This is a genomic window from Pseudooceanicola nanhaiensis (assembly GCF_020171315.1).
GTDB lineage: Bacteria > Pseudomonadota > Alphaproteobacteria > Rhodobacterales > Rhodobacteraceae > Pseudooceanicola > Pseudooceanicola nanhaiensis_A.
In genome coordinates this window covers 1-55,918 of the sequence record NZ_JAIUZP010000012.1, presented here as the reverse complement: position 1 = coordinate 55,918, position 55,918 = coordinate 1, and the positions used below count along the sequence as shown (strand labels likewise).

Annotated in this window: 52 protein-coding genes (1 of these 52 cut by a window edge); 19 read left to right on the top strand and 33 right to left on the bottom strand. The window is 66.6% G+C overall.

Annotated elements, in window-relative coordinates; genetic code table 11:
• On the top strand, positions 1-168 hold the end of the coding sequence (locus tag LCM32_RS18520; protein WP_224822579.1) for a MacB family efflux pump subunit. The gene continues 1,779 nt to the left of window position 1, outside the view; the window shows 168 of its 1,947 coding nt (coding positions 1,780-1,947); the start codon falls outside the window, past its left edge; its stop codon occupies positions 166-168.
• Positions 169-369: 201 nt separating this feature from the next.
• Here LCM32_RS18520 and pcaF read toward each other — a convergent pair whose 3' ends face one another.
• The 3 genes from pcaF to LCM32_RS18505 are packed head-to-tail and all read right to left on the bottom strand — an operon-like array spanning position 370 to position 2,963.
• Entirely contained in the window at positions 370-1,569 is a 1,200-nt protein-coding gene (gene pcaF, locus LCM32_RS18515; protein ID WP_224822578.1) for a 3-oxoadipyl-CoA thiolase, read from the bottom strand.
• Between the two features lie 12 nt (positions 1,570-1,581).
• The gene (locus LCM32_RS18510; protein ID WP_224822663.1) at positions 1,582-2,256 is read right to left on the bottom strand and encodes a 3-oxoacid CoA-transferase subunit B; all 675 of its coding nucleotides are present in this window, start codon (positions 2,254-2,256) and stop codon (positions 1,582-1,584) included.
• Complete coding sequence (locus tag LCM32_RS18505) at positions 2,256-2,963, bottom strand: 3-oxoacid CoA-transferase subunit A (protein ID WP_224822577.1); 708 nt, start codon at positions 2,961-2,963, stop codon at positions 2,256-2,258. The genes LCM32_RS18510 and LCM32_RS18505 overlap by 1 nt, the downstream gene beginning before the upstream one ends.
• Positions 2,964-3,093: 130 nt before the next feature.
• Between LCM32_RS18505 and LCM32_RS18500 the strand changes: the two genes are divergently transcribed.
• A complete protein-coding gene (locus LCM32_RS18500) occupies positions 3,094-3,855 on the top strand; it encodes an IclR family transcriptional regulator (protein ID WP_224822576.1) in 762 nt (253 codons plus the stop codon).
• A 147-nt stretch (positions 3,856-4,002) separates the two neighbouring features.
• Positions 4,003-4,767: an enoyl-ACP reductase FabI gene (gene fabI / locus LCM32_RS18495; RefSeq protein WP_224822575.1), complete on the top strand. Its 765-nt coding sequence runs from the start codon at positions 4,003-4,005 to the stop codon at positions 4,765-4,767.
• A gap of 70 nt (positions 4,768-4,837) precedes the next feature.
• Here fabI and LCM32_RS18490 read toward each other — a convergent pair whose 3' ends face one another.
• Complete coding sequence (locus LCM32_RS18490; RefSeq protein WP_224822574.1) at positions 4,838-5,557, bottom strand: TetR/AcrR family transcriptional regulator; 720 nt, start codon at positions 5,555-5,557, stop codon at positions 4,838-4,840.
• A gap of 200 nt (positions 5,558-5,757) precedes the next feature.
• Between LCM32_RS18490 and LCM32_RS18485 the strand changes: the two genes are divergently transcribed.
• Both LCM32_RS18485 and LCM32_RS18480 read left to right on the top strand, forming a co-directional pair.
• Positions 5,758-7,053: an aspartate aminotransferase family protein gene (locus LCM32_RS18485; RefSeq protein ID WP_224822573.1), complete on the top strand. Its 1,296-nt coding sequence runs from the start codon at positions 5,758-5,760 to the stop codon at positions 7,051-7,053.
• Position 7,054: 1 nt separating this feature from the next.
• Positions 7,055-8,101: a phosphotriesterase gene (locus LCM32_RS18480; protein ID WP_224822572.1), complete on the top strand. Its 1,047-nt coding sequence runs from the start codon at positions 7,055-7,057 to the stop codon at positions 8,099-8,101.
• A 92-nt stretch (positions 8,102-8,193) separates the two neighbouring features.
• On the opposite strand, the gene LCM32_RS18475 is transcribed toward LCM32_RS18480, so the two are convergent.
• The 6 genes from LCM32_RS18475 to LCM32_RS18450 all read right to left on the bottom strand — a co-directional run bounded on the left by LCM32_RS18475 (position 8,194) and on the right by LCM32_RS18450 (position 15,316).
• Entirely contained in the window at positions 8,194-9,498 is a 1,305-nt protein-coding gene (locus tag LCM32_RS18475) for an MFS transporter (RefSeq protein ID WP_224822571.1), read from the bottom strand.
• Positions 9,499-9,726: 228 nt separating this feature from the next.
• The gene (locus tag LCM32_RS18470) at positions 9,727-11,388 is read right to left on the bottom strand and encodes an amidohydrolase (RefSeq protein ID WP_224822570.1); all 1,662 of its coding nucleotides are present in this window, start codon (positions 11,386-11,388) and stop codon (positions 9,727-9,729) included.
• A gap of 78 nt (positions 11,389-11,466) precedes the next feature.
• A complete protein-coding gene (locus LCM32_RS18465) occupies positions 11,467-12,495 on the bottom strand; it encodes an extracellular solute-binding protein (protein WP_224822569.1) in 1,029 nt (342 codons plus the stop codon).
• Between the two features lie 32 nt (positions 12,496-12,527).
• The gene (locus tag LCM32_RS18460) at positions 12,528-13,328 is read right to left on the bottom strand and encodes an ABC transporter permease (protein ID WP_224822568.1); all 801 of its coding nucleotides are present in this window, start codon (positions 13,326-13,328) and stop codon (positions 12,528-12,530) included.
• The gene (locus LCM32_RS18455; RefSeq protein WP_224822567.1) at positions 13,321-14,235 is read right to left on the bottom strand and encodes an ABC transporter permease; all 915 of its coding nucleotides are present in this window, start codon (positions 14,233-14,235) and stop codon (positions 13,321-13,323) included. The genes LCM32_RS18460 and LCM32_RS18455 overlap by 8 nt, the downstream gene beginning before the upstream one ends.
• A gap of 4 nt (positions 14,236-14,239) precedes the next feature.
• On the bottom strand, positions 14,240-15,316 hold the full coding sequence (locus LCM32_RS18450) for an ABC transporter ATP-binding protein (RefSeq protein ID WP_224822566.1): 1,077 nt from the start codon (positions 15,314-15,316) through the stop codon (positions 14,240-14,242).
• 437 nt (positions 15,317-15,753) lie between these two features.
• Between LCM32_RS18450 and LCM32_RS18445 the strand changes: the two genes are divergently transcribed.
• Positions 15,754-17,169 (top strand): amidase, encoded by a 1,416-nt coding sequence (locus tag LCM32_RS18445; RefSeq protein WP_224822565.1) that lies wholly within the window; start codon positions 15,754-15,756, stop codon positions 17,167-17,169.
• 24 nt (positions 17,170-17,193) lie between these two features.
• On the opposite strand, the gene LCM32_RS18440 is transcribed toward LCM32_RS18445, so the two are convergent.
• On the bottom strand, positions 17,194-18,096 hold the full coding sequence (locus tag LCM32_RS18440; protein ID WP_224822564.1) for a cation diffusion facilitator family transporter: 903 nt from the start codon (positions 18,094-18,096) through the stop codon (positions 17,194-17,196).
• Between the two features lie 320 nt (positions 18,097-18,416).
• Here LCM32_RS18440 and LCM32_RS18435 point away from each other — a divergent pair, with 320 nt between their 5' ends.
• The 3 genes from LCM32_RS18435 (at position 18,417) to rimO (ending at position 21,837) form a co-directional block, all read left to right on the top strand.
• The gene (locus tag LCM32_RS18435) at positions 18,417-19,229 is read left to right on the top strand and encodes a metallophosphoesterase (RefSeq protein ID WP_224822563.1); all 813 of its coding nucleotides are present in this window, start codon (positions 18,417-18,419) and stop codon (positions 19,227-19,229) included.
• A gap of 288 nt (positions 19,230-19,517) precedes the next feature.
• Positions 19,518-20,120, top strand: coding sequence for a GcrA family cell cycle regulator (locus LCM32_RS18430; RefSeq protein ID WP_224822562.1), 603 nt, complete (start codon positions 19,518-19,520; stop codon positions 20,118-20,120).
• A 331-nt stretch (positions 20,121-20,451) separates the two neighbouring features.
• Positions 20,452-21,837, top strand: coding sequence for a 30S ribosomal protein S12 methylthiotransferase RimO (rimO, locus tag LCM32_RS18425; RefSeq protein ID WP_224822561.1), 1,386 nt, complete (start codon positions 20,452-20,454; stop codon positions 21,835-21,837).
• Positions 21,838-22,080: 243 nt separating this feature from the next.
• Here the strand turns inward: rimO and LCM32_RS18420 are convergent, their stop codons facing one another.
• The 3 genes from LCM32_RS18420 to LCM32_RS18410 all read right to left on the bottom strand — a co-directional run bounded on the left by LCM32_RS18420 (position 22,081) and on the right by LCM32_RS18410 (position 23,464).
• Positions 22,081-22,332 carry a DUF6455 family protein gene (locus LCM32_RS18420; protein ID WP_224822560.1) on the bottom strand — a complete coding sequence of 84 codons (252 nt, stop codon included), beginning with the start codon at positions 22,330-22,332 and terminating at the stop codon, positions 22,081-22,083.
• The gene (locus LCM32_RS18415; RefSeq protein ID WP_224822559.1) at positions 22,326-22,619 is read right to left on the bottom strand and encodes a DUF6455 family protein; all 294 of its coding nucleotides are present in this window, start codon (positions 22,617-22,619) and stop codon (positions 22,326-22,328) included. The genes LCM32_RS18420 and LCM32_RS18415 overlap by 7 nt, the downstream gene beginning before the upstream one ends.
• A gap of 119 nt (positions 22,620-22,738) precedes the next feature.
• A complete protein-coding gene (locus LCM32_RS18410; RefSeq protein ID WP_224822558.1) occupies positions 22,739-23,464 on the bottom strand; it encodes a M48 family metalloprotease in 726 nt (241 codons plus the stop codon).
• Positions 23,465-23,970: 506 nt separating this feature from the next.
• Between LCM32_RS18410 and LCM32_RS18405 the strand changes: the two genes are divergently transcribed.
• Complete coding sequence (locus tag LCM32_RS18405; RefSeq protein WP_224822557.1) at positions 23,971-25,092, top strand: 5-methyltetrahydropteroyltriglutamate--homocysteine S-methyltransferase; 1,122 nt, start codon at positions 23,971-23,973, stop codon at positions 25,090-25,092.
• A 61-nt stretch (positions 25,093-25,153) separates the two neighbouring features.
• On the opposite strand, the gene LCM32_RS18400 is transcribed toward LCM32_RS18405, so the two are convergent.
• Together LCM32_RS18400 and LCM32_RS18395 are read right to left on the bottom strand one after the other, a co-directional pair.
• On the bottom strand, positions 25,154-25,471 hold the full coding sequence (locus tag LCM32_RS18400) for a DMT family transporter (protein WP_224822556.1): 318 nt from the start codon (positions 25,469-25,471) through the stop codon (positions 25,154-25,156).
• A gap of 119 nt (positions 25,472-25,590) precedes the next feature.
• Positions 25,591-26,085, bottom strand: a complete 495-nt coding sequence (locus tag LCM32_RS18395; protein WP_224822555.1) for an Lrp/AsnC family transcriptional regulator — start codon at positions 26,083-26,085, stop codon at positions 25,591-25,593.
• A gap of 125 nt (positions 26,086-26,210) precedes the next feature.
• Between LCM32_RS18395 and LCM32_RS18390 the strand changes: the two genes are divergently transcribed.
• The gene (locus tag LCM32_RS18390; protein ID WP_224822554.1) at positions 26,211-27,143 is read left to right on the top strand and encodes a DMT family transporter; all 933 of its coding nucleotides are present in this window, start codon (positions 26,211-26,213) and stop codon (positions 27,141-27,143) included.
• A 55-nt stretch (positions 27,144-27,198) separates the two neighbouring features.
• Here LCM32_RS18390 and LCM32_RS18385 read toward each other — a convergent pair whose 3' ends face one another.
• From LCM32_RS18385 to LCM32_RS18350, 8 genes are all read right to left on the bottom strand, one after another.
• Positions 27,199-28,704 carry an aldehyde dehydrogenase family protein gene (locus LCM32_RS18385; protein WP_224822553.1) on the bottom strand — a complete coding sequence of 502 codons (1,506 nt, stop codon included), beginning with the start codon at positions 28,702-28,704 and terminating at the stop codon, positions 27,199-27,201.
• Positions 28,705-28,815: 111 nt separating this feature from the next.
• The gene (locus tag LCM32_RS18380; protein ID WP_222491770.1) at positions 28,816-29,160 is read right to left on the bottom strand and encodes a cupin domain-containing protein; all 345 of its coding nucleotides are present in this window, start codon (positions 29,158-29,160) and stop codon (positions 28,816-28,818) included.
• A 4-nt stretch (positions 29,161-29,164) separates the two neighbouring features.
• Positions 29,165-29,524: a cupin domain-containing protein gene (locus LCM32_RS18375; protein WP_224822552.1), complete on the bottom strand. Its 360-nt coding sequence runs from the start codon at positions 29,522-29,524 to the stop codon at positions 29,165-29,167.
• Complete coding sequence (locus tag LCM32_RS18370) at positions 29,521-30,807, bottom strand: nucleotide disphospho-sugar-binding domain-containing protein (RefSeq protein WP_224822551.1); 1,287 nt, start codon at positions 30,805-30,807, stop codon at positions 29,521-29,523. Before LCM32_RS18370 ends, LCM32_RS18375 begins: the two co-directional genes overlap by 4 nt.
• 72 nt (positions 30,808-30,879) lie before the next feature.
• Positions 30,880-31,935, bottom strand: coding sequence for an ABC transporter ATP-binding protein (locus LCM32_RS18365; protein WP_224822550.1), 1,056 nt, complete (start codon positions 31,933-31,935; stop codon positions 30,880-30,882).
• Positions 31,932-32,723, bottom strand: a complete 792-nt coding sequence (locus tag LCM32_RS18360) for an ABC transporter permease (RefSeq protein ID WP_224822549.1) — start codon at positions 32,721-32,723, stop codon at positions 31,932-31,934. Before LCM32_RS18360 ends, LCM32_RS18365 begins: the two co-directional genes overlap by 4 nt.
• Entirely contained in the window at positions 32,716-33,570 is an 855-nt protein-coding gene (locus LCM32_RS18355) for an ABC transporter permease (protein WP_412070697.1), read from the bottom strand. The genes LCM32_RS18360 and LCM32_RS18355 overlap by 8 nt, the downstream gene beginning before the upstream one ends.
• A gap of 132 nt (positions 33,571-33,702) precedes the next feature.
• Positions 33,703-34,758 carry a spermidine/putrescine ABC transporter substrate-binding protein gene (locus tag LCM32_RS18350; RefSeq protein WP_224822547.1) on the bottom strand — a complete coding sequence of 352 codons (1,056 nt, stop codon included), beginning with the start codon at positions 34,756-34,758 and terminating at the stop codon, positions 33,703-33,705.
• 181 nt (positions 34,759-34,939) lie between these two features.
• Between LCM32_RS18350 and LCM32_RS18345 the strand changes: the two genes are divergently transcribed.
• A complete protein-coding gene (locus LCM32_RS18345) occupies positions 34,940-35,869 on the top strand; it encodes a GntR family transcriptional regulator (protein ID WP_224822546.1) in 930 nt (309 codons plus the stop codon).
• Positions 35,866-37,170: a nucleotide disphospho-sugar-binding domain-containing protein gene (locus LCM32_RS18340; RefSeq protein ID WP_224822545.1), complete on the top strand. Its 1,305-nt coding sequence runs from the start codon at positions 35,866-35,868 to the stop codon at positions 37,168-37,170. Before LCM32_RS18345 ends, LCM32_RS18340 begins: the two co-directional genes overlap by 4 nt.
• 57 nt (positions 37,171-37,227) lie before the next feature.
• Here LCM32_RS18340 and LCM32_RS18335 read toward each other — a convergent pair whose 3' ends face one another.
• Positions 37,228-39,546: a Tex family protein gene (locus tag LCM32_RS18335; RefSeq protein ID WP_224822544.1), complete on the bottom strand. Its 2,319-nt coding sequence runs from the start codon at positions 39,544-39,546 to the stop codon at positions 37,228-37,230.
• A gap of 272 nt (positions 39,547-39,818) precedes the next feature.
• Between LCM32_RS18335 and LCM32_RS18330 the strand changes: the two genes are divergently transcribed.
• Entirely contained in the window at positions 39,819-41,336 is a 1,518-nt protein-coding gene (locus tag LCM32_RS18330) for an acetyl-CoA hydrolase/transferase family protein (protein WP_224822543.1), read from the top strand.
• Positions 41,337-41,421: 85 nt separating this feature from the next.
• Here LCM32_RS18330 and LCM32_RS18325 read toward each other — a convergent pair whose 3' ends face one another.
• The 3 genes from LCM32_RS18325 to LCM32_RS18315 all read right to left on the bottom strand — a co-directional run bounded on the left by LCM32_RS18325 (position 41,422) and on the right by LCM32_RS18315 (position 43,722).
• Complete coding sequence (locus tag LCM32_RS18325) at positions 41,422-42,399, bottom strand: glutathione S-transferase family protein (protein WP_224822542.1); 978 nt, start codon at positions 42,397-42,399, stop codon at positions 41,422-41,424.
• A 1-nt stretch (position 42,400) separates the two neighbouring features.
• Complete coding sequence (locus LCM32_RS18320) at positions 42,401-43,225, bottom strand: VOC family protein (RefSeq protein ID WP_224822541.1); 825 nt, start codon at positions 43,223-43,225, stop codon at positions 42,401-42,403.
• Between the two features lie 89 nt (positions 43,226-43,314).
• Complete coding sequence (locus LCM32_RS18315) at positions 43,315-43,722, bottom strand: DoxX family protein (protein ID WP_224822540.1); 408 nt, start codon at positions 43,720-43,722, stop codon at positions 43,315-43,317.
• A gap of 181 nt (positions 43,723-43,903) precedes the next feature.
• Between LCM32_RS18315 and LCM32_RS18310 the strand changes: the two genes are divergently transcribed.
• The 3 genes from LCM32_RS18310 to LCM32_RS18300 all read left to right on the top strand — a co-directional run bounded on the left by LCM32_RS18310 (position 43,904) and on the right by LCM32_RS18300 (position 48,096).
• Complete coding sequence (locus LCM32_RS18310) at positions 43,904-44,803, top strand: LysR family transcriptional regulator (RefSeq protein ID WP_224822539.1); 900 nt, start codon at positions 43,904-43,906, stop codon at positions 44,801-44,803.
• Positions 44,804-44,935: 132 nt separating this feature from the next.
• Positions 44,936-45,520, top strand: a complete 585-nt coding sequence (locus LCM32_RS18305; RefSeq protein ID WP_224822538.1) for a hypothetical protein — start codon at positions 44,936-44,938, stop codon at positions 45,518-45,520.
• Positions 45,517-48,096: an HWE histidine kinase domain-containing protein gene (locus tag LCM32_RS18300; RefSeq protein WP_224822537.1), complete on the top strand. Its 2,580-nt coding sequence runs from the start codon at positions 45,517-45,519 to the stop codon at positions 48,094-48,096. The genes LCM32_RS18305 and LCM32_RS18300 overlap by 4 nt, the downstream gene beginning before the upstream one ends.
• 108 nt (positions 48,097-48,204) lie before the next feature.
• Here the strand turns inward: LCM32_RS18300 and LCM32_RS18295 are convergent, their stop codons facing one another.
• The 4 genes from LCM32_RS18295 to LCM32_RS18280 form a co-directional block, all read right to left on the bottom strand.
• On the bottom strand, positions 48,205-49,185 hold the full coding sequence (locus LCM32_RS18295; protein ID WP_224822536.1) for a formylglycine-generating enzyme family protein: 981 nt from the start codon (positions 49,183-49,185) through the stop codon (positions 48,205-48,207).
• Positions 49,175-50,128, bottom strand: coding sequence for a LysR family transcriptional regulator (locus tag LCM32_RS18290; protein ID WP_224822535.1), 954 nt, complete (start codon positions 50,126-50,128; stop codon positions 49,175-49,177). The genes LCM32_RS18295 and LCM32_RS18290 overlap by 11 nt, the downstream gene beginning before the upstream one ends.
• A gap of 85 nt (positions 50,129-50,213) precedes the next feature.
• Entirely contained in the window at positions 50,214-51,647 is a 1,434-nt protein-coding gene (locus tag LCM32_RS18285) for a sulfatase-like hydrolase/transferase (protein WP_224822534.1), read from the bottom strand.
• A gap of 694 nt (positions 51,648-52,341) precedes the next feature.
• Positions 52,342-52,884, bottom strand: coding sequence for a hypothetical protein (locus LCM32_RS18280; RefSeq protein WP_224822533.1), 543 nt, complete (start codon positions 52,882-52,884; stop codon positions 52,342-52,344).
• A 490-nt stretch (positions 52,885-53,374) separates the two neighbouring features.
• Between LCM32_RS18280 and LCM32_RS18275 the strand changes: the two genes are divergently transcribed.
• Entirely contained in the window at positions 53,375-54,499 is a 1,125-nt protein-coding gene (locus LCM32_RS18275) for a GSCFA domain-containing protein (protein ID WP_224822532.1), read from the top strand.
• Between the two features lies 1 nt (position 54,500).
• A complete protein-coding gene (locus LCM32_RS18270) occupies positions 54,501-55,241 on the top strand; it encodes a hypothetical protein (protein WP_224822531.1) in 741 nt (246 codons plus the stop codon).
• 218 nt (positions 55,242-55,459) lie between these two features.
• Here LCM32_RS18270 and LCM32_RS18265 read toward each other — a convergent pair.
• On the bottom strand, positions 55,460-55,918 hold a 459-nt coding region (locus LCM32_RS18265), incomplete at its 5' end, for an integrase core domain-containing protein (protein WP_224822530.1).

Below are 55,918 nucleotides of genomic sequence, written 5' to 3'. Positions count from 1 at the left end.
GGCGGCGCGCTGGTGACCGAGCTCAACGCCGATCTGCGGCTCAGCTTCTCGCTGGTGGCGATGCTGGCGGCCTTCCTCTCCTCGACGCTGATCGGGGTGACCTTCGGCTTCCTGCCCGCCCGCTCGGCCGCGCAGCTCGACCCGGTGGAGGCGCTGAGCCGCGAGTGAGGCGCCCGCCGTTTCCTGCGCAGAAAACGGTCCGGCACCTGCGCATGTTCCGGTCAGGGACGCGGGCCGCCCGCCCGGGGCGCGGAAAATTATTCGAAGAATTTTCCCAAGATTTTTCGCAAAATCGAGGTTGCCCGACGGAGAGGGAAACGCAAATGGCCCCGGTTTCCCGGGGCCTTTTCCCTGTCCGTGAGGCGTGCCTCAGACGGCTTCCAGCGCGATGGCGATGCCTTGGCCCACGCCGATGCACATGCAGGCCAGCGCCCGCTTGCCGCCGTTCAGCTTCATCTCGAGCGCGGCGGTGCCGGTGATCCGGGCGCCCGACATGCCGAGCGGGTGGCCCAGCGCGATGGCGCCGCCGTTGGGGTTCACCCGGGCGTCATCGTCGGCCACGCCGAGGTCGCGCAGCGTGGCGAGCCCTTGGGAGGCGAAGGCCTCGTTCAGCTCGATCACGTCGAAGTCGTCGATCTTGAGGCCGAGGCGGGCCATCAGCTTCTTGGACGCGGGCGCGGGGCCGAAGCCCATGATCCGCGGCGCGACACCGGCGGTGGCCCCGCCGAGGACGCGGGCGATCGGGGTCAGCCCGTGGGTCTTGATCGCGGCTTCCGAGGCGAGGATCAGCGCGGCCGCGCCGTCGTTCACGCCCGAGGCGTTGCCCGCCGTGACCGACCCGCCTTCGCGGAAGGGCGTCGGCAGGGCGGCCAGTTTCTCCAGCGTGGTTTCGCGCGGATGCTCGTCCGTGGTGAAGACGATCGGGTCCTTGCGGCGCTGCGGGATGGTCACCGGGGTGATCTCCTTGGCCAGACGGCCCGAGGCGATGGCCGCGGCGGCCTTCTGCTGCGAGCGCAGGGCGAAGGCGTCCTGGTCTTCACGCGAGATGTTGAAGTCCTCGGCCACGTTCTCGCCCGTCTCGGGCATCGAATCCACGCCGTATTGCTTCTTCATCAGCGGGTTGACGAAGCGCCAGCCGATCGTGGTGTCGAAGACCTCGTTCGAGCGGCTGAAGGCGGTGGTGGCCTTGGGCATCACGAAGGGCGCGCGGGTCATGCTTTCGACACCGCCGGCCACGATCAGCTCGGCCTCGCCGGCCTTGATCGCGCGGGCGCCGGTGATGATCGCATCCATGCCGGAGCCGCAGAGCCGGTTGATCGTGCCGCCCGGCACGCTGTCGGGCAGGCCCGCCAGCAGCGAGGACATGCGCGCCACGTTGCGGTTGTCTTCACCAGCCTGGTTGGCGCAGCCGAAGAGCACCTCATCGACAGCGGTCCAGTCGAAGTCATGGGCCGCCATCAGGGCCTTGAGCGGGATCGCGCCAAGGTCATCGGCCCGCACCGGGGCCAGCGTGCCGCCGAAGCGGCCGATGGGGGTGCGGGTATAGGCGCAAATGTAAACGTCGGTCATCTTTCCTCCTCCTCAGAGTTCCGGCACGACGAGGTCGCCGACCTCGCCCTGGGTCTTCAGCGCGGCCCCGGTCACGGCCTGCAGCTCGTCGAAGCTGATCTGCGGCAGCTTCTCGCGCAGGACGAAATGGCCGTCCTCGATGTCGACCACGGCGAGCGAGGTGTAGACCCGGGTCACGCATTGCACGCCGGTCAGCGGGAAGGTGCAGGTCTCGACCAGCTTGGGGTCGCCGTTCTTGGTGACGTGATCGGTGATCACCGCCACGCGCTTGGCCCCGTGCACGAGGTCCATGGCCCCACCCACGGCGGGCACGCCCTTGTTGCCCACGCGCCAGTTGGCGAGGTCACCGGTCTGGGCCACCTGCAGCGCGCCGAGGATCGCCACGTCGAGGTGGCCACCGCGCACCATCGAGAAGCTGTCGGCGTGGTGGAAGAAGGCAGCACCCGGCTTCAGCGTCACGGCCTTCTTGCCGGCGTTGATCAGGTCCCAGTCCTCTTCGCCCGGTTTCGGCGCGGGGCCGAAGCCCAGCACACCGTTCTCGGAGTGGAACACCGGCTCGCGGCCCTCGACGGTGAATTGCGCCACCTTCTCCGGGAAGCCGATGCCAAGGTTCACATAGGCGCCGTCCTCGATGTCCTGCGCGGCACGCCAGGCGATCTGGTCGTTGGAAAGTTTGATATCGTCCATCATGCGTAGGTCGCTCCCGAACGGATCAGCAGCTCTTCCTGCTGCGGGTTCGGCACTTCGACGACGCGGTTGACGAAGATGCCGGGGGTGATCACCTGCTCGGCGTCGATCCCGCCGACCGGCACGATCTTGGACACCTGCGCGATGGTGGTGGTGGCCGCCATGCACATGATCGGGTTGAAGTTCCGCGCGGCCAGCCGATAGGTCAGGTTGCCCATGGCATCGCCCAGCTCGGCCTTGACCAGCGCGTAGTCGGCCTTGAGCCAGCGTTCCTGCACATAGGGCCGCCCGTCGAACTCATGGACAGGTTTGCCCTCGGCCAGTTCGGTCCCGTAGGAGGTCGGCGTGTAGAAGGCCGGGATCCCTGCGCCCGCGGCGCGGATACGCTCGGCCAGCGTGCCCTGCGGCACCAGTTCCAGCTCGATCTCGCCGGCGAGGTAGCGCTCGGTGAAGGCGCGCGGGTCCGACGACTTGGGGAAGGAGCAGATCATCTTCCGGACCATGCCGGCGTCGATCATCGCGGCGATCCCGATCCGGCCGGTGCCAGCGTTGTTGTTGATCACGGTCAGGTCCTTGGGACCGGCGTCGATCAGGGCGTGGATCAGCTCTACCGGCGCGCCGGAGCCGCCGAAGCCGCCGATCATGACCGTGGCGCCGTCGGGGATATCCGCGACGGTCTCCGCCAGGGTGGCGAGTGTCTTGTCCATGGCATTCTCCTCTGTCGCGGCCGCCCGGAAGGCCGCCGCAGCGGCATGTTGCTAGCCCCGTAACAGCCGTATGACCATCGCCCCCGTGCGCATATTGACATTTGTTCATACTGCGGCTTCGTTTGTGCGCATGGTGAACAAGTCGACCGATTTCATCGCCTCGCTGGCGAAAGGACTGCAGGTGATCGAGTGTTTCAGCGCCGATCACCCCCGGCTGTCTATCTCTGAGGCGGCCGAGTCGACGGGGCTCGACCGGGCCACGGCGCGGCGCTGCCTGCTGACGCTGCACCGGCTGGGCTATGCGGATTACGACGGCAAGTTCTTCCAGCTGACGCCCCGGGTGATGCGGCTGGGGATGGGGGCGCTGGCGGCCCTGCCCCTGCCCCATATCGTGCAGCCGTGGCTGGACCAGCTTTCGGACCAGATCGGGCAGTCGACCTCGGTCTCGATCCTCGACGAGACGGAGATCGTCTACCTCGCCCGTGCGGCGCAGCGCCGGGTGATGTCGATCGGCCTGATGCCCGGCTCGCGCCTGCCCGCCCATTGCACCTCGATGGGGCGCATCTTGTTGGCCGCCCTGCCCGAGGAGGAGGCCCGCGCAGTGATCGAACGCTCTGACCTCAGCCCGCGCACACCGCGCTCGCTCAGCGACCCGGAGGAGATCATGGCCCGATTGGCGCAGGTCCGCGCCGATGGCTATGCCGTCATCGACCAGGAGATCGAGCTGGGCCTGCGCTCTCTCGCGATCCCGCTCTACAACAGCGCGGGCCGCGTGGTGGCGGCGCTGAACACCGGCTTCGCGGCGACGCAGGACGGGCCGGAGACGGTGGTGGCAGAGTTCCTGCCGCCGCTGCTGAAGGTGCAATCGGGCCTGCGACGCATTCTGCCCTGACCTGCCGCAGGCGGCGGCAGGACGCCCCGGAAATCGGCAGCCACGCGCCGCGGCGCCGGCTTACGCCGCGTTGCGGCATTTTTCGTTACGCGTTTGCCACCGCGACGCGCGACACAGGACCTGTCTTTATCCAGTCCGGAGGTCCCCATGTTCTCTCTCGAAGGCCGCAAGGCGCTCATCGTCGGTATCGCGAACGACCAGTCCGTGGCCTGGGGCTGCGCCAAGGCGTTGAAGGAGGCCGGGGCCGAACTGGCCGTGACCTATCTCAACGCCAAGGCCGAACCCCATGTGCGCCCGCTGGCCGAGGCCCTTGGCGCCAAGGTCTTCGCCCCGCTCGACGTGACCGAAGAGGCGCAGATCGACGCGCTCTTCGACACGCTGACCGAGGAGTGGGGGCAGCTCGACATCCTGCTGCACTCCATCGCCTTCTGCCCCAAGGACGACCTGCATGGCCGCGTCACGGATTGTTCGCGCGGCGGGTTCCAGATGGCGATGGACATCTCCGTCGGCTCCTTCCTCCACCTCGTGCGCAAGTCAGAGCCGCTGATGACCTCCGGCGGCAGCTGCATGACGGTCAGCTACTACGGCGCCGAGAAGGTGGTGGAGAACTACAACGTCATGGGCCCGGTGAAGGCCGCGCTGGAATCCGTCACCAAGTACATGGCCGCCGAACTGGGTGAAAAAGGCATCCGGGTGAACGCCCTCTCCCCCGGGCCGCTTAAGACCCGCGCCGCCAGCGGCATCGGCCATTTCGATGACCTGCTGGCGAAGAACGCCGAGAAGGTGCCGATGCACCACCTCGCCACGCTGGAGGACGTGGGGGCCTATGCGGCCTTCCTGGCCTCCGACGGCGCGAAGACGATCACCGGCGACGTGCATTACATCGACGGCGGCTATCATATCGTTGGCTAACGTCGCGCGGCCCTGCCCCCGGATCGTTGCCCGGTAGCGGGGCGGGCCGCGTCCCGTGCGGCTGACCGCCTCAGACGGTCAACGCGCGGATGCCTGCGATCATCACCTCGGTGAAGGTGTCGAAGCTGTCATCCATCGGGCGTGTCGCGCCATTTTCCCACCGCAGGATGAAACTGCGGTTTTCCATGCGCGACCGCATCGCGTGGAGATGCGGATGACGCTCGGCATCGATCCCGCCGATCACTTCCTTCATCCGCCCGTCCCAGCCGTCGTCGGAACTGGAGGGCACGAGCGCGAATTCCTGCGAGACGAAGCCGACCATGCCGCCGATGACGCTGTTGTAGGCCTGCACCATCTTGTGGTCAGGCACGCCGGCCTCCTGCAGGCGGGTCAGCAGCGCCTCGATCATGTCGAGATTGCCCGAGACGTTGGAAATCAGCTGGCCGCCGATCAGCGGGGCCACGTTGGGATGGCGCGTGATGGCCGCCCGGAAGCGGTGCATGTAATCGCGCAGCCATTCCTCCCAGTGGGTGGCCGTCGCCGGAACGACACCCGCAAGCACCTCTGCCACCACTGCGCGCACAAGGTCGTGCCGCTTGGGATAATGCCAGTAGAGCGCCATGGGCGTTACGCCCAGACCCTTGGCCAGATGGCGCATCGAGAATGCCTCCAGCCCGTCGCTGTCAATCACCTCGATGGCTTTCGCCAGCACCTTCTCCGGTGACAGTTCTGCCCGTCCCGCGCGTTTGCGCCCCCCGGCCGTCGCGGCGTCTTCAACGCCAGTACCCATACCATCCGCCATGGAGCTCCCCCTTCATGGTCGCAATCGTCCCCGGCTTTGCACGTTATGGTCGCACCTGACGCGAGTCCAGCGCGACGTGGCGCTCTATGGCGTCGGAGAGACTTGCAGGAATGCTATACGCCGTATAACGATGAGGAAGTGCGCCCGTCACAGCCGAAGGTTCAACGATCCATGTGTGAGACCCCCGCATGACGCCCTCCCTGCCCAACAGCGCCCTTGGTCGCGCCTTCGCTCTGGCTGAGGGCCGCTACGAGGACAACCACCCGACCAGCCGCGCCCGTCTGGAGCAGGCCCGCGCGGTGATGCCCGGGGGCAATACGCGGTCCTCGCTCTGGTCCGGGCCCTTCCCGCTCTGCATCGCTTCCGGCACCGGCTGCCGCCTGACCGACGTGGATGGCCACAGCTTCGTCGATTTCCTTGGCGAGTTCACCGCGGGCATCTTCGGCCATTCCTCGCCCCTGCTGGCGCAGGCCGTGGCCGAGGCCCATGCCAAGGGCATCAACCTCTCCTCTCATACCGAGGCCGAGATCGGGCTGGCGGAACGCCTGGTGGCACGCTTCCCCTCGATGGACCTCTTGCGGTTCTGCAACTCGGGGACCGAGGCCAACCTGATGGCCGTGGCCCTTGCCAAGGCCGTCACGGGCCGGGGGCGTATCGTGGTCTTCGACGGCGGCTACCACGGCGGGCTGATGAGCTTTGGCGGCGGCGGATCGCCGGTCAACGCCCCGCACGACTGGCTGGTGCTGCCCTACAACGACGTCTCCGCGCTGGAGGCGGCCTTTGCTGCGCACACGGACATCGCCGCGCTGGTGGTGGAGCCGATGCTGGGCGCGGGCGGCTGCGCCCCGGGCACGCCTGCGTTCCTCGCGGCCGCGCGGCGCCTGACGGCCGAGGCCGGCGCCGTGCTGATCTTCGACGAGGTGCAGACAGCACGGATGGCCCGTGGCGGGATGCAGGACCGGCTGGGGATCACGCCGGACCTGACGGTCATCGGCAAGTTCTTCGGCGGCGGGCTGGCCTTCGGGGCCTTTGGCGGGCGGCGCGAGTTGATGGCCCGGTTCGATCCCGCCACGCCCGGCGCCCTGCCCCACGCAGGCACGTTCAACAACAACACGCTGACCATGTCGGCAGGGATCGCCGCCTGCGACCACCTGCTGACGGCTGAGGCGCTGGAGGCACTCTTTGACCGCGGCGAGGCCTTCCGCACCGCCCTGACGGAGCTGTTCACGCGCCATGCGGCGCCGTATCGTGTCTCGGGCCTCGGGTCGATCATGAACATCCACGGCGTCTCTGCCCAGCCGGAGCGGGCCGAGCTGCTGCGCCGCCTGCTCCAGTTCGAGATGCTGGAGGCAGGCTACTACTTCGCCGCACGCGGGCTCATTGCGCTGTCGCTGCCATTGGGTCAGGAAGAGACGCAGGGATTTCTTGCGGCGGCGGAGGCCTTCCTGCTGCGCCACCGCGACATGCTGACCGAGGAGGCCTGAGATGGCGCTGACCCGTTCCGACCTGACCGGCAAGGTCCAGACCGTCACCGGGCTGATCGACCCGGCGGACCTCGGTCAGGTGCTGATGCACGAACATCTCTTCATCGACCTGACGCCGCCGCATCTGGCGCAGGAGGACATGCGGCACGAGCCGCTCGACATGTGCAACTGCTTCCGGGCGCGCTACGGGCAGGAGTTCTTCTCGGACGAGTTCCGGATCGAGAGCGAGGACATCGTCGTCACCGAACTGGCGGAGATGAAGAAGGCAGGCGGGCGCACCGTGGTGGACCTGACCGTGGGCGGCCTCGGCCCCCGGCCAGCCATGCTGCGCTCTGTGTCGGAGCGCACGGGGCTGCCGATCATCATGGGCTCGGGCCACTACGTGAACGCCTATCAGGACGCGGCCAATGCCGAGCGTTCGGCCGAAAGCTTCGCCGAGGAGATCAGCGGGCAGATCCTCGACAGCGCATGGGGCGACAGCGCCCGGGCGGGCATCATCGGCGAGATCGGCTGCCAGACCCCCTGGACCGATCAGGAGAAGCGGGTGATGGAGGGCGCGCTTGCGGCGCAGGCGGCCACCGGGGCCGCGCTCAACGTCCACCCGGGGCGGATGAAGGACCAGCCGCAGGAGGTGGCCGCCTTCTGCGCCGCCCGGGGCGCGCCGATGGACCGCGTGATCCTCAGCCATATCGACCGGACGATCTTTGATGAAGACACGCTCTTCCGCCTCGCCGATACAGGCGTGGTGATCGAATACGATCTCTTCGGCTGGGAGACGACCTACTACTGGCCCAACCCGGACATCGACCTGCCCAACGACGGCGTGCGTCTGCAATGGCTGCGCAAGCTGATCGCGCGCGGGCACCTCGACCAGATCCTGATCAGCCACGACATCTGCACCAAGGGGCGGCTGGAGCGGTTCGGCGGGCATGGCTTCCAGCATATCTTTGCCAACGTCCTGCCGCTGATGCGGCGGCGCGGTTTCACCGAGGCGGAGATCACCCGGATCATGGTGGAAACGCCGCGCAGGCTGCTGACCTTCGTCTGACGCCCGGGCGCGTCGGAAGACGCGAGACCGCAACGCAAAAGGCCGCCCCGAAGGGCGGCCTTTCTCATTGTCTCGACCCTATCAGGCCCGGATCACACCTTGCCCTTCGCCGAGGCGAAGATGCAGAGCAGCGTGATCAGCGCGGCGGCCAGCAGGTAGTAGCCGACATAGGCCATGCCGTAGTGCGACTGAAGGTAGGTCGCGATGTAGGGCGCCAGCGAGGCCCCGAAGATCCCCGCGAAGTTGAAGGTGATCGACGAGCCGGTGTAGCGCACATGGGTCGGGAAGGGCGCGGCAAGCGCGGTCCCGATCAGGCCGTAGGTCAGCCCCATGAGCAGCATCGCCAGCGTCACGAAGGCAAAGATGCGGCCTTCGTTGTCGGTCATCAGCACCGGCACGAGGAAGGAGAAGAGCGCGATCAGGATCGTGGTCACGGTCAGCACCTGACGACGGCCGAAGCGATCTGCCAGCTTGCCCGCCACCGGGATGAAGAGACCGAAGACGATCGCCCCCCAGAGCTGGATTTCCAGCGCGTCGAGGAAGGGAATGCCCACGACCTTGACGTTGTAGGACAGCAGGTAGGCGGTGCCGATGTAGAACAGCACGAAGGTCGCCAGCGCCACGAAGGTCCCCAGCACGAGGCTGAGCTTGTGGTTCTTGAAGACCTCGACCACGGGCACGGAGACCCGCTCTTCCTTCTCGATGGCCTTCTGGAAATCCGGCGTTTCGGTGATCGACAGACGCACCCACATACCGACCACGATCAGCACGATCGAGGACAGGAAGGGCACGCGCCAGCCCCAGGACAGCAGGTCTTCCTGCGGCATGAAGTGCAGCAGGATCCAGAACATGCCGGAGGACAGGAAGAGGCCCACGGGCGCGCCAAGCTGCGGGAACATCCCGTACCAGCTGCGCTTGCCCTCGGGGGCGTTTTCGGTCGCCATCAGCACGGCACCGCCCCACTCCCCGCCGAGGCCGAAGCCCTGGCCGAAGCGGCAGAGCGCCAGCAGCAGCGGCGCGACAACGCCAATGGTTTCGTAGGTCGGCAGCAAGCCGATCACCACGGTCGAGATGCCCATCGTCAGCAGGGCCGCGACCAGCGTGGCCTTGCGGCCGATCCGGTCGCCGTAGTGGCCAAAGACGATCGCGCCGAAGGGACGGGCGAAGAAGGCGATGGAGAAGGTCGCGAAGGAGGCCAGAAGCGCGGTCATCGGGTCGCTGTTGGGGAAGAACAGCGACGGGAAGACCAGCACGGCGGCGGTCGCGTAAACGTAGAAGTCGAAGAATTCGATGGTGGTGCCGATGAGGCTGGCCAGCAGGACGCGGGCCGGGGAGTTGGACGGCGTCGCGGTCCTTGCCGCACCAGCGGGCACCTCGAGGGTGGTACCGTTGGGCATGGGAGGGATTCCAGTTTCGTTAAAGTCGTATCCGTTGCGGAAACACGGCTCGTTAACGCAACGTTGGATCGCCTGTAACCCGTATAGCGCAGGAAAATTGCTTTCGCATAACGGGGTTGCACCAAACGCCGCACCCGGACGGCCCTGTCCGGGCAGTTCAGGCGCGCAATGAGAAAGAGGCAGCCCGGGTGGACTGCCTCTCTCAAGACCCGACGCAGACCCGGGAGGTCATGCCTCCCAGGTGATCGTTCCGCCGCAGATCGTCATGTCGGCGCTGACCTTGGGCAGGTCCTCCGGATCGACGGCCTCGATATCCTGCGAGAGCATCACCACGTCGGCCAGCATCCCGGGCTTGAGCTGCCCCAGCCGGTCCTCCTGGAACCCGACCCAGGCGTTGTCGGCGGTGTAGCTCTTCAGCGTGTCGAAGAGCGACTGGCGCTGGTCCTTCCACGGCGCGGGCAGTGCCTGCGGCGCGACGGCGGCCTTGATCGTGCGCATCACGTCCACCGGGATCACCGGCCAGTCGGTCGAGAAGCAGACCCGCGCGCCGGTCTCGCGGATGTCCTGCCATGCGAAGGCCAGCGGGATCTGGTCTGCGTGCAGGCGCGCATCCAGCCCGTGGGGCGGGAAGTAGCCCCCGCGCGGCGCATGGCCGGGCTGGATCGAGGCCACGACGCCCAGCTCCGCAAAGCGCGGCAGATCATCGGGATGCAGCGTCTCGATATGCTCGATCCGGTGGCGGCTGTCGCGCACCCCGTTGGCCACCTGCGCGGCCTCGTAGGCATCGAGGGTCTGGCGCACGGCCCGGTCGCCGATGGCATGGACCGCGATCTGGAAGCCCGCGGCATCGGCCCGGGCAATCGCCGCGTTGAAGTGGTCGGTCTCGAAGATCGCGTCGCCGATGCTCTCGCTGTTCGGGTAGGGCCGCAGCATCAGCGCGGTGCCGCTCTCCACCACGCCGTCCATGAAGAACTTCACCCGGTTGCACCAGACACGGTCGCCGGTGAAGCGGCGACGCATTTCCTCGGCCTCCTCGAACCGGTCGAGGGGATCGAAATTCTTGTAGTGGAACGGGATCTCGGTCCGGCACAGCAGCCGCCCGTCAGCGTCGAGATCCTGCAGCAGCTCGGCGGTGTAGAAATTGCCGTCCATGTTGTGCAACCCGGTGATCCCCTGACGGGCACAGTGTTTCAGCCCCCGTGCCAGCACGTCGCGATCCATCGCGCGTTCTGCCGGGCCCGCGTCCACCGGGTCCGCGCCGGTCACCATGCCCATCAGCTCCCGCCCGCCATAGCGGGTGCAGCTCAGCACCGGACCGAAGGCCCCGGATTCGCGCAACTCACCAGCGGCAAGACCGTCCGCGCCCATGACGATCTCCGATCCCTTCTCGACCTCGCCGCCCTGCAGGACGCCGCCCATTTCCAGCGCCTTCGTATTGGCCCACATGGTGTGATGATCCGGGGCGAAGATGGCGAAGGGCCGGTCGGGCAGCACCCGGTCGAGATCGTGGCGCGTGGTCTGATGCCCCGCGCCGAAGATCGCGTAGTCGGCCATGATGGCAAAGACGACCTCGCCCGCCGGGCAGGTTTCGGCATAGGCGCGGACCTTCGCGGTCACCGCATCGAAGCCGGTCACGCCGAAGAGGTCGAGGTAGTCGAGTTCGGCCGAGCCGCCGAAGAGGTGGACGTGGCTGTCGATGAACCCGGGCATGACCGTCGCCTGCCCGGCATCGACGACGCGGGTGCCGCGCCCGGCCAGCATGCGGATCGCTTCGGTGGTGCCGACGGCCATGATGCGGCCATCCGCGATGGCGATGGCCTCGGCCATGGGGCGCGCCGGATCGAAGGTCATGAGGCGGCCATTGGCGATGATCAGGTCGGGGGTCTGCATGGGGCGCTCCGTCAACGTATGGGGCAAACGAGAAGGGGCGCAGGACCGTGGCCCTGCGCCCCTCAAGACATCAGAAGATCACTTCTGCAGTTCGGTCCAGATGGCAGTGTAGATTTTCTGCACCTCGGGCGGGCAGACGATCGACACGACACCGGCGGCCTTCAGCTCGTCCGGCACCACCACTTCGGGCGCCGTGGACATCACCTCGTCCATGAACGCCTCGGACCCGGAGATGCCGTTGGCATAGCGGGCGAAGTTCGACAGCATGGCCGCGTTCTCGGGGTCCATGATGAAGTTCAGGAAGAGCTTGGCGTTGTCCACGTTCTGCGCGTCGGCGAGGATCGCGGCGTTGTCCATCCAGATCGGGTAGCCGGTCTGGGGATAGCCGAAGGCGATGTCCTCGTTCTGGAGCCGCGCCCGCAGCGACGCACCGTTCCAGTTCACGCCCGCGGCGAGGTCGCCCTTGGCGTATTTCTCGATGTTGCCGTAATCCATGGAGAGCCAGGATTTCTTGGCCTCGACGAGGGTGTCGCGCACCTTCATCAGCACTTCTTTGTCACCGGTGCACTGCTCCCCGCCGACGGCGAAGATCGCAAGGCGCATCACGTCCATCATCTCGGGGACGACGTTGATCTTGCCCTTCAGCTCTTCCGGCGGGTTCAGGATCAGGTCGGCGGTGTTGATGTCGCCGCCGTAGACGGCGGTGTTCACGGTGATGCCGACGGTGCCCCACTGCCACGGAACGGTGTACTTGCGGCCCGGATCGAAGGGCACGTCGACCCACTGCGGGTCCATGTTCTTGAAGTTCTCCATCTCGCTCGGCATGGATTCCATCAGCAGACCTTCCTCAATGAAGATCGGCACATAGGTCCCCGAGGGCACGACGATGTCGAAGCCGTGGCCACCGGCCTTGATCTTTGCCAGCGCGGTGTCGTTGCTGTCGTAGTCGGTGATGGTGACCTTGACGTCGAATTCCTTCTCGAACTTCTCGATCATCTCGGGGCTGGTGTAATTGCCCCAGTTGTAGATGTTCAGCACCCCTTCGGCATGGGCCGGAACGGTCAGGCCGATGGCGGCGGCAGTGGACAGAAGCAGCGTCCGTTTCATGTGGTTACTCCCAGTTGGATGGTTGGACCGGATCATTTTCGCGTCCGGCTGAGGAAGAAGAAGGCCACCACCAGAATGATGGAGGCGGCAAGCAACGCGGTGGAAATCGCGTTGACCTCGGGCGTGATGTTCCGCCGCAGCTGGCCCAGCATGTAGGTCGGCAGGGTGTCCTGCCCGGCGGATTTCACGAATTCGGTGATCACCACGTCATCAAGAGAGATGACGAAGGCCAGCATGGCACCGGCGAGGATGCCCGGGAAGAGCTGCGGCAGGGTGATGCGGCGGAAGGTCTGCCACGGCGTCGCGTAGAGATCCGAGGCCGCCTGTTCCAGCGTCAGGTCCATGCCCTGCAACCGGGCCCGGATCGGCATGTAGGCGAAGGGAATGCAGAAGGCGGCATGGGCGAGGATCAGGTACCACAGCCCGGTGTAGCCGGTCTGGACCTTGATCATGGCAAAGAAGATCAGCAGCGAAACGGCGGTCACGATCTCGGGCACCATGAGGGGCTGGTTGATCATGGCAAAGACCGCCCCCTGCCCGCGCCAAGGCTTGACCCGCGTGGTGGCCAGCGCCGCCAGCACCGCCGCCGTGGTCGCCAGCGCCGAGGCCGCCGAGGCGATGACGACCGAGCGGATGGTGGCGGCCTGCACGGCCTCGTTCTCCCACGCGCTTGCGTACCAGCGCAGCGAGAAGCCCTCCCACAGCGCGATGGAGGAGCCGGCGTTGAAGGAATAGACCACCAGCAGGATGATCGGCAGGTAGAGCAGCACGAAGCAGAGGATCGCGAGGGGCGTGAACCCGGTCTGCTTGCGGATATCGAAGGGTTTAGCCATGGCTCTTCTCCCCCTCCTGACCGGCGGCGCGCACGTAGAAGAGCAGCGCCACCATCACGATCGCCAGCAGCGTCAGCGACAGCGCGGCCCCCAGCGGCCAGTTGCGGCCCTGCCCGAACTGCAGCTCGATCAGGTTGCCCAGCATCAGGTTCTTGCCGCCGCCCAGAACGCGGGGCGTCACGTAGGCGCCGAGGCAGGGCACGAAGACGAGGATCGAGCCCGCGATGACGCCCGGCTTCACCAGAGGGAAGATCACCTTGGTGAGGACCTTCCACCGGGTCGCGTAGAGGTCATAGCCCGCCTCGACCAGCGAGAAGTCGAACCGCTCCATCGAGGCGTAGATCGGCAGGACCATCAGCGGCAGGTAGACATAGACCATCCCCAGCATGATCGAGAACTCGGTAAAGAGCATCTGGATCGGCGCGTCGATGATCCCCAGCCACAGCAGCAGCGTGTTCACCGTGCCCTCGGCCCGGATCAGCTCCATGATCGCGAAGGTGCGGATCAGCAGGTTGGTCCAGAACGGGATCATGATCAGCAGCATCCAGGCATCCCGGCTGCGCTTGGGCCGCGTCGCGATGAAATAGGCGGTGGGGAAACCGAAGACGAAGGCGGCCACCGTGGTCATCAGCGACAGCTTGAGCGAGCGCCAGAAGATCGACAGGTGCGCATCGGCAAAGGTCAGTTCCTCGGTGAAGAAGTCCCGCTCCATCACCACGGAGAACCACGCATTCCACGAGAATTCGGGCTTCACCCCGCCGTAGTCGCCCGGCGTGAGGAAGGAATAGACCACGACGATCAGCAGCGGGCCTGCGGCAGCGAAGATCAGGATCAGCAGCGCCGGGCTGAGCAGAAGCCAGCGGTTGCGGCGTTCCGTGGCGGTGCGGGCGGCGGACAGGTCGCTCATGGCCTCAGTCCTTCAGCAGCTGGCCGACGCCGGGGGCAAGGTGGATGCCCACCCGGTCGCCCTGCGTGAAGGCATGGGCCATGTCCGGCGTGTTCTGCTGGCGCAGGGTGAAGGCCGCGCCATCGGACAGCGTGACGTGATAATGGGTATCGGTGCCGAAGTAGACCACCTGCGACAGCAGCCCCTCCATCACCCCCTGCCCCACCGGGACGAGGCGCGCATGTTCCGGCCGGGTGGCCAGCGTGGCCGCCCCCATGCCGGTGCCCGCCTCGGCCGCGCCGCGCGCCGTCGTCTCGGCCCCGCCGGCAAGGCGCACGCGGGCGGCGTCGCCGGTGATCTCCAGCACCTCGACATCGAGGAAGTTCGTATCCCCGATGAAATCCGCCACGAAACGCTCGGCCGGCTGGTCGTAGATGTCGCGCGCGCCGCCGATCTGCCGGATCTTGCCCGCGTTCATCACGGCGATCCGGTCGGACATGGTCAGCGCCTCTTCCTGATCGTGGGTGACGAAGACGAAGGTGATCCCGGTTTCGGTCTGCAGGCGCTTCAGCTCCAGCTGCATGTCCTTGCGCAGCTTGAAGTCGAGCGCCGAGAGCGGCTCGTCCAGCAGCAGCACCTGAGGTCGCGGGGCCAGCGCCCGGGCCAGCGCCACCCGCTGCTGCTGCCCGCCCGAGATCTGGCCGGTCTGGCGGTCCGCCATGGGCGTCATCCGCACCAGTTCCAGCATCTCCTCGACGGTGGCCTTCACCTCGCGCTTGGGCTTGCCCAGCATCTCGAGGCCGAAGGCGATGTTCTGGGCGACGGTCATATGCGGGAAGAGCGCGTAGTTCTGGAACACCGTGTTCACCGGGCGCTTGTAGGGCGGGCTTTGCAGGATGTCCTTGCCGCCCAGCCGGATCGACCCGCTGGAGGGATCGACGAAGCCCGCGATGGTGCGCAGAAGCGTGGTCTTACCGCAGCCCGAGGGCCCCAGCAGGGTAAAGAACTCGTTATCCTTGATCGTGACCGACACGTCGTCGAGGGCACGGAAGGCGCTTTTGCCTTCACCGTATATCTTGGTGACGTTTTCGATCGCGATCATCGGCACGTGTCCTTTCCGGTCTTTGCTCGGGTCCCAGCCATGGTCCCTGCGGCGGGTCCGCCGCCGCGCGTGACAGGCGCGCGGCACGTCCCCGCGCATCCCGTCCACAGGCCCGCAGGGGGCCCACCACTGCGCACATTGCGGCAAACTCCCGGGCGAAAATCAACGATTAACAAACCCTTGACAGCGGACCGGAGGTAGTTTGCCTACAAATGATCGAGCCTCTTCAGGGCCTGAGCGTGCGAACGTGGGTCGTGACGCTGCGACGCAGGCCAAAAAGCAGCGCCCAAAAACCGGGCATCCTCCACGACCGGCGGCCCGCTCGTGCCGCCGCGTCGCGACTTTACACCATATGGGGGAATTGCCCTGTTCGCGGGCTGCGTCATAGCTTGCCCCTGCGTGCGGGGCCGCCTGCCCCCGGATCAAGGAGAGCCCCCATGACGACCGACCTCTGGAAATGGACCGCCGCCGACCTCGCGGCCGGGATCGCCGCTGGCCGCATCACCAGCGTCGAGGCGACGGAAAGCGCGCTGGCCCGCATGGCACAGGTGAACCCGGCGCTGAATGCCGTGGTCGACCCGCTGGAGGAGCAGGCCATGGAGGCCGCCCGCGCCGCCGATGCCACCCTGCGCACCTCGGGCCCCAGCGGCCCGCTGCACGGGGTGCCGGTCACGGTGAAGATCAACGTCGATTACGGCGGGCGGGCCACCACCAACGGCGTCGTGGCACAGAAGGACAATATCGCGGCCTCCGACGGGTCGGTCGTGCAGAACATGAAGGCCGCGGGCGCGGTGATCCTCGGGCGGACCAACACGCCCTGCTATTCCATGCGCGCCTTCACCAACAACGACCTGCACGGCGCGACCTACAACCCGCATGACAAGACGCTGACGCCCGGCGGCTCCTCGGGCGGGGCGGGCTCGGCCACAGCGGCGGGGATCGGCGCCATCGGCCATGGCAACGACATCGGTGGCTCGGTCCGCTACCCGGCCTTTGCCTGCGGCATCTACGGCCTGCGCCCGACCTCGGGCCTGCTGGCCGCCACCTCTCCCAGCGTGCCGCACCGGATGATCGTCTCGCAGATGGCCTCGGTGCAGGGGCCGCTGGCGCGCTCGATCGAGGATATCCGCCTCGGCGCGCTTGCGCTCTCGGGTCATGATCCGCGCGACATCTGGCAGGTGCCCGCAGGCGACATCTTCGGCCCGCTGGGCCATGCGCCCTGCAAGGTCGCCATGCTGGCCGAAACCGACGAGGCCCCGGTCGACCCGGAAGTCAGCGCCGCGATCCGTCAGGCGGGCGCGATCCTCGCCGATGCGGGCTACACCGTGGAGGAAGTCACGCCGCCCTCCTTTGCCGAGCTGATGGACTACTGGCGGCTGATCCTCGGCAACGAGATGCGCGCGGGCCTTCAGGGTCTGATGATGGACAACGGCGACTGGAAGATGAAGAAATCCATCGACCTGCTGCTCGAAGGGGTGCCCGAACTCGACAGCCGCGACGCCTTCCTCAAGGCGCTGACCAAGCGCTCTGCCCTGCTGGTGGAATGGCAGATGTTCTTCCAGAAATTCCCGCTGGTGCTGACGGCGACCACATGGGCGAAACCGATGATCGACGATTACGACGTCTCAGACGACGCGGATGCCGCGTGGTTCTATGGCATCTGTGCGCCGCTCTCGGGCACGCCGATCATCGGGCTGCCCGGGCTCTCCGTGCCGGTCGGCTCGGCGCCGGGCAAGCCGATGGGGGTGCAGCTGCTCTGCGACCGGTTCCAGGACAAGCGCCTGCTGGAGGCCGGTGCCGTGCTGGAACGCGCCATCGGGGCCATCGACCCGATCGACCCGATCGGGTTCTGAGCCCTCAAGGCTGGTCCTGCCGGATCACTTCGGCAGGATCACCTGCTCCTGCGGGTTGTCGTGCTTGGACTTGTGGTCCGGCTCGACATGGATCGTGACCTTGGTGTCGCCGATCTGGCGCTCCAGTTCGCGTTCGATCCGGTCGCAGATCTCATGCGCCTTGAAGACCGACATGGTGCCCGGCACGACGAGGTGGAAGTCGATGAAGGTCACCGGCCCGGCGTGCCGCGTGCGCAGGTCGTGGGCCTCCATCGCGCCGTTCGATTCCGCCGCGATGATGTCGCGTAGCTTGGACAGCATCTCCTCCGGCACGGCCTCGTCCATCAGGCCGCTGAGGCTTTCCTGGATCACCTTGGCGCCGGACCACAGGATGTTCAGCGCCACGAGGATCGCCATGATCGGGTCGAGCATCCAGATCCCCGTCGACACCGCCAGCAGCAGGCCGATGGCCACGCCGAAGGAGGTCACCACGTCGGTCATCAGGTGCTTGCCGTCCGCCACCAGCGCCGGGCTCTTCTGGCGACGGCCCCGGGTGATCAGCATCCAGGCCCAGAAGCCATTCACCGCCGTGGCGAGGAGGTTGATCGCGAGGCCACCAAAGGGCGTGTCCAGCACGCGCGGCGCCTGGATGCCATGCCAGGCCTCGCGCAGGATCAGAAGCGCGGCGATCACGATCATCACCCCCTCGAAGACGGCGGCAAAGAACTCTGCCTTGTGGTGGCCGTAGGGGTGGTTGTCGTCTGCCGGACGCGCGGCGACGCGGATCGCCACCAGCGCGGCAATCGCGGTCGCGACGTTGACCGTACTCTCCAGTGCATCGGAGAGCAGCGCGACGGAGCCGGTCATCCAGTAGGCGAGCGACTTCAGAAGAAGCACGGCCACCCCGACCACCAGCGAGCCGATGGCAAGTTTCATCGTGTTGGTCATGGGACGGTCCTTTGCGCTTGGGCGGGCAACATACTCCCGATCTCGGATCTCGCAACCCCTTGTTTTCTTTAATAAGAATGACTTGCAAAGGCAGCTGCCTCCGCTCGCTAACCCGCTCTTCGGAAACGGAATTTGCCGCAGCGCGGCGCGACCCGGCCACCACGCCGGCCCGGCCCCGGGGGCTTCGGGCGGCGCTGCCCGGGGTGCGCACCCGCGACTCACCCGCGGGCCCTTGACCTTCCCGCCGCCGGGGCGATCCTGAGGCAGAGCGATGCCCGGATGGCCCGCGCAGCCGCTGCGCGCACTTCAAGGACGATCAGATGACGCGTTTCCTGCATATCACCGACCTGCATGTCACCGCCCCCGAAACCGCCGGAGCGGGCGGCGAGGACGCTGCCAGCCGCACGCTCCGCAAACTCGTCGAGGTCGCCAACCGGCTGACCCCCGCCCCCGACCTGATCGTCGCCTCGGGCGACCTGACCAACACCGGGGACGAGGCAAGCTATCGCCACGTGCAGCGCATCCTCGAAGGCCTCGACGTGCCGGTGGTGATGACGCTGGGCAACCATGACCGGCGGGAGGGGTTTCATGCCGTCTTCGAAGGCTATGGCGGGGCGCCGGACGGGCCCGTGGATCATGAAGCCGTCCATGCCGGGCTGCACGTCATCGCGCTGGACACCTCGATCCCCGGCAAGATCGGCGGCGGGCTGGACGAGGCACAGTTCGCCTTCCTCGCCCGGGCGCTCGACCGGCACGGCGACCTGCCCAAGGTCCTTGTCCTGCACCATCCGCCCAAGACGGTGCGCGGCGGCGGCCTGCCCTGGGCCACGCTGAGCGAGGCCGACAGCGACCGCCTGCAGGCGATGATCGCGGGCCGGACGATCCTCTGCATCCTGTCGGGGCACGTCCATTACAACCGCATGAGCCTCTGGCACGGGGTGCCCGTGGTGGTGACCAACGGCCAGCAGTCGACGGTGGACCTGACGCGGACCGATGCGCTGTCGCTGGTGGAGGGCACCGGCTTTGCCATTTGCGATCTTCAGGAAGGCGGGCTGCAGGTGACCTTCGTGCCGCTCGACGAGCCCCGGCCGATCAAGGAAATCCCGATGGAGCGGTTGCGGGCTTTTTGCTGAGGCGCGGCCAGCCTGTCCGTCGATAGGCCGCGCCAGACATGACAGGGGGCCACCCGCGCGGCTGGAGCCGCGGTGGCACCGCTGCGCCTGCCCTGCGTCTGCCCTGCGTCTGCCCAATCCCGGTCGCCGCGGGCCGGGCCGCTGCCCGCTGCGCAGGGGATCGGAAAGGGTAAGAGGGATTGATTCTGCCCACCACCTTGCGACCCCCGCGGCGCAACGCTAGTATAGGTGCCTGATCGGAACCGGGCGGGCCTCATGGCGCCGCCCTTTCACGCTGGGGAAAGCACCATGTCCTGGACGGATGAACGCGTCGAACTGCTCAAGAAGATGTGGAGCGAAGGACAATCTGCCAGCCAGATCGCCAAGGAACTGGGTGGCGTGACGCGCAATGCCGTGATCGGCAAGGTCCATCGGCTGGGCCTGTCGAACCGCGCGGGCGGCACCACGCCCCCGGCCGCAGCCGCCGCACCGGCAGCCAAGCCGGCGCCCGAAGCCAAGGCCAAGCCCACCGCACCCAAGCGGGAGCCCCGCCCTGCGACCGCGGCCCCTGCGCCCAAACCGGAAGAGCCCGAAGCCCCCAAGGCCGAGGAACCCGCCGCCGTGCCCGCGCGCAAGCAGATCATCCCCGCCGGCCAGCCCCTGCCGCCGCAGCCCTCCGCGAACGAGATCAGCCCCGAGGCGCTCGCCAAGGTCAGCGAAGTGGAGAAGAAGGCCCGCAAGCTGGACCTGATGGACTTGACCGAGCGGACCTGCAAATGGCCCGTGGGCGACCCGGCGACCGAGAACTTCTGGTTCTGCGGCCTGCCCGTGCAGCCCGGCAAGCCCTATTGCGAGGCCCATGTGGGCGTGGCCTTCCAGCCCATGTCCTCGCGCCGCGACCGGAAACGGTAAGCCCCGCTCGCGGCCCGCGACCAAGAATTTTCGAAAATTCTTGGGAAAATTCTTCGAAGAATTTTCTGCGCCCGTGGCCACGGGGTGGCCCGTCAGAAAGGCCGTGCCGGGGCACCCTCGTATCACCACATGCGGGGACGCCCGGAAAATTCGAATTTTCCGGTTCGGATTTTTCGAAAAATCCGGGAGGGGCGCTGCCCCTCTTGCGCCGCGGGGCGGCGCAATTCACCCCGGAGGTATTTGGGGAAAGAGGAAGGGCGCGGTGCCGCGCCCGGTCCGGCCCCGCCCCGAAACAATTCCCAAGTGACCCGTTTAGCGCTATAGGCCGCTCATGTCCCAGAACCCGCCCAACCTCCGCCCCGACCTTGCCCCCGCCGCCCGACTGGGCGACGCGCCCGCCCGCCCCGGCCAGCCCGCGCTTGGCATGGTCAGCCTTGGCTGCCCCAAGGCGCTGGTGGACAGCGAGCGCATCCTGACCCGGCTGCGGGCCGAGGGCTATGCCATCAGCCCGGATTACACCGGCGCCGACGCCGTGATCGTGAACACCTGCGGCTTCCTCGACAGCGCCAAGGCCGAGAGCCTGGAGGCCATCGGCGAGGCACTGAAGGAGAACGGCCGCGTCATCGTCACCGGCTGCCTGGGCGCGGAGCCCGAGTATATCACCGGCGTGCATCCCAAGGTGCTGGCCGTGACCGGACCGCATCAATACGAGCAGGTGCTGGACGCGGTCCATGCCGCGGTGCCGCCCTCGCCCGATCCCTACGTCGACCTGCTGCCGGCCAGTGGCGTCTCGCTGACCCCCCGGCACTACAGCTACCTGAAGATCTCGGAGGGCTGTAACCACAAGTGCAAGTTCTGCATCATCCCCGACATGCGCGGGCGGCTGGTGTCGCGCCCAGCCCATGCCGTGCTGCGCGAGGCCGAGAAATTGGTCGAGGCGGGCGTGAAGGAACTGCTGGTGATCAGCCAGGACACCTCGGCCTACGGGGTTGACCGCAAGCATGACCTGCATCCGTGGAAGGGCGGCGAGGTGCGCAGCCATATCACCGATCTGGCCCGCGAGATGGGCAAGCTCGGCGCCTGGGTCCGGCTACACTATGTCTACCCCTACCCCCATGTGCGTCAGCTGATCCCGCTGATGGCCGAGGGGCTGGTGCTGCCCTACCTCGACATTCCGTTCCAGCATGCCCATCCGGATGTGCTCAAGCGCATGGCGCGGCCCGCGGCCGCCGCCAAGACGCTCGACGAAATCGCCGCATGGCGCCGCGACTGCCCCGAGATCACCCTGCGCTCCACCTTCATCGTCGGTTATCCCGGCGAGACCGAGGCGGAATTCCAGACCCTGCTGGACTGGATGGACGAGGCGCAGCTCGACCGGGTCGGCTGCTTCCAGTACGAAAACGTGGACGGGGCGCGCTCCAACGCGCTGCCCGATCACGTGCCGGACGAGGTGAAGCAGGACCGCTGGAACCGCTTCATGGAGAAGGCGCAGGCGATCTCCGAGGCCAAGCTGGCCGCCAAGGTGGGCCAGCGAATCGATGTCATCGTGGATGAGGTCGACGAAGATGCGGCCACTTGCCGGACCAAGGCCGACGCGCCCGAGATCGACGGCAACCTCTTCATAGACGAAGGCTTCGAAGCGCTGAAACCCGGTGACATCGTCACGGTCGAAGTGGACGAAGCAGGCGAATACGACCTCTGGGGCCGGCTGGTCTGATCCCGCTGCGCGGGCGCGGCGGTCGATAGCGACCCGGGCCCTGCGATCAGCGCCTGCGTCAGGACAGACGTCAGAACAGGCGTCAGGACAAAAAAATGCGCCGACGTGGCCCTCATCCACGTCGGCGCTCTTGCTCGGATCAATGTTGAAGCGGTCCCTCTCGACCGGCGGCGCTCCCCAGCGTCCGGTCTACCGCACATCGACCTTGGCAATCAGTCCCGCCCCTTCGGGCGGTATCTCGTCTCAGGCCACCGCCAGCCGATCCAGCAGCAGCTTGTTGCGGCAATAGCCCGGCACCTCGTGCACGCTTGCATCGATCGTGGCGCAGCGGTCGGCCTCGGTGCAGCCGGTGCAGCGCATCACGGCCGCGCGGTAATCGCCCACGACCTCCGGTGCGCGGTTGATGTTCTCGGCGAAATCGACGCCGACCCGGTCCGCCATCTGCGAGACCAGCGCGGCCCGCGCATCGAGGCGTTCGAAGAACTTCGTCAGCATGTCACGGTCTCCTTCCGGTCCTGCGCCGTGCCCAGCCGGGCAAAGACGGCGCGGTTCATGCAGATGCCCGGTGCGGGCTGGGGATCGGCCTCTGCGCGCTCGGCGGTGTCGAGCCAGTCGCGGCAGCTCTCCGGTCCGGCGCAGCCACGGCAACGGGTGACCATGGCGGCCCAGTCTTCCACCTTCAGTTCACCGCAATCCTGCGCTGCATCCAGATCGGTGCCCGTGGCACGGGCCATTCGCTGGACGAGCCAGAAATGCTCTTTCACATCTCCCAGAGGCTTCATCGGCGTATCCCTCGTTTCGTCGAAAGAGGGTCTACGCCATGGGCGACTCGGGCACCTTGATCCTGATCAATATTGTGACAGCGCAGCGACAGCCCGCCGAGGGGCCCCTGCGCGACGGGTCAGACGCCGTGGGCGAGCGCCTCGCGCACCGTCTCGAGACGGCGGGCATTCGGCGGGTGGGTGCCAAGGAAGCTGTTGCCCGGATCGGGTATGCGGTTGAAGTACTGTGCCCCGTGCAGCGCGTCGAAGCCCGCCGCCCGCGCGATGATCGCGCCCAGTGCATCGGCCTGCAACTCGAACTCCTGCGAGTAGCGCCGTGCGCCGAGCGCCGCGCCCAGTTGCTGCGCCATCTCCAGCCCTGAACCGCTGGCACCGCCCGCGGCAGCGAGCCCGCCAAAGACCTGCGCCCCGGCAATGGCATTGGCTTGCTGCTGGCCGAGGTGGTCCGAAATGTGATGCGCCGCCTCGTGGCTCATGACGAAGGCCATCTCGTCCGCGTTCTCGACCGAGGCGATCAGCGCGATATTCACCGCGAGGATCGGGCGGCCATCGTCATCGAGGGTCTGGAAGGCATTGGGCGGATCGGTCAGAGACCGGTCCACGACGATCTGGAAGTCGCAGTTGAGCTCCGGCGCCCGCCGGCGGCACTCCCGCTCCATCACCGGCTCCAGCCGGTCCGCCACCATGACGAACTGGTTCACCGCCTGCTTGGCCTGCGCGCGCAGGGCCGCCTTGTCCGTGGGCACGGTTGCCCCCGGCACCGCCCCGGGCCCCGTGGGGGCGACAGCACAGGCGGCCAGCAGGGGCAGCAGCAGGACAAAGGAGACAAGGCGCAGTGCAAACATTGGCGGGGGTCCGGGGTCGGAACATCGAGACATTGCCCCAATCTAGACCGAAGCGCCCGGCGGCTGCAGCCGCTAATCCCGCCCTCCGCGATATTCCTCCGATGCAATGCTTCCCATGCAACAAGCGCCCTACCCGATCCCGTCACCGGACCCGGCGGCGCGGGGGCGGGGCGGGCCCGGTATGGGGCTGAGGCGGCGAAACTTGACAGCGCCGCGTATACAAGGAAGAGATGAGGCACTTCGATCAACCGGGCCTTGCACGGCCCGTCCAGGCCTCTGGCCGCGACGCCGCCGGGCCGGGTCGAAGCAGCGCCGGGCCCGGTCCCGGCCGCAGGAGGAGGACAAGATGACCCGCATTCACCCGGCCCGCCCGGCTGGCCGCTTCCTGTGACACGCGCCTTGTCGCCCACCCATGCCGCCCTGAGGCGGCCGCCGGCACAGCGGCAGGCACACCGGGGCGCCCGCCCTTCAACCGACCGGCCCCGCGCCGGGGAAAGGACCCAGCCGTGAAAGACATCCTCAGCGATTCCACCCTGAAACCGCCGTTCCGCGCCGACCATGTCGGCTCCCTTCTGCGCCCTGTAAATATTGCCGAAGCGCGCAAGAAAGGCGTCACCGGTGCCGAGCTGAAAGCCATCGAGGACGCCGAGATCCCGGCGCTCATCAAGATGCAGGAAGAGGTCGGCCTGAAGGTCGTCACCGACGGCGAGGCACGCCGCGCATATTGGCATTATGACTTCATGGGGATGCTCAACGGCTTCGACCTCGAAACGCAGGACGGCGCCGGTCTGGGCTTCCAGGGCGTCACCAACCCCGAGGTCTACCCGGTGATCAACGGGCCGCTCAGCTTCCCCGCCGATCACCCGATGCTGGACCACTTCAAGTTCGTGGCCGAGCATACCTCGGTCTGCCCCAAGATCTCGATCCCCGGGCCGTCATGTGTACATTTCCGGGTCACGCCGGAGAACAACCGCCACAAGCCCTATCAGGATGCGGACGTCTTCTTTGGCGAGATCGCGGCCACCTACAAGGACGCGGTGCAGGCCTTCTACGACGCCGGCTGCCGCTACCTGCAGCTGGACGACATCTTCTTTGCCTACCTTTGCGACGAGAAGCAGCGCGAGATGCGCCGCGCCATGGGTCAGGATCCCGACTGGCTGATCGACCGCTACGCGTGGATGCTGAACGAATGCATCAAGGACCGCCCCGAGGACATGATCATCGGGATGCACATGTGCCGTGGCAACTTCAAGTCGACCCACGTGGCCGAAGGCGGCTACGACATGGCCGCCGATGCGATCTTCAACAAGACCGACGTGGACGTCTACTTCATGGAGTATGACACCGACCGTGCCGGGGGGCTGGAGCCGCTGAAGCTGCTGCCCAAGGGCTCCAAGCGCATCATGGCCGGGTTCATCACCACCAAGACGCCCGAGCTGGAGCCGATGGACTGGCTGAAAGGCAAGTTCGAAGAAGCCTCGAAGTTCGTGGACATCGACCAGCTGGGCATCGCGCCGCAGTGCGGCTTCTCTTCCACCGAACACGGCAACAAGGTCACCGTCGAGGATCAGCGCAAGAAGCTGGAACTGGTGGTGAACCTCGCCAAGGAGATCTGGGGCGAGGCGTAAGCCCACCTCCCCGCGGGATCGAAGGGGCCGGTGCATCGCACCGGCCCCTTTTCGTGTCCCCTCAGCCTTCCGCCAGCTTCATCAGCACCAGCCCGGCGGCAATCAGCCCGGCCGCCAGCAGGCGCATGGGGCTGGCCGCCTCGCCGAGGACGGCAATCCCGACCGCGAAGGCGCCGATGGCCCCGATCCCCGTCCAGACCATGTAGGCTGTGCCAAGGGGCAGTTGCTTCATGGCGGAGGCCAGCAGCAGGAAGCTGCCCGTCATCGCGACCAGCGTCACGACGGAGGGCACCAGCAGGGTGAAGCCTTCGGATTTCTTCATGAAGGTGGCCCAGACCACTTCCAGCAGTCCGGCGATAAAGAGAGAGGCCCAAGCCATGGGGAGACCTTTCCTGAGCGCCGGGTCGTCCCGGCCATTCACCATTGCGGAGAGGTCGTCCTCTGCCCCGCCATCTGGCACCGGGGGCCCGGCGGATCAAGGCCCGCGCCCGGCCCCGCTTACCTTCCGCCAGAGAGGTGGCCCGTGGGCAACGCCGTGGTGTATTTCACCTGATCGAGGGCAAAGCTGGAGCGGATGTTGGAGACGCCCGGGATCTGCGTCAGGCAGTCCAGCACGAGGCCCTGATATTGCAGCAGGTCTTCCACCACGACGCGCAGCATGTAATCCGCCTCGCCAGTCATGAGGTAGCATTCCATGATCTCGGGACGGCCCTCGATCGCATCGGTGAAGACCTTGAGCGAGGCCTTGTCCTGACGGCTGAGGGTGACATGGACAAAGACGTTCACCAGCAGCCCCAGCTGCACCGGATCGACCAGTGCCACCGACCCGCGGATCACACCCTTGTCGCGCATCTCCGCCACGCGGCGCCAGCAGGGCGAGGCGGAGAGGTTCACCTTCTCGGCCAGATCGGCGTTGCTGATCTCGGCGTTTTTCTGCAGCACGTCGAGGATGCGGAGACTGGCGTCATCCAGCTGAACGGCATTTCTCGGCATATCATTCCCACCAATCGCGATTCACAGGTCAAACTCTCCTATATTTCTCGCAGGCGCAGAAGAGAAGACAGGATTTTCCACCGTATAGGATGCAGTCTGTTCGCAACAGCGAGACAGGACAGACCATGGCCAGCATTCAGGGCGCCCTCCGGGGCCGCATCTCCACCGCCACGCAGGATGACGCGAACACCACGCGGCTGTGGCTGATGGCGATGGTGCTGCTCTGGGGGCTCAGCTGGCCCGCGACGCAGATCGCGCTGGTCTCTGTCCCGCCGCTCTGGCTCGCCGCCTTCCGCTTCGGCTCGGCCGCGCTGTGCCTCTTTGCCTTCGTGGCGGTCCGGGGTGAGCTGCGCCTGCCCAAGAAGGCCGACATGCCCATCGTGCTCAGCATCGGGCTTCTTCAGATGATGACCTTCACGGGCCTCGGCATGATCGCCATGACCAAGACCGACACCAGCCATTCGGTGCTGCTGGCCTATACCACGCCGCTGTGGTCGGTGCTGCTGGCCTGGGGACTGTTCGGGACGCGACCCAGCCGCGCCCAACTGGCCGCCGTCGCCGTGGGCGTCGCGGGCGTGGCGCTGATCGTCTCGCCGCTGGAGACCGACTGGACCCAGCCGGGGGCCTTCATGGGCGCGGGCTTCCTCCTGATCGGCGCGATTGCATGGTCGCTGGTGATCCTGCACGTGAAGCGGCACAAGTGGGTGTCCTCGCCGCTGTCGCTGGCGCCGTGGCAGATGCTGCTGGCCACCGTGCCGCTGGCGGTTGCCGCCGCTGTCGTCCATGGCGCGCCGCACCAGATCGCATGGAGCGGGCACCTCGTGCAGCTGCTGATCTACATCGGCCCGATCGCAACCTCGGCCTGCTTCGTGATCTCTTCCGAATACGGCCGCCGGATCAGCACCTTCGCCATGTCGAACTTCACCCTCGGCGTGCCGCTGACCGGGGTCGCCGCCTCGGTCCTTCTGCTCGACAACCAGCTCTCGCCCGTCTTCCTGATCGGCCTGACGCTGGTGATGGGCGGGATGATCCTTGCCGCGGCCGCCAGCCGCCGCTGACCAACAGCCATCGCGCAAAGAAACGCCCCGGTCCATCAGGCCGGGGCGTTTTGCGTTACACGTGCTTGCGTCCGCCCGCGTCGAGGAACCACTCGTCCGGGTAAGGATACCACCAGTCCTGCCGCACGGGGCGGTGATCCATGATCACCATCTTGGAGCGGCGGAAGGCATCCAGCCCCTGCCGCCCCAACTCCCGCCCCATGCCCGACGCCTTCCAGCCGCCGAAGGGCAGCGCGTCGTTGTCGATCATCGGGTTGTTGACCCAGACCATGCCCGACTGCAGCCGTTCCGCCGCCTCCTGCGCCTCCTCCAGCGAGGTGGTGAAGATCGAGGCGCCGAGGCCGAAGGGGCTGTCGTTCGCCGCCGCGATGGCCGCGTCGAAGTCCTTCACCTTGGCAATCGCCGCGACGGGGCCGAAAATCTCCTCGTGCATGATCTCCATGTCGGGGGTGCAGCCGGTAAGGATCGTGGGGGCATAGAACCAGCCGGTGTTCTGCCCTGCAGGCGCGCCGCCGCCGATCTCGACCTTGGCGCCCTTGGCAATCGCATCGGCCACCAGCCGTTCGACCTTGTCCCGTGCGGCCTTGCTGACCAGCGGGCCGATCTCGGATTTGTCCAGCCCGTTGCCGATACGCAGGGCCGCCGTCTCCTCCACGAAGGCCGCGACGAAGGCGTCGTGGATGCCCTCCGTGACGAAGAGCCGTTCGGTCGAGGTGCAGACCTGCCCGGAGAGGTGGAAGGCCCCCGTCACAGCCCCCGCCGCTGCCACCGCAAGCGGCGCGTGATCCGTGATGATCATCGGGTCGGACCCGCCCGCCTCGATGATCGCGGGCTTCATCAGGCCACCGGCGGCAGCCCCCACGGCACGCCCCCCGGCGACGGAGCCGGTGAAGGCCACGGCGTGGGTCAGGTCGGAGGCCACCAGCGCCTTCCCCACCTCTGCGTCGCCCGGCAGGCAGGCGATGAGGCCTGCGGGCATCTCGTCAAAGACCTTCATGAATTCCAGCGTGGACAGCGTCGTCGCCTCCGCCGGTTTCACGACGCAGCCGTTCCCGGCGGCCAGCGAGGCGGCGACCGTCCAGCACATCAGCAGCACGGGGAAGTTGAACGGCATGATATGGGCCGAGACGCCGAGCGGCTCGTAACGCGCATACTGGAAGGAGCCCGCCTGCGTGGAGCCCGCGATCTTGCCCGCCTCGTCGCGGGCCATTTCGGCGTAATAGCGGAAGATCGAGGCACAGTTCGCCACTTCGCCGATGGCCTCGGGATAGGGCTTGCCCATCTCGCGGCTCATCAGGATGGCGCAACGGGTCATATCCGTGGCCTCGATGCGGTTCGCCAGCCGGTGCAGGTGCCCGGCCCGCGTCTTGGCATCCAGCGCGGCCCAGCCTGCCTGCGCGGCGTTGACCTGCGCCAGCACCTCGGCCAGTTCGCCCGCGCTCACCACGGCACGGGTGCCCACGCGGTCCAGCGTGGCGGGGTCGATGACCGCCTCGGCGCGGCCCGTGCTCTCGCGCAGTCCGGGGGTCAGGTAATAGCGGGGCGTGTCGATATCGGACATCTCGTCTCTCCCGATCCGGCGCGCGGATCCTTTCCGTGTCTCGCCCGCCCTGCGGCGCGGCAGCACCCGGCCCGCCGTCAGGGAGGGCCGGACAGGGGTCACCCGATCCGCTCAGCGGATCATGTAGACCTTCTTGATCGTCTCGTGGACGGTGCAGACGCCCTTCCAGTCCTGCGGGAAGAAGGCGGCGGTGTCGGGGGTGATCTCGATCACCTCGCCGCTTTCGTGGACATAGGTGCAGCGCCCTTCGAGGAAGTGGCAGAACTCGTCCCGGGTCACGTGGCATTCCCACTTGCCGGGCGTGCAAATCCACAGGCCGCATTCGTTCTCGCCGTTCGGCCCCTTGTGAAGCAGCTTGCCCGAGGTGCGGCTTTCGCCCTCGATCATGGTCGGGATCACGCCCCAGTCCACCGTGTCGGTGATTTCGAGCGGCTTGGTCATCACGGGTGTCGTCATGGGGTCAACTCAGCATGTAGATGTTGCGGATGGTCTCGTGGACCGTGCAGGTGCCGGTCCAGCCGGCGGGGAACAGGACGCAGGTGGCGGGGGTGACCTCGATCACCTCGCCCCCGTCGCTGACATAGGTCGCACGCCCCGAGACGAAGTGACAGAACTCGTCCCGCGGGACGGAGAGCCGCCAGCGGCCCGGGGTGCAATCCCAGATGCCGGTCTCGGGGATATTGCCCGGCCCCTTGTGCAGCAGCCGCCCGGTGGAGTGCGAGGCGCCGTCCAGCGCGTCGGGCTGCGCGCCCCAGTCCACGAGATCGTCAAAGGCGCCCGCCCCGTGGATATGGGGCGCGGAGGAGGCGAGGTTCGTCACGCTTGCGACTCCACGAGGTCGACGAGGATCTTGGCGGCCTTCTCCTGCCCGTTCTGGCCCTGCATATGGGCCGAGGTCGCGGCCAGTTTCGCGGCCATGTCGGCGTCCGTCAGGCAGGCCTCGATCTTGGCGATCAGCTCTTCATCCGTCCAATCGTAGCGTTCCGAGCGGAAGCCGTGGCCGGTTTCCTGCACCCGCATGGCGTTGTCGTGGCCGTCCCAGACATAGGACATGATGATCGCGGGCTTGCCGAAGTAGAGGCATTCCGTGAAGGAGTTGTTGCCGCCGTGGTGGATCACAGCATCCACCTGCGGGATGACCGAGGGCTGCGGGAACCAGCTGTCGATGACCACGTTCGGCGGGATGTCGTCATATTCGCCAATGTAATCGCCCACGTTCACCAGCGCGCGATAGCGGGTCTTGCCGATCAGCGTGATCAGCCGCTTCAGCAGGTCGGTATCCCCCGCCCCCAGCGACCCGAAGGAGACATAGAGCAGCGGGCCGTCGTTGTTCGCCGCAAAGGTCGGCACGGTATAGGGCTTGTCCTGCCGCACGCAGCCTTCGAGGTACTGGAACTGCGCCGGGTCCAGCGGCGCGGAGCGGTGGTACTTCACCTGCTCGGGGTAGAGCAGCAGGTTCATGAAGGGCGAGGCCTCGAAGAACTGGCCCAGCGGATAGGGGTCCTCACCGGTCGTGGCGAGGAAGGCGTTGTAATCGTCGTGGATCGGCTTGATCACCTCGTTGAACTTCGCCCGGAAGGCGGCGTGGCCCTCGGTATCCGTCTCGGACATGCCCGAGAGGTGCGGCGGGATCGCGTCATCCTCGATCTCGTTCTCCGAGCAGGAGATGATCCGCACCCATGGCACGCCGTACTGCTTGATCGCCGGGAAGAGGATCACGTTGTCCACGCTGATCACGTCCGGCTTGATCTTGGCCAGCACCGCGGGCAGGTCCTTCTCGGCCCATTTCGCGCTGTCCACGATCGCCTCCCAGCACTCCTTGACGTAGTTGTCGATCTGGTCGATCGGCGCCTTGCGGAAGTTGGGAATGTGCCCGTTGATGAAATCCTCCCAGAACTTGGCCATCTGCTCGGGCGGCATCGGTTCGGAGAGGTTCACGGGATGCGCCTCGAAGCCGTAGCCCTGATAGACCTCGACAAAGCCGGGGTCCGAGAGGAAGACGGCCTTGTGGCCCATCCGCTCGACCGCCTGCGCAATGCCGACGGAGTTGAGCGCGGGGCCGAAGGCCGCTTCGGGGAAGAAGGCGAAGGTTTTCTGGGTCATCTGGGTCTCCTCTGGTGGGGCGGCCTCTGGCGGGCCTTTGAGTTTCGGGCCCGATTTGGCGGGCCTTGGATGTCAGGCGGGAAAGACGCGGGTGTCGCGGGCGGACCAGCCCAGCGTCAGGCGCGCGCCTTCGGTGATATCGCGCCCCTCGGCGGCGTCCGCCGTCAGCCGTACGAGGAGCGGCTGATCGCAGAGGGGCGTGTCGAGGTGCAGGTGCAGGTCAAGCCCGAGGTAGGCCGTGGACCGGACGGTGCCCGTCACCACGTTCTCGGCCTCGGCATCGAGGTAGAGCCGTTCGGGCCGGACCGCAGCCACGAGGGCCTCGGGCGCCTCCGCCGGAATCACCCCGCCGATCCGCGCACCGTTGCGGGCAAAGAGCAGGTCGCCCGAGCGGGTCACGGGGATGAAGTTCATCTGACCGATGAAGTCGGCGGCATAGCGGGTTTCAGGGTATTCGTAGATCTCGCGCGGGGTCCCCGACTGCAGCAGGCGACCGTCCTTCAGGATCGCGATCCGGTCAGCCATGACGAGGGCCTCCTCCTGATCGTGGGTGACCACGATGAAGGTGATGCCGAACTCCGCCTGAATGCGCTTCAGCTCCAGCTGCATCTCGCCGCGCAGCTTCTTGTCGAGCGCGCCGAGCGGTTCATCCAGCAGCAACAAGCGCGGCCGTTTCACCAGCGCGCGGGCCAGGGCTACCCGCTGCCGCTGCCCGCCCGACAGCTGGTCGGGCTTGCGATTGGCGAGCGGGGCCAGCTGGATCACCTCCAGTATCTCGCCCACCCGCGCGGTGATCTCGCGCCGGAGCAGCCCCTCCATCTCCAGCCCGTAGGCGATGTTCTTGGCCACCGACATATGGGGGAAGAGCGCATAGCTCTGGAACATCAGGTTCACCGGGCGGCGGTTCGGCGGCACCTGCGAGACGTCCTTGCCGTCCAGCACGATCTGGCCGCCGGTGGGCAATTCGAACCCCGCCAGCATCCGCAGCAGCGTCGTCTTGCCCGAGCCGGAGGCCCCCAGCAGGGCAAAGAACTCGTTCTCGACGATGTCGAGCGACACGCCATCCACGGCCTTCACCCGGCCAAAATGCTTTTCCACGTCGGAAAGAGAGAGCAGCACTTGCGTCATTGTCCGGGCAGACCCCCGCGGTTCAGTCTCTGGGAAAGCGCAAGGGCGATCACGCTGAACAGCATGACCAGCGTCGCAAGCGCGTTGATCTCGGGCGTCACGCCGAAGCGGATCATGGCGAAGATCTGCATCGGCAAGGTGATCGAGGACCGCCCTGCACCGGCGGTGAAGAAGGCGATGATGAATTCATCGACCGACAGCGTGAAGGCCAGCAGCGCGCCCGCGATCACCGCGGGCATCAGCACCGGCAGCACCACGCGGCGCAGCGTCGTGGCGGTCGAAGCGCCAAGGTCGGCGGAGGCCTCGACGATCGACCAGTCGAAGGTTTTCAGCCGTGCGCGCACGACCGAGCAGACGAAAGCGAGGTTGAAAACCACGTGGCTGACAATGATCGTGTGCAGGCCCATCTTCACGTTCAGCATCGAGAAGAAGCTGAGCAGCGCGATGGCCAGCACGATGTCCGGAATGATCATCGGAGCGAAGATGATGGTCTCGAGGAAGCGGCCCTTGCGGCGGCGGATCTCCACGCCCACGGCCAGCAGCGTGCCAAGGATCGTTGCCAGCAGGGTCGAGACCACGGCCACGATCAGCGTGTTCAGTGCCGCGTGCATGATATCGCGATTGGCGAAGAGTTCGCCGTACCACTTCACCGAAAACCCGGTCCATGCGGTCGGCAGCCCGCCCGCGTTGAAGCTGAGCGCGATCAGCACCGAGATCGGCACGTAGAGGAACGCGAAAACGCCCGCGAGGATCGCCAGCATCAGGCGGGTCTTGCCACGCTCAGGCATCGCGCCCCCCCTGCCCGGAGGCGCGTTCGCTGGCAAAGGTCTGCGCCGTCAGCAGCACCATCATCACCGCGATCAACGCCATGGAGAGTGCGGCGCCAAAGGGCCAGTCGTTCGCCGTCAGGAACTGCGCATAGACGAGGTTGCCAATCATCTGGAACTGCCCGCCGCCCAGCAGTGCCGGCGTCACGAAGTTGCCGATGGAGAGGACGAAGACAAAAACGAACCCTGCCGCGATCCCCGGCACGGTCATCGGCAGGGTGATCCTGCGGAAGGTCGTCCACTGCGAGGCGCCAAGGTCATGGCTGGCCTCGGCCACCTCGGGGTTCAGACGCGAGAGCGGCGCGTAGCAGGCCAGGATCACGAAGGGCAGGTAGTTGTAGACCAGCCCGATCACCACCGCCGTTTCGGTATAGAGCATCTGGGGCAGTTCGCCCTCGTATCCGAACCAGCGGAACAGGTGCACGATCAGCCCCTCGCGGTTCAGCAGCACGATCCAGGCGTAGGTGCGGATCAGGTAGTTCGACCAGAAGGGCAGCACCGCGAAGAAGAGCAGCGCAGGCTGGCGGTGGCGCGGCATGGCGGCGATGGCATAGGCGGCGGCATAGCCCACCACCACGGCGATCCCGGCGGCCAGCCCCGCGATCCCCGCCGATTTCAGGAAGATCCGCGCATAGAGCGGGTCCACCACCATGGCGAGGTTTTCCAGCGTGAAGACATATTCGATGCCGCCGTAGATCCCGCGCCGGAAGAAGGCCAGCGCGAGGATCAGCAGGCAGGGGACCACCATGAAGGCAGTGAGCCACGCCAGCGCGGGCGTCATCAGGTAGAGCGGTTTGCGGTCTTTCACGGGGGACATTTCCGATGGGGTCGCGGCCCGATACACCCGACCCACCCCAGGCAGAGGCATCGGGCCGCACCCCGGGCCCGGGGCAGCGCAAGCAGCTGCATCACCGGACCCGATGGCTGGATATCAGGCGGATCAGTTCGCCGCTTTGATCTCGCTCACGGTCTTGGCATAGGCGCGCTGCGCCTCGCCCACGTCCATCAGCAGCTCGTAGCCAAGCAGGTCCTCGGCGCTCATGCCCATGTTCGGGTATTGCTCGATCAGCGCGGGGTCGAGACCCTCCATCGCGGCCTCGTTCGGCACCTTGTAGAGGATGTTCTCGGCCGCCCAGCGGTGATTGCCGGCATCCAGCATCCAGTTCACGAAGGCATAGGCCGCCTCCTTGTGCTCGGAAGCCTTGAGGATCAGCATCTCGTCCACCCAGAGGTCAGAGCCTTCTTTCGGCACGACGTACTTGATGTCCGCATTCTCGGCGATGCCGTAGTTGCACCAGCCGTCCCAGGCCTGCACCAGCTCTGCCTCGCCGGACACCAGCTTGGCGTAGAAGGTGGTGTCGTCATAGGCCAGCAAGGTCTTCTTGGCGGCGATCAGGTCTTCCTTGACCTTGGCCAGCTCGGCCTCGTCCGTGGTGTTGACCGAATAGCCCTCGGCCAGCTGGGCCGCGGCCAGCAGCCAGCGGTCGGTGGCCAGCATCGTGGTCTTGCCCGCGACCGCCTCGGCAGGGGTCAGCAGATCCCACCAGCTGTCGGGCGCCTCGGCCAGCAGGTCCGAGCGATAGCACAGCCCCGTGGTGCCCCAGGCATAGGGGACCGAGAAGGTGTTGCCCGGATCATGCGGCAGCTGCGTCGCCGCCTCGTAGAGGTTGGCTATATTGGGCAGCTTGGCATGGTCCAGCTCTTCGGCCAGCCCCATCTTGTGCAGGATCTCCGCGAAGGGCGAGGAGACGAAGACCACGTCATAGCCCGCGCCCTTGGAGGCGATCAGCTTGCCCATGATCTCTTCGTTGGTGCCGTGCAGGACCAGCTCGGCGCTGTTGCCGGTCGCTTCGTTGAAGCTGTCGACGGCATCGGGCGCCATGTAGCCGTCCCAGTTCGAGATCACGAGGTCCTCGGCCGCGGCAGCGCCGGCAAGGCCAAGCGTCGCGCAGAGCGCGGCGAGGGACGGGATCAGGGTCGACGGATCAGATTTCATATCTTCCTCCGGTATGGACTGTTGGACCCCCGGCTTCAGGCCGGGGCATATCAGGTGCGGTTCTTGATGACCGCTGATATTGACAGTATTGTTGAGTTGAAAAGTACGTCAAACTGTATTCGCTGTTCTTTTACGTGCCGTCGGATCACGGCAAGCACGGACAGACCCGACAGGAGGGATGGTGCCAGAGTCACGCCGCAATGCCCGTCAGAACCACCTTGCCCTCGCCATGCGGATCCTCGCCCTCGTGCGGGAACGCAATATGAGCCCCGGGGATCACCTGCCGGAGCAAAGCTTCTCCGAAGCCTGCGGCGTGTCGCGAACGCCTATTCGCTCAGCCTTCAAACTTCTGGAAGAGAAGGGAATTCTCAGCTGGCGCGAGGAAGAGGGCTTCTTCCTCGAACTGGGGCGCGACGACGGGCTGGACGAGGCGGCACAGGAGCTGGAGTCGCTCGAAGACAGCCTCGCCCACCGCATCCTTACGGACAGGGCCGCCCGGCGGATCGACGACCTGCAATCGGTCAGCGCCCTTGCCCGAAGATACAGCACATCGCGCACGTCGGTACTAAATGCGCTAAAAATACTATCTCGCGACGGGATCGTGACCCAGATGCCCGGCCGGTCCTGGGCCTTTCAGCCGATCCTCGACACGCCGAATGCGGCGGATGAGAGCCTGCAATTCCGGCTCCAGCTGGAGCCGCAGGCGATCCTCACGCCCGGGTTTCGCCTCGATGCCCAGAAATCGGGCCTTCTGCGCGGCCAGATGCAGGACGCTTTGCAAAGTGCCGCAGGCAGCATCGGCAACGCGGGGTTCCTGCGGCTCGACGTGGAGTTCCACATGCTGGTCGCCGAGGGCTCGGCCAACCGCTTCGTGCGCGGTGCGCTGATGGCGCACCAGCGGCTGCGGAAAGCCACCCAGAAGGACTTCTCGATCCCCGACTTCCGCCTGCGCCAGTCGCTGGAGGAACATCTGGACATTCTCGACGCGCTGGAACAGATGCAGTTCGACGTGGCCGCCGACCTGATGACGCTGCACCTGCGGCGCTCACGCCGGCGTCGCCCCGAGGCCGCCAATCGCGGTATCCCACCGCTGATGAGAGGCCCGCGATGACGTCCCGCCCCGCCCCCGTGATCGCCTTCTTCCCCGAGGCGAGCTTCGGCGCCGCGCTCAATTGCGTCGGCATCGCGCAGGAGGTGCGCCGCATGGGCGGCGCGCCGGTCTTCCTCTGCCACCCCGGCTTCAACGGGGTCTTTGCCAACTACGGCTTCCGGGAATACCACCTGCCAGAGCCGCCGCGCTCCAGCGCCGACAAGGCGCAGGACGACTGGCAGGCCTTCATCAACACCCATCTGCCGCACTTCGACCTCGACCCGGCGGCGCAGCTGCCGACCTATGTCGCCCCCACGTGGGAGGCGATCGTCGATACCGCCATGGGCGCAGAAGCAGGCCTCTGCGCCCTGCTCGACCAGATCCGCCCCGATGCGGTGGTGCTCGACAACGTGATCCAGTTCCCGGCCATCGCGCGGGCGGGGGTGCCGTGGATTCGCGTCGTCTCCTGCGCCGAGACGGAGCTGCCGGACGCCAACGTGCCGCCCTACCTTTCGGGCCTCGCCCCCGACGCTGCAAAGAGATCCGCCTTCGAGGCGGCCTCCCTCGCCGCCACGGCCCCGGCGCACCAGCGCTACAACGCCTTCCGCAAGGCGCGCGGCCTCGCCCCGCTGGCCGAGGGGCTCTTCCTCGAGCCCTCGCCGCACATGAACCTGCTGCTGTCGCCCGCTGCCGTGCGCTATGACCGCGCCCTGCCCTTGCCACCTGACAGGTTCCGATACCTCGAAGGCTGCGTGCGCGAGGAGACCCAGTTCGACATGCCAGAGCTGCCGGGCGCGGGCGGGCCGCTGGTCTACCTCTCCTTCGGCAGCCTCGGCGCCATCGACACCGCGCTGATCCGCCGGATGATCGCCGCCTTCGACGGGCTGCCCGCGCAGTTCCTCGTGAACGTGGGCGGCTTTCTCGAGGGCTATGACCGGGTGCCGGACAATGTCTACCTCGCCAGCTGGTTCCCGCAGCCCTCGGTGGTGGCGCAATCGGCGCTCTTCATCCACCACGGCGGCAACAACTCCTTCTGCGAGGCGCTCTACCACGGGGTGCCCTCGCTGGTGATGCCCTATTGCTGGGATGGCCACGACAATGCGCAGCGGGCCGAGGCCACGGGCACGGGGCGCTGGATACACCGCTCCGACTGGACGGCAGAGGCGCTGCGCGACGCGGTGATGGGCCTGCTCGGGGATACGGAGATGGCCGGGCGGCTCGCCGGGATATCCGCCGACATGAAGGCGCAGCCCGGCACGCGCGCGGCGGCAGAGGCGATCCTCGCGCAGGTGGCCGAGGTCACCCCCGCCGTTCCGCGCTAGGCGGCACGAAAAAGCCCGGCCAGAGCGGCCGGGCTTTCCTCGTCTTCCAAGAACCGATCAGGACTTCTTCATCGCGTCCAGCAGGGCGGCCCCCAGACCGCCGACGCTGTCCTGCTTCTTGGGCCCCGAGGACATGGGACCGCGCGGGCCGGGCTTGCCGCCCTTGCCGCGCGCATCCTTCTGGCCGCGTTCCGCGGGCTGCGCGCCGCCGTCCTTGCGCATGGTCAGGCCGATCCGCTTGCGCGGCACATCCACCTCGACCACGCGGACCTTCACCACGTCGCCGGCCTTCACCACCTCATGCGGGTCCTTCACGAAGCGATCCGCCAGCTGGCTGACATGAACGAGCCCGTCCTGATGCACGCCGATATCGACGAAGGCCCCGAAGGCCGCCACGTTGGTCACCGTGCCTTCCAGCGACATGCCGGGGCGCAGGTCGGTGATCTCGTTCACACCCTCGGCAAAGGTCGCGGTCTTGAATTCGGGGCGCGGGTCGCGGCCGGGCTTCTCAAGCTCCGCGAGGATGTCACGCACCGTGGGCAGGCCGACGCCGTCGGCCACGAAATCCTCGGCCGAGAGGCGCTTGAGCGGCGCGGGATCGGCCATCAGCGCGCGCAGGTCGCGCCCACAGGCGGCCACGATCCGGCGCGCCACCTCGTAGCTTTCCGGGTGCACGGCGGAGGCATCCAGCGGTTCCTCGCCATCGGTGATCCGCAGGAAGCCCGCGCATTGCTCGAAGGCCCGCGGGCCGAGGCCCGAAACCTTCAGCAGGTCCTTCCGCTTGCCGAAGGCGCCGTGGATGTCGCGGTAGGTCACGATCCCCTCGGCCAGCGAGGGGCCGATGCCCGCCACCCGCGCCAGCAGGGGCGCCGAGGCGGTGTTGAGGTCCACGCCGACCGCGTTCACCGCGTCCTCGACCACCGCGTCCAGCGACCGGCCAAGGCGGTACTGGTCCACGTCGTGCTGATATTGGCCGACGCCGATGCTCTTGGGTTCGATCTTCACCAGTTCCGCCAGCGGATCCTGCAACCGCCGCGCGATGGAGACCGCGCCACGCAAGGAAACGTCGAGGCCGGGGAACTCCTGCGCCGCGAGGGCCGAGGCCGAGTAGACCGAGGCGCCCGCCTCGCTCACCACCACCTTGGTGGGCTTCTCGCCCGGCGCGTGGGCCAGCAGGTCGGTAACCAGCTTTTCCGTCTCGCGGCTAGCGGTGCCGTTGCCGATGGCAATCAGCTTGACCCCGTGGGTGCCGATCAGCTTGGCCAGCGTGGTCATCGACCCGCGCGTGTCGTTCTTGGGCTGGAAGGGATAGATCGTGGCCGTTTCCAGCAGCTTGCCGGTGTGATCGACCACGGCGCATTTCACGCCCGTCCGGATGCCAGGGTCGAGGCCCAGCGTCGCCTTGGCGCCGGCAGGCGCGGCCAGCAGCAGGTCCTTGAGGTTGCGGGCAAAGACGTCGATCGCATCCGCCTCGGCGCGGCTGCGCAGCTCGCCCAGCAAGTCGAGCGTGAGCGAGAGCCGCAGCTTCACCCGCCAGCCCCAGCCCGCGGTCTTGCGCAGCCAGAGGTCGCCCGGCTGGTCGCCCTTGGCCTCCAGCGCGGCGGCGCAGATCGCCTCGGCCTGCAGGCCGTCATCCTCGGGGCCGCAGTCCAGATCGACGGTCAGCACGCCCTCGTTCCGGCCCCGGAAGATCGCCAGCGCCCGGTGGCTGGGCATGTCCTGCCAGCCCTCGGCATGGTCGAAGTAGTCGGAGAACTTGGCGCCCTCCTGTTCCTTGCCCTCGACCAGCTTGGCGGTGATCCGGCCATTGCGGCGCAGGTGATCGCGCAGGCGGCCCAGCAGGTCGGCGTTTTCCGACAGCTCCTCGGCGAGGATGTCGCGCGCGCCGTCCAGCGCCGCCTTGGTATCGGCCACGGCCTCGGTGATATAACCCTCCGCCAGTTTCACCGGATCGGCGCGGCGGTCGTCCTGAATCGCGCGGGCCAGCGGCTCCAGCCCGTTTTCCCGGGCGATCATCGCCTTGGTGCGGCGCTTCTTCTTGTAGGGAAGATAGATGTCTTCCAGCGTCGCCTTGGTCTCGGCGCCGAGGATATCGGCCTTGAGGTCGTCCGTCAGCTTGCCCTGTTCGTCCACGCTCTTCAGCACGGCGGCGCGGCGGTCTTCCAGCTCGCGCAGGTAGGTCAGCCGCTCTTCCAGCGTCCGCAACTGGGTGTCGTCCAGACCGCCGGTGACCTCTTTCCGGTAGCGCGCGATGAAGGGCACCGTGGCGCCCCCGTCGAGCAGCGTCACCGCCGAGCGGACCTGATCCGGCGTGGCCTGGATATCGCGGGCGATGAGGGCGGGAATACGGGCGACGGGGTCGGAGGGAATCGGCATGTCTCTCTCTGCTCAGGCACGTTGGGGCCACCGGGATAGCCTGCCCCGGCCCCTGCGCCAAGCGCTCTTCTGGCCCCGCGCGGGCCCTTGCCGGTGCCGGACAGCGGGACTTCGGCATGCAACGGCATGCCGAGCCATGCACCTTCATCATAGCAAATCTGCAAAACCCTGTTTCTGAGCGCATGGCTCTCGACAGCCCCGCGGCGGCACGCGACAGATATCGCAATAGCGAAAGGCGATACGTCGCCTCGCCACGACCGGAGGAGACCGCCATGCTGGCCGACCAACGTATCAAGAACGAGACCCTGCGCGCCAAACTGATGAGCGCCGAGGACGCCGCCGCCCTGATCGCCAATGGCGACACCATCGGCATGAGCGGCTTCACCGGATCGGGCTACCCCAAGGCCGTGCCACAGGCGCTGGCCGCGCGGATCGAGGGCGAACACGCCAAGGGCAATCCTTTCAAGGTCCGCATCTGGACCGGCGCCTCGACCGGGCCGGAACTGGACGGTGCGCTCGCCAAGGCCGACGGGATCGAGTTCCGCCTGCCCTACAACTCGGACCCGATCGCCCGCGAGAAGATCAACAACGGCGAGATGAATTACTTCGACATGCACCTGAGCCAGGTCGCGCCGATGGCGTGGCAGGGGTTCCTCGGGCCGCTCGACGTGGCCGTGGTCGAGATCTCGGGCATCACCGCCGGGGGTGACCTGATCCCTTCCTCCTCCATCGGGAACAACAAGACCTGGCTCGACACGGCCGAGAAGATCATCCTCGAGGTGAACGAGTGGCAGTCCGAGATGCTGGACGGGATGCATGACATCTACTACGGCACCGCCCTGCCCCCGCACCGCAAGCCGATCCCGCTGGTGAACCCGGATGACCGCATCGGGCAGCAGCATTTCCGCGTCGATCCCTCCAAGGTGGTGGCCGTGGTCCAGACCTCGACGCCGGACCGCAACCTGCCCTTCGCCAAGCCCGACGCCGTGGCCAATGCCATCGCGGGCCACCTGCTCGACTTCTTTGCGCACGAGGTTGCCCGTGGCCGCCTGCCGCAGAACCTGCTGCCGCTGCAATCGGGTGTGGGCAACGTGACCAACGCCGTGCTCACGGGGCTGATGGAGGCGCCTTACGAGGACATGACCTCCTTCACCGAGGTGGTGCAGGACGGGATGCTCGACCTGCTGGAGGCGGGCAAGCTGCGCATGGCCTCGGCCACAGCCTTCTCGCTCTCGCCCGATGCGGCAGAGCATTTCAACACCAACGCGGCCTTCTTCCGCGACAAGCTGGTGCTGCGCCCGCAGGAGATCTCGAACCACCCGGAACTGGTGCGCCGCCTCGGCTGCATCGCCATGAACGGGCTGATCGAGGCCGACATCTACGGCAACGTGAACTCCACCTGCGTCATGGGCTCGCGAATCCAGAACGGCATCGGCGGTTCGGGCGATTTCGCGCGCAACGCCTATGTCTCGATCTTCATGACGCCCTCGACAGCCAAGGGCGGCGCGATCTCGGCCATCGTGCCGCAGGCCAGCCACGTCGACCACATCGCGCAGGACGTGCAGGTGATCGTGACGGAACAGGGCCTTGCGGACCTGCGCGGCCTCTCGCCCAAGCAGCGCGCCGAGGTGATCATCGAGAACTGCGCCCATCCCGACTACCGCCCGATGCTGCGCGACCACTACAAGCGCGCGCTCGTGGGGTCCTACGGGAAACACGCGCCCTCGCTGCCCGGCCAGTCGCTGAGTTGGCACCAGCGGTTCATCGACACCGGCGACATGCGCGGCTGACGCGCGCCCGGGGCCGCAGGCCACAGACAGGAAAGGCCCCGGCAGTCACCTGCCGGGGCCTTTTTCGTACCGTTACAGCCGCCGGTCAGGCGGCCTGCGCCTCTGCCAGCAGCCGATCCATGTAGGCCGGGCCGCGGGCGACGATCCCCGTGGGGTTCAGCGCCTTGATCGAGTAATAGCCCTGCCGGACGTGGTCGAGGCTGACCGTCTCCGCGACGCCGGGGGTATTCAGCATCCGCACCATGTGGCCGTGCAGCCCGGCGTAATCCGCCAGCCGCTTTACGTTGCACTTGAAGATGCCGTTGTAGGCGGCGTCGAAGCGGATCGAGGTCACGAAGACCCGGATGTCGGCCTCGGTCAGACGGTCGCCCAGCAGGAAGGGCCGCCCATCGGAGAGCAGCGCCTCCAGCCGATCCATCTCGGTGAAGAGCCCGTCGAGCGCCTCTTCATAGGCCCCTTGGGTCGAGGCGAAGCCCGCCTTGTAGACCCCGTTGTTATAGAGGTCGTAGGTCCGCGCGTTCAGGGCGTCGATCTCCCCCGCCAGATCGGCGGGATAGAGGCGATGCGCCGAGGGCACGAGCCCCTCGAAGGCGGTGTCGAACATGCGCAGGATGTCGGCGCTTTCGTTGTTCACCATGGTCCCGGTCTTCATGTCCCAGAGCACCGGCACCGTGGCGCGCCCGGTGTAATGCGGATCGGCGTGGGTATAGACCTCGTGGATGTAGCTCGCGCCAAGCTCGGGGTCCGCGTCGGCCCCGGGATAGCCGCCGAAGGCCCAGCCCTGATCGCTGAGCACCGGGTTCACCACGGTGACCGGGATCACGCTGTCGAGGCCCTTGAGCTTGCGCGCGATCAGCGTCCGCGAGGCCCAGGGGCAGATCAGCGCGACATAGAGCCGGTAGCGCCCGGCCTCGGCCTTGAAGCCTGCCGCGCCGGTCGGGCCGGCGCTGCCGTCGGGGGTGATCCAGTTGCGGAAGCTCGACACCTGGCGCACGAAGCGGCCCTTGTCGTCCGCCTTCTGCACCGGCTGCCAGTCTGCGGTCCATTTTCCATCGACGAGCATCTCAGCCCTCCTTCTTCTCGGTCAGGGTGAAGGTCAGGCCCCAGGGATCGGTGATCCCGGCCTCTGCCTTGGCACCCGCACGGGTGCGGATGCCCGCGATCTCGGACGGCGTGCCGAGGATCTCGACACCGCTGAGCCCGGCCATGCCCTCGGTCCGCGTCTTCGCGCCGCGGCTGTTCCAGATATTCGTGGCGAGGTGGTGGTGATAGCCGCCCGACCCATAGAAGAGCGCCCCCGGATAGTGGCTGGACACCGGGAAGCCCAGTGTGCCCGCATAGAAGCTTTCTGCCTCGGCGAGGGTGCCGGTCTGGAGGTGGACGTGGCCCACCACGGTGCCTTGGGGCGCGCCGCTCCAGCGTTTGCGGGCGGAGGAGGCGAGGCTTTGCACGTCGAGCGGATCGGTGGACATCTCCACCTCGCCGCCGTTCAGGATCCACTGGCTGCGGGGCCGGTCGATGTAGATTTCGACACCGTTGCCTTCCGGATCGCCAAGGTAGATCGCCTCGGAGACGAGGTGGTCGGCGGTGCCCTGCACGGGGAAGCGCTTCTCGACCACGTATTGCACCCATGCGCCGAGGTCAGCGCGCTGCGGCAGCAGGAAGGCGGTATGGAAGAGACCGGCTTCGCGCGGGGAATTCGGCTTGGCGGCCTTGTCCTGGCGCAGGTCCAGCAGGACGGCATCGCCCACGCCATAGAGGGCCTGTTCGCCGTCGCCGGAGAGCCGTTCCAGCCCCAGCACGTCGGCGTAGAAGCGGCCGACCTTCTTCAGGTCGCGCACGGTCAGCGTCACGCGGCCAATTTCGAGCGGTGCGGATGCGGTGGACATCTCGGGTCTCCTTCAAAAACGGCGGGTGCCGGGGAGGTTCCCGGACACCCTGTCATATTCTGTCCCGTCCAGCGGGACCTGTCTTGCGCTCAGGCGGTGGGCAGCGTCGGTTTGAGCGCCTTTGCCCCGTCGCCGATCAGCGCGATGGCCAGTTGCACAAGGCCCCACATCACCGGGTATTCCCAGCCGCCGTTCTCGTTCGCCCAGCCGAAGCCGTTGGACAGGTGGGCGGTGACGGCCGCGCCGAAGAGCACGAAGGCCAGCACGAAGGAGACGGCGCGGGCGTAGAGGCCAAGGATCAGGGCCACGCCGCCGGCGATCTCGATGATCATGGTGACGATCCCCAGCCAGCCCGGCAGGCCCAGCGACTGGAAGAAGCCCATGGTGCCAGCAGGGGTGAAGACCAGCAGCTTGGTCAGTCCGTGGACGAGGAACAGCACACCGGTGGTGATGCGCAGGAGGAGGATGCCGTAGGGGGCGAGTTTGGTGTCGATCATGGGTCTCTCCTTGGGACGGCCGCGGCGCGGCCCGGTCCGGATCAGGGTGGTATCGGTTGGTCGCCCGGGGCGGTTCCGGCCCTGGCCGGGCCCCGTGCTGTTGAGGGCAATATGCGCCTTGATGTTTCCCAACAAAATGGAGAATGTATGGAATAACTTCCCACGAAATGTTCCGAATAAGATGGACATCAGCGATCAGGTCAGGGCCTTCGTGGCCACAGTGCAAACCGGCTCCTTCACCGGCGCGGCAGAGCGGATGGGCATTTCCAACCGCCTGACGTCGAAATACGTGGCAGAGTTGGAGCAGAGGCTGGGCGTCCGCCTGCTCCAGCGCACCACACGCAAGGTGGGCCTGACCCCCGCGGGCGAACAGCTGATGGCGCGCGCCCCGGCGTGGCTGGACGAGATGGAGGAGATGCTGGGCGCCGTCTCGGAGGAGACGCGGGGCTTCTCGGGCACGCTTCGAATCTCGGCCCCCGTCACCTTCGGAGAGGTCTTCGTGACCGACCTGCTGCGGCAGTTCTCGGCCCCGCATCCGGAACTGAACGTGGACCTGCGGCTCTCCGACGCCTATGTCGACCTCGCCGCCGCGGGCATCGACCTTGCCTTCCGGGTCGGTACGCCGACGACAAGCTCCGTCGTCGCCCGCAAGCTGGGCGAGATCCGCTCGGTCATGGCCGCGGCGCCCGCCTACCTCGACCGGCACGGCACGCCTGCCCACCCGGAGGACCTGCGGACCCATGCCTGCATCGTCGATACCAACCGGCGCACCGGCACCCATTGGGCGCTGCACCGCCGGAACCGGCCCGAGGAAACCGCCTCGGTTGACGTGGTGGGGCGCTTCATGGTCAACAGTGCACGGATCGCACGGGACCTCGCCGTAGCGGGCGAAGGCATCGTCTTCGCGCCGGAATTCATCCTCCGCGAGGACCTGAAAGAGGGGCGGCTCGTGCCCCTGCTGCGCGACTACGATGCGCCGACCTCGCCGCTGAGTGTCGTCTACCTCGAAGGGGCCCGGCTGCCCCGCAAGGTACGCGCCCTGATCGACTTTTCGGTAGGCCACGCGAAGGCGAAACTTTGACGCAGGGCGAAGTCCCTCACCGCGCGCAGAAAAATCGCGGCAAGGCGCTTTTTTGGGGGAACCGGATTACCCCTGCCCGCGTTAGGCGGGGAGTGGCCACCGAAAGAGCCAACGACAGCTGGAGCGTATGATTTGTCCATCCCCCGCCGGCGCGCCTTGATTCGTGAGGCCGCCAACCTGCGCGACGCGCTGCGTCTGCACACGGCAGAGGTTCATGAAACCCTCGACGCGCGCCTTTCGGCGCTCGATCTCGGCACCGCCGACGGACGCCATTGCTTCTCCCGCATCCAGCTCCGCGGCTACCTGCGCCTTGCCGCCTCCTGTCAGGGCGAAGCGGCAGAAGCGACCGATCAGCTCCGCCTCGTGATCGCCGCGCTCCGCGAAGACCTTGGCCAAGACGCCTGCACCGACGACCTGCCGTCGCTCTGCCCCGCCCTGTGCCCCGACGCCGTCGCCTATGTCACGCTCGGCTCCCAGCTCGGCCTTGCCATGCTGCGCCGCTCGGTGCCCGACGATGATCGCGCCGGACTTTTCGCGCTCACCCCCGATACCGCCGCATGGCGAAGCTTCTGCGAACGTATGCGCCTTGCGGCGCCCACCGGTCCCGTTGCCGACAGCATCCTTGACGATGCCATCGGCGCTTTCCTCATTTTCGACGAAGCCACGCGTGTCGAACTGTCCCACAGCCACGAAAAGATCCAGCGACCCCTTCCATGACGGACCCCTTTATTTCGACCGACACGCCCGTCGACCTGACCAACTGCGACCGTGAACCGATCCACATCCTCGGCAACGTGCAGAGTTTCGGCGCCCTCGTAGCCATTTCCGCGGACTGGATCATCCAGCATGTCTCGGCCAATGCCGAGGCCGTGCTGGGCCTGAAGCCCGACGCCATCATCGGCCTGCCGCTGAGCGACTTCCTGCCCCGCACCACGGTCGCCCGCCTGCGCGAGAAGCTGAGCGCCGCCTCGCACGAGAACTCCATCGGCCGGATCTTCGGCTTCGATGTTTTCGAGAACGGCAACTATTACGACGTCAGCGCGCACCAGTCGGGGCTGAGCTTCATCTTCGAGTTCGAGGCCAAGTCGCGCGGCAATGACCACGACGAACTGGCCATGGTCACGCCGATGCTGAAGCGGATTTCCTCGAAGCCTGACCTGATCAGCGGGGCCGAGGCCGCCGCCGAACAATTGCGCGAGCTGACCGGCTTTGACCGGGTGATGGTCTACCAGTTCGGCCCCGAGGGTGACGGCACCGTCATCGCCGAAGCCAAGGACATGCAGGACACCGAGAGCTATCTGGGCCTGCACTTCCCGGCCTCGGATATCCCCCGTCAGGCACGCGAGCTCTACAAGCGCAGCCTGCTGCGCCTGATCTCGGACGTGGATGACGAGGTCGCCCCGATCGTTCCCGCTGTCAGCCCTGAAGGCAGGCCGCTGGACCTGTCGCTGGCCGTGACCCGCGCCGTCTCGCCGGTGCATCTGGAATACCTGCGCAATATGAATGTGCGCGCCTCGATGTCGGTCTCCATCGTCATCCGGGGCGAGCTTTGGGGCCTTATGGCCTGCCATCACCGCGCGCCACTCTACATCGATTACGAGCGCCGCACCGCGATCGAGCTTCTGGCGCAATTCTTTGCCTACGAGGTCGAGCGTCAGGAAGGCCGTGCCGCCTCCGAGACCTCGGGCCATGCCCAGAAGCTGCACGACCGGCTGATGATGCGCATGTCCTCGGGCGAGAACCTCGGCGCGGCCTTCCCGGCCATCGCCCGCGAGATCGGCAAGGTGATCCCCCACACCGGCATCGCGCTCTATACCGACGGCACCTACATCGGCGAAGGCGACATCCCCGAGAAGGAGGATTTCGAGGTCATCGCGAGGTTCCTCAACACCTCGGCCGCCTCGCGGGTCTATGCCACGGACAACCTTGTGGCGCGCCTGCCCTCCATGGCGCATGTGGTGGACCGCTGCGCCGGCATCCTCGCCATTCCCGTGTCCCGCCGTCCGCGGGATTACATCGTGCTGTTCCGGACCGAGGTCGCGCAGCAGGTGAAATGGGCCGGCAATCCGCACAAGCCGGTCGAGGTCGGCGCCCTCGGGACGCGGCTGACCCCGCGCAAGAGCTTCGAGCTCTGGCAGGAGGACGTGCGCAACCGCTCCGAGCAATGGTCCCCCGCATCGCTAAGGGCCGCCGAGGCGATCCGCATCACGCTGCTGGAGGTCGTCCTGAAGCTGGCGGACGAGGTCAACGCGGAACGCAAGCGCGCGCAGGATCAGCAGGAGCTTCTGATCGCCGAGCTGAACCACCGGGTGCGCAACGTGCTGGGCCTGATCCGGTCGCTGGTGGCGCAGTCCCGCAAGACCGCCACCTCGCTGCAGGAATTCACCGCCGCCGTGGACGGGCGCGTCCATGCGCTTGCGCAGGCGCATGACCAGCTGACCAATACCGAGTTCCGCCCGGTGGCCTTCCGCAACCTCCTGCGGGTGGAGCTGGAGGCCTATATCACCGGCGAGGAAGAGCGCGTCGAGGTCACCGGCCCGACGATCCTGCTTGCGCCCGAGGCCTATGCCACGATGGCGCTCGTCTTCCACGAGTTGGTCACCAACTCGGTCAAATACGGGGCCCTCTCGGTTCCGACGGGCCGCGTTGCGGTCGATATCGAACAGGGGGGTGACGGGCTCTGGAAACTGCGCTGGTCCGAAAGCGGCGGCCCCGCCGTCCAGACGCCGGAGCGTCGCGGTTTCGGGACGACGATCATCGAGAAGTCCATCCCCTTCGAGCTGAACGGCGAGGCCCGGACCGACTTTGCCGTCACCGGCCTGCGGGCGGAATTCTTGATCCCCGAACGCTACATCACCGCCGAGGCCCGCAAGATCGAGATCGGCGGCAGCGAAGAGCGCGCCGATGGGCCCGAGGAAACCCCCGAACGGCTGAGCGGCGTCGCCCTCGTGGTCGAGGACAACATGATCATCGCGATGGATGCGGCCGATATCCTGTCTGACCTCGGCGCCGATCGTGTGCTGACGGCCTCGACCGTGAACGAGGCGCTGCGGGTCATCGAGGCGAACACGCTCACCCTCGGGGTTCTGGACGTGCATCTGGGATCGGAAACCAGCCTCAACGTGGCGCGCAAGCTGGCGGAACGGGGCATCCCCTTCATCCTCGCCAGCGGCTATGGCAGCAACTCGGACTCGCTCGGCCAGTATCCGACGGCCCCGGTCATCAACAAGCCCTTCACGGTCGAGACCCTGTCCCGCGCCGTGGTCCGGCTTCAGGCAGGCGCCAAGGGCTGACACGCCGCGCGCCGCCCCTGTGGCGGCCGCCGCGGGCCGCGCCTGCCCCCTGCGGGAGCACGTCAGCGCCTCGAAACCGGGGGCCGATGTGACCCCGGCGGCTGCGCCCTAGGCGTCGGCCGCGACGCGGACACCGCTGTTGGAGGTCGAATTCTCAGCAGCGCCGGAGGTGCGGGAATGAACGTGGTAACGATCGCAATAGCTCTCGTGGCACAGGAATGACCCGCCGCGCTGGACGCGCGTGTCCCCCTGCGCGGGGCCTGCCGGATCGCTGACCGGGCGGCCTGCGGGATCGCCCGGCAAGGGGCCGAAGCGGTCCGCGACCCATTCCCACACATTGCCCGTCATGCAGAACAACCCATAGCCGTTGGGCGCGTAGGCCGTTGCAGGCGCCGTGCCGACATGCCCGTCCTCGGCGGTGTTCTGACCCGGGAACGCCCCCTGCCAAGTGTTCATGGCATGGCCGGTTTCAGGGACGAGGCGATTGCCCCATGGGAACTTCATCCGCGCCAGCCCGCCGCGCGCGGCCCGCTCCCACTCCGCCTCGCGGGGCAGGCGCAGCCCGGCCCAGGTGGCGTAGGCCAGCCCGTCGTACCACGCGAGATGCACCGCCGGGTGATCGGCGCGGCCCTGCCAGTCGCTGCCCGGCCCCTCGGGGGTCCGCCAGCAGGCCCCCTCCACCTGCCGCCACCAAGGCAGGCCCGGCGGGTGGATGGCATGACGCTCCGGCTCCGTCAGCAGCAGGTGGAAGACAAAGCTCCACCCCTCGCATTCGGCCACGGTGCGATAGCCGGTCTCGTCGGCAAAACGCGCGAACTGCGCATTGGTGACGGCGGTCGGGGCCATCAGGAAGGGCGAGACGCGGATCTTGCGGCGCGGGCTGTCGAGGTCCTGCGCGAAACGCGACTGGCGCGCGCCCATCTCGAACAGACCGCCGGGGACCGGGCGCAGTTCGGCCCGCAGCGCGCTGCGCGTCGCCTCCGCGGCCCGTGGCACCGCGCAGGCGGCCGCGAGGAACCGATCCGTCGCCGTGTCGCATGCGGGGCGATCCCCGGCACAGCAGGTCTTGGGTGATACCTCAGCCGCCATAAACACGGTCCTCCGGCGGGACATCGGCAAGCACATCGAGGAACGCCGCCTTCACGGCCTTCTCGAGCGGTGACAGCGCCCTGTCGGCCGCGCTGATCAGGAACACTTCGGTGGTGGCGGTCTGGTCATAGGGCGGCAGGCGCCAGAGCATGCCATCGGCACAATCGCGCGCGGCAATATGGACGGGCATCGGCCCGATCCCGACACCCGCGATGATCATGCGCCGGATCTCCTCGAGATTGCGCGACCGCCCGGCCACCTCGGGCCTCAGCCCGGCCCGGAACCGCAGGCCCGCGACCTCGAGGAAGGCCTTGTCGGTGCGATCCGTCAGCAACCCGACCGAAACCTCGTCATGCAGGTCGGCAAGCGTCAGCCCGGTGCGTCCGAACAGGCGATGTCGCGGCCCGCAGTAAAGTGCGTAGTGCTGGCGGTAGAACGGGATGCAGTCGAGCATCGGATCACGGTCGGAGACCAGCCCCACGGCCAGCGCCGCCTGTCGCGCCGCGACCTGCTCGATGGCAACGCGGCTGGACACCACGTCGAGGAACAAGCTGGCCTCCGGGTGGCGGGCGGAAAAGAGGGCGATCGCCTCGTCGAAAAGGTCGCTGACGACGTGGCTGGCAAGGGCGATCCGCGCCTCGCCGCGGATCACGCCCTCGGCGGCATCGAGGCGGACCTGCAACCGCTCCACCGCGCCGAGGATCTCCAGCGCCTCGGCCAGCAGGGCCCGGCCTGCTTCGGTCAGGTCAAAGCTTTGCGGGCTGCGATCGATCAGCCGCCGCCCGACCTGTTCCTCCAGCCGCCGCAGACTCACCGAGACGGTGGGCTGCGTCAGGTTCAGCCGGTCGGCCGCCGCCGTGATCGAGCTGGACTGCGCAATGGTCACGAAGCTGCGCAGCAGGTTCCAGTCGAGATGTCGCGAGACCTTGCGCTCTTCCGCCATGGGTCGGCCCTGTTCCTTGTGCCGGGCCGGCGCCATCGCCCGCCCGGCTGTCGGGGACCAAGCATTCGCGCCCGGGGAAGCCGTGTCAAGCAGAGCCGCCCCCCACGACTGCGGGCGTCGCACCGGTCGGGCCGATGCCATAGGCGACTTCGCGCCCGCCGTGACGCTCCACCAGTGCCGCCTGATCGGCCTTGGCCTGCCGGTCGACCGCCTCGGGGTCGCAGATGCGGCGCAGCTCTGCCTCCATCTCGGCCAGCTGGGCGGCGAAGGCCGCATCGGGGGCGAGGTTCCTGGCCTCGTCAGGGTCCGCGTCCAGATCGAACAGTTCGGGCGGGTAGCCGACGTAGTAGTGGTATTTCCACTTGCCCTTGCGGATCATGTAACCGCCGGACTCGGCCCCGACCGCGTGATACTCCGAGAAGGCCACACGGTCCGGCTGCGGCGGCCCGTCGATGATGTCAAAGAGCGAGGTCCCGGGCAGGCTGTCGTCGCTGAGGCCGAACTGCTGCAGGAAGGTCGGCGCAAGGTCGATCAGCGAGACCGGCGTTGCGCAGACGCCCGGCGTCTCGCCCGGGCGGGCCACGATCAGCGGCACCTCCGTCGCCTCGCGGTAGAGATGCGACTTGCCCCAGCGGCCCCGCTTGCCGAGGTCCTCGCCATGGTCCGAGCTGTAGATCACCGTCGTGGTCTCTGCGAGGCCGGTCTCCTCCAGCACGTCGAGCAGCTGTCCGATCTGGTCATCGAGGAAGCTGCACAGCCCGAAATAGGCCGAGATCGCGCGCCGCCGCAGCGCATCGTCCTCGCCGAACTCGCCGTCGGTGTCGAAGAACCGCTCCATCGTTTCGACCCAAGGGTGCCGCTCATAGCCATCGCGCGGCATCAGATCGGGCAGCGGGAGATCGTCCTCCGGGTACATGTCCATGTACTTCTGCGGGACCACCAGCGGGAAATGCGGCGCGACGTAGCCGGTTTGCAGGAAGAAGGGGCGCCCACTGGCGGCAAGCTCGCGCAGGCGCGCCGTCGCGGCGTGGGTCACGGCCTCGTCGAAGGTGTTGTAGGAGGACTGGCCCGGCCCGATGTAGTCGAAGAGAACGACATCCTCGCGCCGCGGCGGCATCGGATCGCGGACCGATCCCCAGAGCATCCCGATGCCGTCCTTGACGTGCATCGACACGTCCTGACGGGTGAACCCCGTCTCATCGCTCACGTTGCGAAAGTGAAGCTTGCCGATCGACTCCACCGCCATCCCCGTGGCGGCGAGATCATGCGCCCAGCCGGTGGGGGTGCCGGTGTAGGGCATCGCGTTGTCCCAGCACCCGGTGTCATGCACAGCCCGCCCGGTCTGGACCGAGGCCCGCGCCGGCACGCAGATCGGGCACGGCGTATAGGCCGAGGTCATCCGTTGCCCCCGCGCGGCGAGCCGGTCGAGGTTGGGCGTCTTCACGTAGGGGTGCCCCGCGCAGGACAGCGCGGTGGACTGGTGCTGATCGGAAAAGATGAAGAGAAGGTTCTGGGACATCGGCTCGCCGGACTGGGAAAGGGGATGGCCCCAGACTGCGCCGCGGCGGTCCGGCGGGTCCAATCGCGATGCTCTATGTCGGCCATTGGGATTATCAATCCTGCCGGTCGTCCGCGGCCGGCGCGCCGCACCGCCGGTGCTTGCGAGAGACCTGCCGTATCGGCCCGAAAGACGGGGTGCGACTCGGTCGGCGAAATGGGGGATGGGGGGGCTGGCTGCAGGCCCTGATCTGGCAGTGGCGACCCCTGAAGGTGTGCTGATACTCAAGTCTTATCAGACGCTTGGGGACGAAAGCCCCAAGAATTGGCACCCATACATATCAAAGGGGTATGTCAAGTATTCCAACTTAGGTCGCCACTCCTAGAGCACTACCGCACCCTCTGCACCGCCGCCGTCAGATCATCTGTCGCGCGGCGCCTGATCTCCTCCAGTCCCGCCTCGAGCGTCTCCGCATCGCCATGCGATGCCGGATGCGTCCAGACGGCCCAGAGCCAGTGAGGATCGCCGGGCTGGTGGCGAGGCAGGAAGCTGACACGACCCACGGTGTAACCAGCGCGCAGGACGGTCCAGTCGTCCAGGGCCGCGCCGCCGCTGATCACCGTTGGGATTCGCGTCCAAGCCATGCAGCTGACATAGCGGCGCGAGATGAGGGCGCAAGACCTCCTTGAGCATCAAGTTTCTTGCTTCATGCTGCTCAAGGCTCCTTACACCGCTGCTCGATAAGAGCCTCCCCTTCGGCTGTAACGTATCGCCCCATTCGTTTCGCAGCCTGCCAAAATAGCTCTTTCTCGCAGTCCAGTTCATTTGACATCGCCGCTCTTCCCTGTGCCGACTGAAGACGAAGGGCATTCCGAGCGAAATATCCATGCATGAGGCGATTGCGAGCCCTAACAGCTTCTGAAAACTGAAGAGAATCTTGCTTTGGAAAATCAAACCCATCTCTGAAAGTTCGATAGAGCTGCCCCATGGTCTTGCGGCTCAAAGCACTTTCCGCAGCCAATATCTCTTCGGGAGAAACCGATAGTATCCGATCTATGTTCTGACGATGCCCTCGCATCTCCAAAGCCAGGAGCACGAAACGCTCAAACGTTTGAGTGGCCAATGCACCAGCCCCAAAGTACGCGTAGACACTGTCATCATCATGCACCGCAATAGCGAACACCCTCCTTTGTGGGGTTACTCCCAAAAGTCCGGCGGGAGCAGAAAGGCCTTCAACCGGCCGCCACACAACGGACATCCGCGCTCTACAATTCCCTCAGAAGCCCGCAGAGCCTCGTGGCCCACCTCACGATCACTCGCGTATTCGATGTGGCCGCAGGCCGGGGTCTGACACTTGATCTCATACTTACCCATCCCACGCTCGTTTTCCGGACGCCGGACCATGCCGTCCGGCCGAAATCGACGGGTCTTGAGCCTGAAAGGCTGGAGGCCGATGGCCCCGTGCATCCGGTCAGGTATCTGTGCTTCAACCCGGCCGGCATGACAGGCGCGTGACCGGCCCTCGCTGGTTGCCGATTTCGCCCTGAGCGGACAATCCGCCGTCGCGCAATTCAGGCAACCTTCCGCCACCCACCCGTCCCATCCCATCAAAAGTGGCATTTTTGCGCGGCAGTGGATTGACATTGCACTGCCGAAGCGCGGAGGTGAAGTGAGGCACTCGGTCCAACGATGCACCGCTCAGCCGTCCATCTCTTTGATGAACCTCCAGACTAACGGAGCACCAAAACATGAACACAGCCGCGAAAAATCCCTACGAGGATCTCCCGAAGTCCGCCTTTTGGAGGAGTGGAGTTGCCGATGTCAGCCCCTTCTCGATCAGCGAACTCTGGTCCCCCAAGCACAAGCTGAGCAAGAAAAAGAAGATCGTCACCGCAGGCTCTTGCTTTGCCCAGCATATCGGCCGCGCCCTGGCGAAGAACGGCTATTCCTGGTTCGATGCCGAGCCGGCGCCTCAAATGTTCGATCCGGCCATCTCCAAGGAGTTCAACTACGGGGTCTTCTCGTTCCGGACCGGCAACATCTACACTGCGACAGCGCTAAAGCAGTGGGTGTACTGGGCGCTCGGCAAGGAAGAGCAACCGACCGAGGCCTGGGAAAAGGACGGTCGCTTTTATGACCCGTTCCGCCCTGCGATCGAGCCCGGCGGCTTCAGCAGTGCCGAGGAGATGCTTGAATCGCGTGCAGCGACACTTGCGGCCATTCGCCGGGCCATCACCGAAGGTGACCGCTTCGTCTTCACGCTCGGCCTGACCGAGGGCTGGGTGAACACCAAGCAGAAGTACACCTATGCGATGTGCCCCGGCACGCTTGCCGGGACCTTCGACCCGGCCGCACATGCGTTCAAGAACTTTTCCTTCTCTGAGATCAAGTCCGACCTGATCGCTGCGCTGCGTGCCATCCGTGAGGAGAACCCGCAGATGAGCTTCCTGCTGACGGTGTCGCCTGTCCCGCTGACGGCGACAGCCTCTGGGGATCACGTTCTCACCGCCACGACCTATTCGAAGTCCGTCCTGCGGGCGGTCGCCGGCGAAGTGAAAGAAAAGTTCGCCTACGTCGATTACTTCCCCTCTTACGAGATCATCACCTCGCCTGTTTTCCGCGGGATGTTCTATGAACCGAACATGCGGTCCGTCCACCCTGACGGCGTGAGCTTCGTGATGCGCTCGTTCTTCGAGGGACTGGGCGCAACCGACAGTGACGGTGGCAGCGACAGCGAAACGCCCAAGGCAAAGGCAAGAGCCGGGAAGCGGAAGAAAGCCGCCCGGACCCCTGCCCCTGCGTCCGAAGCGGATGACGGCGAGAACGACGTCGTTTGCGAGGAAATGATGCTCGAGACTTTCGGGAACAAATAAAGTGAAGATCTGTATTTCCGGCCGCAGCCACATGGTGGCCCTCAAGAATGCCATTGAAGAAGGAAAATTCGACACTGCCGGGGACGAGTATGTGTTCATTGGCGCGTCGGGCAAAGCATACAAGAACGACACCTATGTCGAAGACGGCATCCTGCGAGCGCGTGGCGCCGCAAACAAGATGTTTCTGCAGACCTCGAACGGTCAATATGACCGTCTGGACCCGCAAGACTTCGATGTAGTTGTGCTCTACGGCACGCCCGTCCACGTGCAAGCGCTGTTCGCGTCGATTCTGCGGGCAGGCAATGCCGAAAGCGAGTTCTCCTCGGCCTACCTCCGGCGCGCGACGCAGAAATGGTTCGAAGCCCAGCCCACGCTGGCGACGATCCGGGCGATGCGCGCGCGCAGTGACACGCCGATCGTCTTCAAGTTCGAACCCTTCTTCTCGGAGAAGTACGCCGAACGCATGCCCGAGGGCAGACAGGTGAGCTCGAAAACACGGGACATCGTCTTTGCCGCCCTTCGCGAGAGCGTGGAAGAGGCTGGGGCCACCTGTGTCTTCCAACCCGAAAGCACGATCGCCAATGTGATCTATTCGCCCCATGAGCTCTCTATCGGGTCCCGCCCCATGGCCGGGGAAGGCTCCGAGCAGCATGACGACGATGACGTCACGCACCTGAACAGCTCCTACGGCGCAATCGCGCTCAAGGAACTTCGCGGGACCATCCAAAAGCTCGTGGCCTGATCTTCCGGGCCGCATCGGCGATGCTGGTGCGGCCCGGTCAACGGCGCGGTCCATGCCGCCCGTGGTTCGACCGAACGGGCGACAGCCCCTCTCCCAGGCGGCCATGCCGATCGCTATCCGATCAGTCCCGAGGTCCGTGGCTTCGCGCATCACGCTCTTCTCTTCGCCGTGTTCCGCCGCCAACCCGACTGACCTGCTCCCCGTAGTGTCCGCGTTTTTTAGTTCGCTCTGTTCAGGATTTGGTCCTCTATTGACCGTTGGTGATGCTCCCACGGGGTAAGCCCGTCGAGGCTCGTGTGGGGGCGGTGATGGTTGTAGTCGTTGCGCCAGTCAGCGATCAACTCTCTGGCGTGGCGCAGATTGGCGAACAGATGCTCGTTCAGGCACTCGTCGCGCAGGCGGCCATTGAAGCTTTCAACGAAGCCGTTCTGCATGGGTTTTCCTGGCGCGATGTAATGCCATTCGACCTTGCGGTCCTCCTGCCATTTCAGGATGGCATTCGATGTCAGCTCCGTTCCGTTGTCACTGACCACCATACATGGATAGCCGCGCACCCGAGCGATGCTGTCGAGCTCACGGCTGACACGTTGCCCTGACAGCGAAGTGTCCACGACCGCGGCCAGGCATTCCCGGCTGAAGTCGTCGATGACGCACAGCACCCGGAACCGGCGCCCGTC

What these genes read in the sequence shown, in the direction of transcription:
- pcaF (WP_224822578.1), bottom strand. Translation starts at nt 1,569, where the DNA reads ATGACCGACGTTTACATTTGCGCCTATACCCGCACCCCCATCGGCCGC.
- LCM32_RS18510 (WP_224822663.1), bottom strand. Translation starts at nt 2,256, where the DNA reads ATGGACGATATCAAACTTTCCAACGACCAGATCGCCTGGCGTGCCGCG.
- LCM32_RS18505 (WP_224822577.1), bottom strand. Translation starts at nt 2,963, where the DNA reads ATGGACAAGACACTCGCCACCCTGGCGGAGACCGTCGCGGATATCCCC.
- LCM32_RS18500 (WP_224822576.1), top strand. Translation starts at nt 3,094, where the DNA reads ATGGTGAACAAGTCGACCGATTTCATCGCCTCGCTGGCGAAAGGACTG.
- fabI (WP_224822575.1), top strand. Translation starts at nt 4,003, where the DNA reads ATGTTCTCTCTCGAAGGCCGCAAGGCGCTCATCGTCGGTATCGCGAAC.
- LCM32_RS18490 (WP_224822574.1), bottom strand. Translation starts at nt 5,557, where the DNA reads ATGGGTACTGGCGTTGAAGACGCCGCGACGGCCGGGGGGCGCAAACGC.
- LCM32_RS18485 (WP_224822573.1), top strand. Translation starts at nt 5,758, where the DNA reads ATGACGCCCTCCCTGCCCAACAGCGCCCTTGGTCGCGCCTTCGCTCTG.
- LCM32_RS18480 (WP_224822572.1), top strand. Translation starts at nt 7,055, where the DNA reads ATGGCGCTGACCCGTTCCGACCTGACCGGCAAGGTCCAGACCGTCACC.
- LCM32_RS18475 (WP_224822571.1), bottom strand. Translation starts at nt 9,498, where the DNA reads ATGCCCAACGGTACCACCCTCGAGGTGCCCGCTGGTGCGGCAAGGACC.
- LCM32_RS18470 (WP_224822570.1), bottom strand. Translation starts at nt 11,388, where the DNA reads ATGCAGACCCCCGACCTGATCATCGCCAATGGCCGCCTCATGACCTTC.
- LCM32_RS18465 (WP_224822569.1), bottom strand. Translation starts at nt 12,495, where the DNA reads ATGAAACGGACGCTGCTTCTGTCCACTGCCGCCGCCATCGGCCTGACC.
- LCM32_RS18460 (WP_224822568.1), bottom strand. Translation starts at nt 13,328, where the DNA reads ATGGCTAAACCCTTCGATATCCGCAAGCAGACCGGGTTCACGCCCCTC.
- LCM32_RS18455 (WP_224822567.1), bottom strand. Translation starts at nt 14,235, where the DNA reads ATGAGCGACCTGTCCGCCGCCCGCACCGCCACGGAACGCCGCAACCGC.
- LCM32_RS18450 (WP_224822566.1), bottom strand. Translation starts at nt 15,316, where the DNA reads ATGATCGCGATCGAAAACGTCACCAAGATATACGGTGAAGGCAAAAGC.
- LCM32_RS18445 (WP_224822565.1), top strand. Translation starts at nt 15,754, where the DNA reads ATGACGACCGACCTCTGGAAATGGACCGCCGCCGACCTCGCGGCCGGG.
- LCM32_RS18440 (WP_224822564.1), bottom strand. Translation starts at nt 18,096, where the DNA reads ATGACCAACACGATGAAACTTGCCATCGGCTCGCTGGTGGTCGGGGTG.
- LCM32_RS18435 (WP_224822563.1), top strand. Translation starts at nt 18,417, where the DNA reads ATGACGCGTTTCCTGCATATCACCGACCTGCATGTCACCGCCCCCGAA.
- LCM32_RS18430 (WP_224822562.1), top strand. Translation starts at nt 19,518, where the DNA reads ATGTCCTGGACGGATGAACGCGTCGAACTGCTCAAGAAGATGTGGAGC.
- rimO (WP_224822561.1), top strand. Translation starts at nt 20,452, where the DNA reads ATGTCCCAGAACCCGCCCAACCTCCGCCCCGACCTTGCCCCCGCCGCC.
- LCM32_RS18420 (WP_224822560.1), bottom strand. Translation starts at nt 22,332, where the DNA reads ATGCTGACGAAGTTCTTCGAACGCCTCGATGCGCGGGCCGCGCTGGTC.
- LCM32_RS18415 (WP_224822559.1), bottom strand. Translation starts at nt 22,619, where the DNA reads ATGAAGCCTCTGGGAGATGTGAAAGAGCATTTCTGGCTCGTCCAGCGA.
- LCM32_RS18410 (WP_224822558.1), bottom strand. Translation starts at nt 23,464, where the DNA reads ATGTTTGCACTGCGCCTTGTCTCCTTTGTCCTGCTGCTGCCCCTGCTG.
- LCM32_RS18400 (WP_224822556.1), bottom strand. Translation starts at nt 25,471, where the DNA reads ATGGCTTGGGCCTCTCTCTTTATCGCCGGACTGCTGGAAGTGGTCTGG.
- LCM32_RS18395 (WP_224822555.1), bottom strand. Translation starts at nt 26,085, where the DNA reads ATGCCGAGAAATGCCGTTCAGCTGGATGACGCCAGTCTCCGCATCCTC.
- LCM32_RS18390 (WP_224822554.1), top strand. Translation starts at nt 26,211, where the DNA reads ATGGCCAGCATTCAGGGCGCCCTCCGGGGCCGCATCTCCACCGCCACG.
- LCM32_RS18385 (WP_224822553.1), bottom strand. Translation starts at nt 28,704, where the DNA reads ATGTCCGATATCGACACGCCCCGCTATTACCTGACCCCCGGACTGCGC.
- LCM32_RS18380 (WP_222491770.1), bottom strand. Translation starts at nt 29,160, where the DNA reads ATGACGACACCCGTGATGACCAAGCCGCTCGAAATCACCGACACGGTG.
- LCM32_RS18370 (WP_224822551.1), bottom strand. Translation starts at nt 30,807, where the DNA reads ATGACCCAGAAAACCTTCGCCTTCTTCCCCGAAGCGGCCTTCGGCCCC.
- LCM32_RS18365 (WP_224822550.1), bottom strand. Translation starts at nt 31,935, where the DNA reads ATGACGCAAGTGCTGCTCTCTCTTTCCGACGTGGAAAAGCATTTTGGC.
- LCM32_RS18360 (WP_224822549.1), bottom strand. Translation starts at nt 32,723, where the DNA reads ATGCCTGAGCGTGGCAAGACCCGCCTGATGCTGGCGATCCTCGCGGGC.
- LCM32_RS18350 (WP_224822547.1), bottom strand. Translation starts at nt 34,758, where the DNA reads ATGAAATCTGATCCGTCGACCCTGATCCCGTCCCTCGCCGCGCTCTGC.
- LCM32_RS18340 (WP_224822545.1), top strand. Translation starts at nt 35,866, where the DNA reads ATGACGTCCCGCCCCGCCCCCGTGATCGCCTTCTTCCCCGAGGCGAGC.
- LCM32_RS18335 (WP_224822544.1), bottom strand. Translation starts at nt 39,546, where the DNA reads ATGCCGATTCCCTCCGACCCCGTCGCCCGTATTCCCGCCCTCATCGCC.
- LCM32_RS18330 (WP_224822543.1), top strand. Translation starts at nt 39,819, where the DNA reads ATGCTGGCCGACCAACGTATCAAGAACGAGACCCTGCGCGCCAAACTG.
- LCM32_RS18325 (WP_224822542.1), bottom strand. Translation starts at nt 42,399, where the DNA reads ATGCTCGTCGATGGAAAATGGACCGCAGACTGGCAGCCGGTGCAGAAG.
- LCM32_RS18320 (WP_224822541.1), bottom strand. Translation starts at nt 43,225, where the DNA reads ATGTCCACCGCATCCGCACCGCTCGAAATTGGCCGCGTGACGCTGACC.
- LCM32_RS18315 (WP_224822540.1), bottom strand. Translation starts at nt 43,722, where the DNA reads ATGATCGACACCAAACTCGCCCCCTACGGCATCCTCCTCCTGCGCATC.
- LCM32_RS18310 (WP_224822539.1), top strand. Translation starts at nt 43,904, where the DNA reads ATGGACATCAGCGATCAGGTCAGGGCCTTCGTGGCCACAGTGCAAACC.
- LCM32_RS18300 (WP_224822537.1), top strand. Translation starts at nt 45,517, where the DNA reads ATGACGGACCCCTTTATTTCGACCGACACGCCCGTCGACCTGACCAAC.
- LCM32_RS18295 (WP_224822536.1), bottom strand. Translation starts at nt 49,185, where the DNA reads ATGGCGGCTGAGGTATCACCCAAGACCTGCTGTGCCGGGGATCGCCCC.
- LCM32_RS18290 (WP_224822535.1), bottom strand. Translation starts at nt 50,128, where the DNA reads ATGGCGGAAGAGCGCAAGGTCTCGCGACATCTCGACTGGAACCTGCTG.
- LCM32_RS18285 (WP_224822534.1), bottom strand. Translation starts at nt 51,647, where the DNA reads ATGTCCCAGAACCTTCTCTTCATCTTTTCCGATCAGCACCAGTCCACC.
- LCM32_RS18280 (WP_224822533.1), bottom strand. Translation starts at nt 52,884, where the DNA reads ATGTCCGTTGTGTGGCGGCCGGTTGAAGGCCTTTCTGCTCCCGCCGGA.
- LCM32_RS18275 (WP_224822532.1), top strand. Translation starts at nt 53,375, where the DNA reads ATGAACACAGCCGCGAAAAATCCCTACGAGGATCTCCCGAAGTCCGCC.